The 53,906-nt window shown below is 60.9% G+C and carries 65 protein-coding genes (1 of these 65 running past the window's edge); 19 read left to right on the forward strand and 46 right to left on the reverse strand.

The features are described 5' to 3' along the window. Positions 1-74: 74 nt before the first annotated feature. Positions 75-614, reverse strand: a complete 540-nt coding sequence (locus tag B2W22_RS02875) for an antibiotic biosynthesis monooxygenase (RefSeq protein WP_175124265.1) — start codon at positions 612-614, stop codon at positions 75-77. A 200-nt stretch (positions 615-814) separates the two neighbouring features. Here B2W22_RS02875 and hpxZ point away from each other — a divergent pair, with 200 nt between their 5' ends. After that, the gene (hpxZ, locus tag B2W22_RS02880; RefSeq protein WP_175124266.1) at positions 815-1,189 is read left to right on the forward strand and encodes an oxalurate catabolism protein HpxZ; all 375 of its coding nucleotides are present in this window, start codon (positions 815-817) and stop codon (positions 1,187-1,189) included. 126 nt (positions 1,190-1,315) lie between these two features. Further along, on the forward strand, positions 1,316-1,870 hold the full coding sequence (locus B2W22_RS02885; protein ID WP_175124267.1) for an NADPH-dependent FMN reductase: 555 nt from the start codon (positions 1,316-1,318) through the stop codon (positions 1,868-1,870). Between the two features lie 125 nt (positions 1,871-1,995). On the opposite strand, the gene B2W22_RS02890 is transcribed toward B2W22_RS02885, so the two are convergent. The 4 genes from B2W22_RS02890 to B2W22_RS02905 form a co-directional block, all read right to left on the reverse strand. Beyond that, positions 1,996-2,898 (reverse strand): hypothetical protein, encoded by a 903-nt coding sequence (locus B2W22_RS02890; protein ID WP_286936111.1) that lies wholly within the window; start codon positions 2,896-2,898, stop codon positions 1,996-1,998. A gap of 182 nt (positions 2,899-3,080) precedes the next feature. Then, positions 3,081-3,983, reverse strand: a complete 903-nt coding sequence (locus B2W22_RS02895; protein ID WP_175124269.1) for a DUF6708 domain-containing protein — start codon at positions 3,981-3,983, stop codon at positions 3,081-3,083. A 7-nt stretch (positions 3,984-3,990) separates the two neighbouring features. Further along, a complete protein-coding gene (locus B2W22_RS02900; RefSeq protein WP_286936112.1) occupies positions 3,991-6,990 on the reverse strand; it encodes a T6SS effector BTH_I2691 family protein in 3,000 nt (999 codons plus the stop codon). A 905-nt stretch (positions 6,991-7,895) separates the two neighbouring features. Further along, on the reverse strand, positions 7,896-8,111 hold the full coding sequence (locus B2W22_RS02905) for a dodecin (RefSeq protein ID WP_056563617.1): 216 nt from the start codon (positions 8,109-8,111) through the stop codon (positions 7,896-7,898). 186 nt (positions 8,112-8,297) lie between these two features. Here B2W22_RS02905 and B2W22_RS02910 point away from each other — a divergent pair, with 186 nt between their 5' ends. Beyond that, positions 8,298-8,816 (forward strand): DUF6496 domain-containing protein, encoded by a 519-nt coding sequence (locus B2W22_RS02910; protein WP_175124271.1) that lies wholly within the window; start codon positions 8,298-8,300, stop codon positions 8,814-8,816. Between the two features lie 53 nt (positions 8,817-8,869). On the opposite strand, the gene B2W22_RS02915 is transcribed toward B2W22_RS02910, so the two are convergent. After that, positions 8,870-9,772 (reverse strand): LysR family transcriptional regulator, encoded by a 903-nt coding sequence (locus B2W22_RS02915; RefSeq protein ID WP_175124272.1) that lies wholly within the window; start codon positions 9,770-9,772, stop codon positions 8,870-8,872. Positions 9,773-9,885: 113 nt separating this feature from the next. On the opposite strand from B2W22_RS02915, the gene B2W22_RS02920 reads away from it, so the two are divergent. Together B2W22_RS02920 and B2W22_RS02925 are read left to right on the forward strand one after the other, a co-directional pair. Further along, on the forward strand, positions 9,886-10,680 hold the full coding sequence (locus B2W22_RS02920) for an SDR family NAD(P)-dependent oxidoreductase (RefSeq protein WP_286936113.1): 795 nt from the start codon (positions 9,886-9,888) through the stop codon (positions 10,678-10,680). A gap of 25 nt (positions 10,681-10,705) precedes the next feature. Then, on the forward strand, positions 10,706-11,719 hold the full coding sequence (locus B2W22_RS02925; protein WP_286936114.1) for a zinc-binding alcohol dehydrogenase family protein: 1,014 nt from the start codon (positions 10,706-10,708) through the stop codon (positions 11,717-11,719). Between the two features lie 63 nt (positions 11,720-11,782). On the opposite strand, the gene B2W22_RS02930 is transcribed toward B2W22_RS02925, so the two are convergent. The 4 genes from B2W22_RS02930 to B2W22_RS02945 all read right to left on the reverse strand — a co-directional run bounded on the left by B2W22_RS02930 (position 11,783) and on the right by B2W22_RS02945 (position 14,174). Then, a complete protein-coding gene (locus B2W22_RS02930; RefSeq protein WP_175124275.1) occupies positions 11,783-12,139 on the reverse strand; it encodes a hypothetical protein in 357 nt (118 codons plus the stop codon). A 67-nt stretch (positions 12,140-12,206) separates the two neighbouring features. Beyond that, complete coding sequence (locus B2W22_RS02935) at positions 12,207-13,109, reverse strand: aldose 1-epimerase (protein WP_286936115.1); 903 nt, start codon at positions 13,107-13,109, stop codon at positions 12,207-12,209. 98 nt (positions 13,110-13,207) lie between these two features. Then, positions 13,208-13,600: a YkvA family protein gene (locus tag B2W22_RS02940; RefSeq protein WP_286936116.1), complete on the reverse strand. Its 393-nt coding sequence runs from the start codon at positions 13,598-13,600 to the stop codon at positions 13,208-13,210. A 163-nt stretch (positions 13,601-13,763) separates the two neighbouring features. Beyond that, positions 13,764-14,174 carry a hypothetical protein gene (locus tag B2W22_RS02945; protein WP_286936117.1) on the reverse strand — a complete coding sequence of 137 codons (411 nt, stop codon included), beginning with the start codon at positions 14,172-14,174 and terminating at the stop codon, positions 13,764-13,766. Positions 14,175-14,588: 414 nt separating this feature from the next. Here B2W22_RS02945 and B2W22_RS02950 point away from each other — a divergent pair, with 414 nt between their 5' ends. Genes B2W22_RS02950 through B2W22_RS02960 form a run of 3 tightly spaced genes read left to right on the forward strand, consistent with a single transcriptional unit; the run spans position 14,589 to position 16,303 of the window. Further along, positions 14,589-15,224, forward strand: a complete 636-nt coding sequence (locus tag B2W22_RS02950) for a hypothetical protein (protein ID WP_286936118.1) — start codon at positions 14,589-14,591, stop codon at positions 15,222-15,224. A gap of 53 nt (positions 15,225-15,277) precedes the next feature. Beyond that, positions 15,278-15,940 carry an SOS response-associated peptidase gene (locus B2W22_RS02955; RefSeq protein ID WP_286936119.1) on the forward strand — a complete coding sequence of 221 codons (663 nt, stop codon included), beginning with the start codon at positions 15,278-15,280 and terminating at the stop codon, positions 15,938-15,940. A 54-nt stretch (positions 15,941-15,994) separates the two neighbouring features. Further along, the gene (locus tag B2W22_RS02960; RefSeq protein ID WP_286936120.1) at positions 15,995-16,303 is read left to right on the forward strand and encodes a hypothetical protein; all 309 of its coding nucleotides are present in this window, start codon (positions 15,995-15,997) and stop codon (positions 16,301-16,303) included. A 68-nt stretch (positions 16,304-16,371) separates the two neighbouring features. Here the strand turns inward: B2W22_RS02960 and B2W22_RS28495 are convergent, their stop codons facing one another. Next, the gene (locus B2W22_RS28495; RefSeq protein ID WP_414631934.1) at positions 16,372-17,547 is read right to left on the reverse strand and encodes a hypothetical protein; all 1,176 of its coding nucleotides are present in this window, start codon (positions 17,545-17,547) and stop codon (positions 16,372-16,374) included. A gap of 1,125 nt (positions 17,548-18,672) precedes the next feature. On the opposite strand from B2W22_RS28495, the gene B2W22_RS02970 reads away from it, so the two are divergent. Further along, complete coding sequence (locus B2W22_RS02970) at positions 18,673-18,990, forward strand: hypothetical protein (RefSeq protein WP_286936122.1); 318 nt, start codon at positions 18,673-18,675, stop codon at positions 18,988-18,990. Positions 18,991-18,997: 7 nt separating this feature from the next. Here the strand turns inward: B2W22_RS02970 and B2W22_RS02975 are convergent, their stop codons facing one another. The 22 genes from B2W22_RS02975 to B2W22_RS03080 form a co-directional block, all read right to left on the reverse strand. Further along, positions 18,998-19,522, reverse strand: a complete 525-nt coding sequence (locus tag B2W22_RS02975; RefSeq protein ID WP_286936123.1) for a DUF2514 family protein — start codon at positions 19,520-19,522, stop codon at positions 18,998-19,000. Next, complete coding sequence (locus B2W22_RS02980) at positions 19,501-19,989, reverse strand: lysozyme (RefSeq protein ID WP_286936124.1); 489 nt, start codon at positions 19,987-19,989, stop codon at positions 19,501-19,503. The genes B2W22_RS02975 and B2W22_RS02980 overlap by 22 nt, the downstream gene beginning before the upstream one ends. 2 nt (positions 19,990-19,991) lie before the next feature. Beyond that, positions 19,992-20,276, reverse strand: a complete 285-nt coding sequence (locus tag B2W22_RS02985) for a hypothetical protein (RefSeq protein ID WP_286936125.1) — start codon at positions 20,274-20,276, stop codon at positions 19,992-19,994. Positions 20,277-20,426: 150 nt separating this feature from the next. Continuing rightward, entirely contained in the window at positions 20,427-22,622 is a 2,196-nt protein-coding gene (locus B2W22_RS02990; protein ID WP_286936126.1) for a right-handed parallel beta-helix repeat-containing protein, read from the reverse strand. Between the two features lie 55 nt (positions 22,623-22,677). Continuing rightward, a complete protein-coding gene (locus tag B2W22_RS02995) occupies positions 22,678-25,317 on the reverse strand; it encodes a host specificity factor TipJ family phage tail protein (protein WP_286936127.1) in 2,640 nt (879 codons plus the stop codon). Positions 25,318-25,695: 378 nt separating this feature from the next. Beyond that, positions 25,696-26,166 carry a DUF1833 family protein gene (locus B2W22_RS03000; protein ID WP_286936128.1) on the reverse strand — a complete coding sequence of 157 codons (471 nt, stop codon included), beginning with the start codon at positions 26,164-26,166 and terminating at the stop codon, positions 25,696-25,698. Continuing rightward, positions 26,163-26,624, reverse strand: a complete 462-nt coding sequence (locus tag B2W22_RS03005; RefSeq protein ID WP_286936129.1) for a hypothetical protein — start codon at positions 26,622-26,624, stop codon at positions 26,163-26,165. Before B2W22_RS03005 ends, B2W22_RS03000 begins: the two co-directional genes overlap by 4 nt. Before the next feature lie 2 nt (positions 26,625-26,626). Then, positions 26,627-29,605: a tape measure protein gene (locus B2W22_RS03010; RefSeq protein WP_286936130.1), complete on the reverse strand. Its 2,979-nt coding sequence runs from the start codon at positions 29,603-29,605 to the stop codon at positions 26,627-26,629. Then, entirely contained in the window at positions 29,605-30,234 is a 630-nt protein-coding gene (locus B2W22_RS03015) for a DUF6246 family protein (protein ID WP_286936132.1), read from the reverse strand. The genes B2W22_RS03010 and B2W22_RS03015 overlap by 1 nt, the downstream gene beginning before the upstream one ends. A 3-nt stretch (positions 30,235-30,237) precedes the next feature. Next, complete coding sequence (locus B2W22_RS03020) at positions 30,238-31,236, reverse strand: phage tail tube protein (protein ID WP_286936133.1); 999 nt, start codon at positions 31,234-31,236, stop codon at positions 30,238-30,240. A gap of 13 nt (positions 31,237-31,249) precedes the next feature. Then, a complete protein-coding gene (locus B2W22_RS03025) occupies positions 31,250-31,618 on the reverse strand; it encodes a phage tail termination protein (RefSeq protein ID WP_286936134.1) in 369 nt (122 codons plus the stop codon). Further along, entirely contained in the window at positions 31,611-32,048 is a 438-nt protein-coding gene (locus B2W22_RS03030; protein ID WP_286936135.1) for a hypothetical protein, read from the reverse strand. The genes B2W22_RS03025 and B2W22_RS03030 overlap by 8 nt, the downstream gene beginning before the upstream one ends. 1 nt (position 32,049) lies before the next feature. Continuing rightward, entirely contained in the window at positions 32,050-32,388 is a 339-nt protein-coding gene (locus tag B2W22_RS03035; RefSeq protein ID WP_286936136.1) for a hypothetical protein, read from the reverse strand. Beyond that, the gene (locus B2W22_RS03040) at positions 32,385-32,774 is read right to left on the reverse strand and encodes a DUF7370 family protein (RefSeq protein ID WP_286936137.1); all 390 of its coding nucleotides are present in this window, start codon (positions 32,772-32,774) and stop codon (positions 32,385-32,387) included. Before B2W22_RS03040 ends, B2W22_RS03035 begins: the two co-directional genes overlap by 4 nt. Before the next feature lie 67 nt (positions 32,775-32,841). Further along, positions 32,842-33,378 (reverse strand): hypothetical protein, encoded by a 537-nt coding sequence (locus B2W22_RS03045; RefSeq protein WP_286936138.1) that lies wholly within the window; start codon positions 33,376-33,378, stop codon positions 32,842-32,844. Positions 33,379-33,388: 10 nt separating this feature from the next. Then, positions 33,389-34,444, reverse strand: a complete 1,056-nt coding sequence (locus tag B2W22_RS03050; RefSeq protein WP_286936139.1) for a major capsid protein — start codon at positions 34,442-34,444, stop codon at positions 33,389-33,391. Between the two features lie 11 nt (positions 34,445-34,455). Continuing rightward, positions 34,456-34,923 (reverse strand): hypothetical protein, encoded by a 468-nt coding sequence (locus tag B2W22_RS03055; protein ID WP_286936140.1) that lies wholly within the window; start codon positions 34,921-34,923, stop codon positions 34,456-34,458. An 11-nt stretch (positions 34,924-34,934) separates the two neighbouring features. Next, on the reverse strand, positions 34,935-36,173 hold the full coding sequence (locus B2W22_RS03060; RefSeq protein ID WP_286936141.1) for a hypothetical protein: 1,239 nt from the start codon (positions 36,171-36,173) through the stop codon (positions 34,935-34,937). Positions 36,174-36,175: 2 nt separating this feature from the next. After that, a complete protein-coding gene (locus tag B2W22_RS03065) occupies positions 36,176-37,030 on the reverse strand; it encodes a phage minor head protein (RefSeq protein WP_286936142.1) in 855 nt (284 codons plus the stop codon). Between the two features lie 43 nt (positions 37,031-37,073). Continuing rightward, positions 37,074-38,441, reverse strand: coding sequence for an anti-CBASS protein Acb1 family protein (locus tag B2W22_RS03070; protein WP_286936143.1), 1,368 nt, complete (start codon positions 38,439-38,441; stop codon positions 37,074-37,076). 199 nt (positions 38,442-38,640) lie between these two features. Beyond that, positions 38,641-40,104, reverse strand: coding sequence for a hypothetical protein (locus B2W22_RS03075; protein WP_286936144.1), 1,464 nt, complete (start codon positions 40,102-40,104; stop codon positions 38,641-38,643). Then, positions 40,091-40,657 (reverse strand): terminase small subunit, encoded by a 567-nt coding sequence (locus tag B2W22_RS03080; protein ID WP_286936145.1) that lies wholly within the window; start codon positions 40,655-40,657, stop codon positions 40,091-40,093. The genes B2W22_RS03075 and B2W22_RS03080 overlap by 14 nt, the downstream gene beginning before the upstream one ends. A 58-nt stretch (positions 40,658-40,715) precedes the next feature. On the opposite strand from B2W22_RS03080, the gene B2W22_RS03085 reads away from it, so the two are divergent. Beyond that, positions 40,716-41,414, forward strand: a complete 699-nt coding sequence (locus B2W22_RS03085) for a hypothetical protein (protein WP_286936146.1) — start codon at positions 40,716-40,718, stop codon at positions 41,412-41,414. 418 nt (positions 41,415-41,832) lie between these two features. Here B2W22_RS03085 and B2W22_RS03090 read toward each other — a convergent pair whose 3' ends face one another. The 10 genes from B2W22_RS03090 to B2W22_RS03135 all read right to left on the reverse strand — a co-directional run bounded on the left by B2W22_RS03090 (position 41,833) and on the right by B2W22_RS03135 (position 47,662). Then, positions 41,833-42,135: a hypothetical protein gene (locus B2W22_RS03090; RefSeq protein ID WP_286936147.1), complete on the reverse strand. Its 303-nt coding sequence runs from the start codon at positions 42,133-42,135 to the stop codon at positions 41,833-41,835. Beyond that, positions 42,132-42,488 (reverse strand): hypothetical protein, encoded by a 357-nt coding sequence (locus B2W22_RS03095; protein WP_286936148.1) that lies wholly within the window; start codon positions 42,486-42,488, stop codon positions 42,132-42,134. The genes B2W22_RS03090 and B2W22_RS03095 overlap by 4 nt, the downstream gene beginning before the upstream one ends. Further along, a complete protein-coding gene (locus tag B2W22_RS03100) occupies positions 42,481-42,684 on the reverse strand; it encodes a hypothetical protein (RefSeq protein WP_286936149.1) in 204 nt (67 codons plus the stop codon). The genes B2W22_RS03095 and B2W22_RS03100 overlap by 8 nt, the downstream gene beginning before the upstream one ends. 49 nt (positions 42,685-42,733) lie before the next feature. After that, positions 42,734-43,276: a hypothetical protein gene (locus B2W22_RS03105; RefSeq protein WP_286936150.1), complete on the reverse strand. Its 543-nt coding sequence runs from the start codon at positions 43,274-43,276 to the stop codon at positions 42,734-42,736. 1 nt (position 43,277) lies between these two features. After that, a complete protein-coding gene (dnaB, locus tag B2W22_RS03110; protein ID WP_286936151.1) occupies positions 43,278-44,666 on the reverse strand; it encodes a replicative DNA helicase in 1,389 nt (462 codons plus the stop codon). Continuing rightward, positions 44,663-45,712, reverse strand: a complete 1,050-nt coding sequence (locus B2W22_RS03115; protein WP_286936152.1) for a replication protein — start codon at positions 45,710-45,712, stop codon at positions 44,663-44,665. The genes dnaB and B2W22_RS03115 overlap by 4 nt, the downstream gene beginning before the upstream one ends. Before the next feature lie 3 nt (positions 45,713-45,715). Continuing rightward, positions 45,716-46,177, reverse strand: a complete 462-nt coding sequence (locus tag B2W22_RS03120; protein WP_286936153.1) for an HNH endonuclease — start codon at positions 46,175-46,177, stop codon at positions 45,716-45,718. A gap of 95 nt (positions 46,178-46,272) precedes the next feature. Beyond that, entirely contained in the window at positions 46,273-46,737 is a 465-nt protein-coding gene (locus B2W22_RS03125; protein ID WP_286936154.1) for a hypothetical protein, read from the reverse strand. Continuing rightward, entirely contained in the window at positions 46,734-47,144 is a 411-nt protein-coding gene (locus B2W22_RS03130) for a recombination protein NinB (RefSeq protein ID WP_286936155.1), read from the reverse strand. Before B2W22_RS03130 ends, B2W22_RS03125 begins: the two co-directional genes overlap by 4 nt. Beyond that, positions 47,144-47,662, reverse strand: a complete 519-nt coding sequence (locus tag B2W22_RS03135) for a hypothetical protein (protein WP_286936156.1) — start codon at positions 47,660-47,662, stop codon at positions 47,144-47,146. The genes B2W22_RS03130 and B2W22_RS03135 overlap by 1 nt, the downstream gene beginning before the upstream one ends. On the opposite strand from B2W22_RS03135, the gene B2W22_RS03140 reads away from it, so the two are divergent. Further along, entirely contained in the window at positions 47,661-47,885 is a 225-nt protein-coding gene (locus B2W22_RS03140) for a hypothetical protein (protein ID WP_286936157.1), read from the forward strand. The genes B2W22_RS03135 and B2W22_RS03140 overlap by 2 nt on opposite strands. Further along, entirely contained in the window at positions 47,882-48,046 is a 165-nt protein-coding gene (locus B2W22_RS03145) for a hypothetical protein (RefSeq protein WP_286936158.1), read from the forward strand. The genes B2W22_RS03140 and B2W22_RS03145 overlap by 4 nt, the downstream gene beginning before the upstream one ends. A 2-nt stretch (positions 48,047-48,048) precedes the next feature. On the opposite strand, the gene B2W22_RS03150 is transcribed toward B2W22_RS03145, so the two are convergent. Further along, a complete protein-coding gene (locus tag B2W22_RS03150) occupies positions 48,049-48,312 on the reverse strand; it encodes a YdaS family helix-turn-helix protein (protein ID WP_286936159.1) in 264 nt (87 codons plus the stop codon). A gap of 76 nt (positions 48,313-48,388) precedes the next feature. On the opposite strand from B2W22_RS03150, the gene B2W22_RS03155 reads away from it, so the two are divergent. Further along, entirely contained in the window at positions 48,389-49,486 is a 1,098-nt protein-coding gene (locus tag B2W22_RS03155; protein ID WP_286936160.1) for a S24 family peptidase, read from the forward strand. Between the two features lie 60 nt (positions 49,487-49,546). Here B2W22_RS03155 and B2W22_RS03160 read toward each other — a convergent pair whose 3' ends face one another. Both B2W22_RS03160 and B2W22_RS03165 read right to left on the reverse strand, forming a co-directional pair. Beyond that, positions 49,547-49,882 carry a hypothetical protein gene (locus tag B2W22_RS03160; RefSeq protein ID WP_286936161.1) on the reverse strand — a complete coding sequence of 112 codons (336 nt, stop codon included), beginning with the start codon at positions 49,880-49,882 and terminating at the stop codon, positions 49,547-49,549. A gap of 474 nt (positions 49,883-50,356) precedes the next feature. After that, a complete protein-coding gene (locus B2W22_RS03165; protein WP_286936162.1) occupies positions 50,357-50,674 on the reverse strand; it encodes a hypothetical protein in 318 nt (105 codons plus the stop codon). A 490-nt stretch (positions 50,675-51,164) separates the two neighbouring features. On the opposite strand from B2W22_RS03165, the gene B2W22_RS03170 reads away from it, so the two are divergent. From B2W22_RS03170 to B2W22_RS03195, 6 genes are all read left to right on the forward strand, one after another. Next, positions 51,165-51,392 (forward strand): hypothetical protein, encoded by a 228-nt coding sequence (locus B2W22_RS03170; RefSeq protein WP_286936163.1) that lies wholly within the window; start codon positions 51,165-51,167, stop codon positions 51,390-51,392. Continuing rightward, entirely contained in the window at positions 51,389-51,658 is a 270-nt protein-coding gene (locus B2W22_RS03175) for a hypothetical protein (RefSeq protein WP_286936164.1), read from the forward strand. Before B2W22_RS03170 ends, B2W22_RS03175 begins: the two co-directional genes overlap by 4 nt. Positions 51,659-51,714: 56 nt before the next feature. Then, the gene (locus B2W22_RS03180; RefSeq protein WP_286936165.1) at positions 51,715-52,461 is read left to right on the forward strand and encodes a hypothetical protein; all 747 of its coding nucleotides are present in this window, start codon (positions 51,715-51,717) and stop codon (positions 52,459-52,461) included. Between the two features lie 174 nt (positions 52,462-52,635). Beyond that, positions 52,636-52,872 carry a hypothetical protein gene (locus B2W22_RS03185; protein WP_286936166.1) on the forward strand — a complete coding sequence of 79 codons (237 nt, stop codon included), beginning with the start codon at positions 52,636-52,638 and terminating at the stop codon, positions 52,870-52,872. Then, entirely contained in the window at positions 52,869-53,060 is a 192-nt protein-coding gene (locus B2W22_RS03190; protein WP_286936167.1) for a hypothetical protein, read from the forward strand. The genes B2W22_RS03185 and B2W22_RS03190 overlap by 4 nt, the downstream gene beginning before the upstream one ends. A gap of 1 nt (position 53,061) precedes the next feature. Then, on the forward strand, positions 53,062-53,906 hold the 5' portion of the coding sequence (locus tag B2W22_RS03195) for a hypothetical protein (RefSeq protein WP_286936168.1). It continues 256 nt past the right edge of the window; the window shows 845 of its 1,101 coding nt (coding positions 1-845); its start codon is at positions 53,062-53,064; its stop codon lies off the right edge, out of view.

Consider the following 53,906-nt stretch of genomic DNA (forward strand, 5'->3'; position numbering starts at 1 on the left):
GCTTTTGGGCTTTTGGGCTTTCGCGTTTTCGGGCTTTCGGGCCGCTCCTCGGGCGGCCGCCACGCCGGCCCGGTTCAGCTGGCGCGCAACCAGCGGTGCAGCACGCGCGTGATGACGGGAATGCAGACAAACACCATGATGGGCGTCAATATCACGCTCGTGATCAACACACGCCAGAACACCGGCAGGATGCTCAAGTGCTCGCTCACCAACACCGAGAACACCAGCAGCACCGGAAAGTAGGCCAGCCATATGCTGACCGCCTGCTTCCAGCGCGGCGGCGTGCTGGCCTTCGGCGCAAACCACCCAGCCGTGCCGCTCACCCGATGCTCATGACTCGCGCGCACCAGCGTCGCGCCGCGCTCCAGCCACATGCGGCGTGGCAAGGACTTTTCCCATCGGTTCAGGCTGGCCTCGTCGGTGAAGCGCAGCACGATCTGATACTCATCGCCGCCTTCCGGCGGCTGCAGCACGCCAGATCCAAGGAACCCTGGAAAACCCGCCGCCAGGATTTCGCCCTGACGCATCCAGGACAGGAAATCGCTATAGCGCTCGGGCGCGATGTGGCGCGTCACCAGCATGGTGACCGGACTGGAAACGGCAGAATGAGACATGGCGGAACTCCTGGGCAGCGTGCAGCGTGTTATGCACGTTAACCCTAGCAATCCGTGTGCCAGCCTTGCGGCGCAGCATTTGCCCCTTGGCGGTGTCATTAAGCCAGACGGCCCAAGTAATTGCGCACCGCAACACACCCCATATTGGTGATAACCCCTACTCGACGCACCAGTTCGGTGCATATCGGAGATAAGCAGCAATGGACATCAACCTACCCGACGTCTTGGCCGAAGTCACGACCGCCGTTGAACGCTACGAAGCCGCACTGGTTTCCAACGACGTGCAAGTGCTCGACACCCTGTTCTGGAACAGCCCTCACACCCTGCGTTACGGCGCCGGCGAAAACCTCTACGGTTACGACGAGATCCGCGCCTTCCGCGCACGGCGTTCCCCGCAAGGCCTTGCAAGAGAGGTCCTGCGCACCGCCATCACCACCTATGGCCAGGACTTCGCCACCGCGAACCTGGAATTCCAGCGCGAAGGCAGCACGCGCATCGGACGCCAAAGCCAGACCTGGATGCGCACGCCGCAAGGCTGGCGCGTGGTGGCGGCGCATGTCAGTTTGATGACCTGACGCGGCCATCTGCCTTGGCATGACTCGCGACCGACGACGCCATATGAATATGCGCAATCGGCATTGAGCCTGGCCCCGTGCAGGTCTACACTGGCTGTTCCTTTTTCCTCGTTGGAGCACACGCTCATGAGCACATACAAGATTGCAGTCTTTGTCGGAAGCCTTCGTGCCGCCTCGATCAATCTGCGCCTGGCGCGTGCGCTGGAAAAGCTGGTTCCGGCCGACTTCAAGTTCGAGTATGTGAGCCTGGGCGACATCCCGCTCTACAACCAGGACAACGAAAACAACCTGCCCGCGCCCGCCGCCAAGCTCAAGCAACAGATCGCCGACGCGCAAGGCATCCTCTTCGTCTCGCCCGAGCACAACCGCTCGGTCCCGGCCGCCATCAAGAACGGCATCGACTGGGGCTCGCGCCCGTGGGGCCAGAACTCGTGGCCCGGCAAAGCCGTCGGCATCGTGGGCGCATCGCCCAGCGCCGCTGGCACCGCCATGATGCAGCAACACCTGCGCAACATCCTGGCCGCCGAAGGCGCCAACGCCCTCACCACGCCGGAAGTCTTCCTGCAGTATTCCGAAGGCCTGGTCGACGACCAGTTCATCATCACCAACGAAGGCACCCGCAAATTCCTGCAGGGCTGGGTGGACCGCTACGTCGACTGGGTCAAGAAATTCAACACCTGATCTGCCGCCGACGCCGGCCACGCGCAGCGTGCCGGCGCCGATCGCCCGACCTACCTCCGGGCGATCAAGCCCCTCGATTCGTCGAGGGGTTTTTTTTTATCTAGGTATCTGGCACTTGAGCGCGCTCATCGTTGACGACTCGCCATGGCCTCGTCACGTCCCCTACCTGGAACAGGCGGCGGCAGACCTTGGACCTTCAACATTCGGCACGCCGAATACCAACAAAGTGCGCAAAACATGTTGTACGGAAAAAACACGAACCACAGCGGTAAGAGCCAATTGCTCTTTCCTTGCGTCTCATTGGGTTCCCCAGTTCGCCAAGGCAAGTAATGGCGTAACGCTTCGGCGGGAGTCAGGCAGATGCGAACGTTCGGACTGTTCCACCAGCTAGATTCGCCAGGTTCAGGCAGTTCATCTGGACCTTTATCCATAAAAGTTCGGACGAACTCCCATATTTGCGCCACATATATTTCGAACGGCTCGGTCGGCGCGTTGCTTTCGATCGAAACAAACAGTGAAACCGGCTTGGTTTTAGCACTGCCAATACTGGTTAATTCAGCCTGCATTCTGATTATCAAAGAATGGACTACAACTACAGCCCTACGGGTAAATTCCACCTCCGACTGATGACCGGCGGTCGCTGACCTCCAGTCGCCAGAGATCACCTGCCCGCGTTGTCTGTAGTAGACCTTTCCACTAAATCGGTCAAATACGAAGTCGGATAGATTTTTAATCATCCGAACCCTCATCACCAGCACCAGAACCATAAATACCCAGACAGAGGCCACCGTAATCAGAAGACCGTAACTAAACCAGGCATATCCAAGAGCTGCCGCCATGAAATAGCATGCCGCTGCTAGCCCACCCCCAATAACGGCCGACGCGTGCAGTTTTCCCATCATCGCGGAATCTGCGATCCATGGGTTTCGTATCCGCAAAAAGCCCCGGTCCACACTCACCAGTTGGTCTCCAATTGCTGGGGGCACACCGGCGCTGTCCTTAACTAACCAAATCCAGTCTATCGCCACTGGCAATCCTCAATTTATGTGCTAATAGTGCAATTTTGTATAAACGATTGATCGCCTTTTGATCTTCCGACCCGTGTGGCATTAAGAATAATCCTGAAAAACGCGTTCGATCTAAGCCCCAAACACCCATTGCCCATGTTCAGCGGACTCGACCGATTATTTTGAAACGATTCGCACTGCGCTCATCGTCGACGACTCGAAGCCGAATGGTCATGTCCTAAACCTTGAACAGGCGGTGGTAGGCTGCGGACTTTCAACAGTCCACATACCAAGCACCAACTAAGCGCAGATAACATGTTGAAGGGGAACAACACTAGCCACAGCGGCAACAGCCAATTCTTCTTTCCTTGCATCTCATTAGGTTCCCCCGTGCGCCAAGGGACGTAATGGCGCAATGCTTCGGCTGGTGTCAAGCAAATACGATGATGCGGTGTGTGCCACCAATTCGATTCCGCATGTTCAGGAAGCCTGTCCGGCCCTTCATCCATGAACCGCCGAATGAACTCCCATATTTGGGCCACATATAAAGCGTGTGGCTCGGTCGGCTCATTGCTTTCGACCGAAAAGATCAGTCGCGACGGCTCCGAAACGGTCTCACCGCGCTTGACTGTTTCAGCGGCCATTTTCAGAACGAGCGAATGAGTCACCACTACTGCCCTACCGGTGAATTCCAGTTTTGACTGATGACCTCCAACTGCAGAATCCCAGTCACCAAAAACCACACGACCGCGCTCTTCGTAATAAACCTTCCTGGTGGACCTATCGAACACATAATTAGATCGGCTTTTTATTAACCATATTCTCAATGCCAGCATCATAGATACAAATATCAGCATGACAACTACTGAAATCAATAACGCGTAATCGAATTCAACGCCATCACAAATTTCGGCGAGAAAAAACCACGCCGCAGCAGCCGCCCCACCAACCAATGTAAAAGCATGCATTCTCCCCATGAATGCAGAGTCCGAAACATCTGAATTTCGAATTTGCAAACAGGTGCCATCAATCTTTACAAGCTGGTCGCGAATCGCTGGCAGCACCCCGGCACTATCTTTGCTTGACCAATTCCAATCGGATAGCATATGGCGCTCAATCTTTGAACAGAAAATTGGCTTTGACAACGACGTCCTCATCCAACCCTTGATTAGGCGTGAATTCAGCCTTCATTAGCACACTGGCATAATCCACATTTTGTATTTGGTAATGCAACACCAAACCGGAGGAAGTGACAGTACACGTTGGGTCGTCTCCGAATATCGTGACCGTGGGCAGTTCGAGACTTGCCGTTTTTCCAAACCGCACGCGCCGATCAATACTCCAAACCCCGCCATCCCACGTGCTCTGTCCCAGAATGAAGCCGGGTAGGAGAACAACGAATTCAATCTTATCTTTAGACAACCAATTGTCGTGCCACCCGCTTCCTATATCTTTCATCTCTAAGGATTCGACTTGATCTGAGTCGAGTAATATTGGCGCAAAAAAGGCTTGATACCACCCTTTTATTTCGGACTCCGAGTCGGGGTATGTGGGGAGCTTGCGATCTTCATCAAGGACTATATCGTCGCGCTGCTCGCCGTCATTCTTAAGCGTTCCGAACCTGCACCGAGCGGCCCAAAGTTCGATCGGGGAATGCGCTTCTGCAGCAGCCCGAGCTTGAAACCAACCCCCAACCGCCATAATGGCCGCGCCCGTCAAAGCGACTACCGCCGCAATCCAACCCGCAACCGGCACCCCTGCCGACGCTCCTGCGACGGCAGAAAGACCTGCCGCAATTGCACCGGGATACGTAGCCATTCCCACCCCGGCCGCTAAAAACACTGCTCCAGCGTAAGTATATTTTTTCGCCTCGTCGTTCCCACCTCGGCCTAGGCGATAGCCTTTTTGGGCGTCTGCCAATAATCCGAGCAAAATGGCAAAACCACCCGTAAGTCTTCCATAGAGCTTGGACAGGACAACTTTCTTTATTGCAACGGAAAAGGCAAGGCCAGGAAGTTTGTATCCGAACTTCGCCATTACCGCTGAGTAAGCGGTTCGCGTACTCAGCGCTGCGGCGCCCATGGAAGCTATAACTCCCACAAGCGCCGAGGCGAGATTAGTAGCCGCTTCGTGCGTGTATTTTTTCTCTAGCGTCTTAAGCGCATACCCCAGATTAATAATATTGAAGTAGACCATTCCAAAGTTAAAACCAGTTCCGATCGCCGTAGCGCTCAAGGACTTGATCTTAGGTTTGACCGTGGCGGTCTGGGTTTTCTCGAGCAGTACCGTTCTATTTCCTTTAACTTTGACAGTACTGCTTGCCAGCTCCACCTCGGCCATACCTTTATCCACCATTTCCTGCAACTCCTTGGAAATCTCATGTTTCTTGATGAGCTCATCCAGAGTGATATAACGTCCCGCCATCAACCCCAGCGCTTTCTCCAAATTTGCCTCACGGGCAGCCGCGAGAACTTGTTGGCGCAGATTGCGGCTTGCGTCCCAGCGAGTTTTCCCCTTGAGCCGCTTTAGTACTACGGTGGTAACGGTTTGGGATGTCAAATCGGTGACGCCGTCGATGGCTGGAAATTTGAGGCCGAGCTCGGAGATGATGGAATCCGCGGCACCGAGTATGGATCCCACTGCATCCGCTTTATCTTTAAACGGATTAAATGCGGCCAATGAAACATAAACGGCACTTTCAGGATCATCACACCACTTCTCGAGCCGTTCATATCGAGAGTCTCCATCCTCTTTAATGGCGAGCGATTGCGTCATGCTCTGCAGCATCAACGCGATAGACAACTCCAATGCTGCCGCAGACTGGCGATTATTCCTGTCAAATGCTTGGAACGCTGCAGCCAAACTCTTCGGGTCGACCTTATGCTTCGATTCCGCAGTGGATATCCAGCAGTCATGATCTGAACTCGCCTGTTCCAAGTCATGCACCATCACACGCAGTTGCGCATCTGCTTCTTTGCGTTGCCTTAAAAACTCGAAATACCGCTCTGTATCTATTCTTTTAGCCAGGCGCGCCCCAGACGAAGACATTCTTTCGTCGGTCAAAACTTCATATTCCAGCTGCTCCTTCGATGGTATCGACCGATTCGTCGGCTGATTCCGATGCCACTCGCCTCGCCTTGACGCGATACTCTCCGGATCGCCGTGGTTAGTTGGAAACATTGACTTCAAGGTACGAGTCAGCAGCAAGACGGTCAGATTCTTGTGATGAAACTCTGAACTGGCCAGGTGGATTTGTTCGACGTCCAAGCTGAGACAGTCGGGCAGGTGATGCTGACTGGCGCCTTCTGCCCGCTGGCCAGGCCTGCGTTTCAGATCCGTGATCTGATGCTGATACGCAGCGGCGATCAAACCCAAATCAAGGCTGATCCCCTCGGCGTCATTGAGCGCGACCACCGCAGGGACGCGCGGTCGCGTGAAGCGGTAATGGTTGCCCTGAGCGACAAAGGTCGCGACCGACAGGTCATCCTCGCTGGCGTGGCAACTCCATTCAAGCGGCATGCGCTGCCCAAGGGGCTTGAAGTCTTCCACCCAATCCGTCAAAGAATCGGCCGGCAGTATGTGGGCTTGACCAGACGGTGATTTGACGCCGGAGGTCAGTTCGACCATGTCCAAGGGTCGCATGTGAAGCTGGCGCGCTTCAGCATCTTTGGCAATCCTGGCCGTCATGGCATTCGTCCAAAGATGTGTGCTGTAGCCGATCCACACCTCTTTGGCGGTGTCCGGGCTGGTGTCTGCCCACACCCAGCCCATGCGCGCTCCCGTCCTGTACCTGTTCGGCTTGTCGTAGTCCTCCAGACCTGTGTACGTCAGTTCCTGATAATGTCCCTCACCGTCGTACTCATGGATAACGAGCTTTTCGCCCTTGGGACCCTTCATGAACACGTAGACGTATCCCGGACGAAGCGCGCGCAAGGTATAGGACGAAAGCCGCAGACGCTGGAAGTCCGCTTCCAGATTGAAGCCGGACTTGGCGTACCGATACAAGGCAGATCCATCCGCATTCGGGACGACCGCATATCGAATAGGGAGAATGGGAATGCGCGGGCAGCAGGCCGGCGCCGACGTTGCTCCGCCGGCCGTTGTCTTGGACATAGGTGGTTTCCTTTGCGTGCAGACCTATCTCCACCTTCGGGGAGGATCCAGGCCGCCAATAGGAACGCGTCCACCGCAAATGGGAAGTCGCGATGGACGCGCATGGAGTGCGCTTGCATTACCCCATACCTACCCAACATCGGATATCAGACAAAAACTATTTTTCGCGGCAAGCAGCCTGAATGTTCACAAGCTCGCCGGCCTGCAAGCCGTGACGACATTTCGTCAACCCCAAGCGAGCTAGAACCGGCGTTGCACCACACCGCCCTTGATAGTTCCGGACCGAGCCTCCGGAGGTTCTTCCAGTCGGCCGCACTTATCCCCTTCAACTGTGGAGAAAGGTGAGGACAGCCTTGGGGCAGATGCAAAATTCCCTGACGCGCCAAGCACTTGCAGGGCGCGGTCAATAAATGCGCAATCATCCTTATGGACGATTTCTGATGGAGTTATCCCCGGCTTTTGGCGCTAGCGTCCAAGAAAGCCAGGTGTTGCGCACTTCAATGTGGATTTGTCCCCGCCTTCTGTGGAAAAGCATGAGGACAGCATGCGCACAGGTTGAAAATCCTGTTGCATATCAACGCCCTGCGGGGCGTGGTCACGAAACGCCCAAACGCAGTTTTTTTGGGCCTGTGTTGTCCCCGCCAAATGTGGATAAGCCTGAGGACAGCCTAGGGGGAGTCTGCAAAAAGCCTTGCAGGTCAGGGACTTGCAGGCCGCGGGCAAGAAACGCTCACTAGGCAACCGAGATGCGGGCCGCATCGTGAATGACAGGCCTCTTGCAAAAAGCAGACAGGCTTGTCCCCATGGAATGTGGACAAGCCTCTGAACAGTCGCACAACAAGTACAGAAACCCGTTATGCGACAGTCACTTGCGAGGTGCGGTCAAGGAATGACCAGCACCGGGATCAGGAATCGCCTTCGAGGCGCATGCCAATCTTCAATCCCACCTGCCAGTGCGCCACCTTGCCGTCCTTGATGTGACCGCGCACTTCTGTCACTTCAAACCAATCCAGGTTGCGCAAGGTTTCGGACGCGCGCTCAATGGCTTTCGCGATCGCATCGTCGGAGGATTTGGTGGAAGAGCCCACCAACTCGATCTGCTTATAGACATGATTCGACATAGCTCGTCTCCGCTGTGAGGTGAGTCGTGAATCGTCGGTGCTTGGCCGTGTTCCGGCGCTTACGACCGGCAATCCATTCGAACACACAGGATACCTGCGCAGCGATAGAGTGGTGTTACGAGTTCCGTCGCGCGGTCTCGACCGGCGACGGAATCGCTTTTGCAACGCGAAGCAAAGGAGATCACCATGCCTGAACGAAAGACCATCGACCGCGCCAAGCGCGACAAGCGGGAGGGAAAGTCCGCGTCGACGCAGGCCGGCGAATTCGTGCGCGAGGAAATCGACAACGTGCGCGAGGGCAAGCATGGCGTGCGGTCCAGCAAGCAGGCCATCGCGATCGGACTGTCCAAGGCGCGCCGCGCCGGTGTGAAGCTTGGCACGCCCAAGAAGGCCAGCGCCGAAACCAAACGCAAGGCCGAGCAGGACACGCGCGCGGCACACGACGGCCATGCCAAGTCGAGTACGCGCTCCAAGGCGGCGACCAAGGCCCTGAAGAAGGAAAGCACCAAGCCCGCATCGAAGTCGGCGCTGTCACGCAACGCGACCAAGACGGCGAGCAAGCGCACGGCTGCGGACCGCTCGGCTGCGGCTCGCAAGGCCGCGGCGACCAAGGGTGCGGCTGGCCGCTCGGCCGCTGCCAAGAAGGCGGCGCGCACGCGTGCGGCGAACAAGCAGGCAGCGGGCGGGCATCACGCGGCGCATTGATTTGGCGAACGGCTGCGCCGTATCCCTGCCGCGACCCCCCAATCAACGCGCCGCTAACCGGCCTCGAACGCCTTGAAACGCTCCTGCAAAAACTCCCGCAGCCGCCGCACTGCGGGGGATAGGAGCATGCGGTGCACGCACAGCAGGTACAGCGGTGACGATTCGCTGACGTAGCCGGTCAGCAGCTCGACAAGCCGGCCCGCACGCAGATCCGTCAGCACGTCGTAGCGTGATTTGTACGCCACACCGTGCCCGGCCAGCGCCCAGCGCCGCACCAGGTCGCCGTCATCGCCGACGCGATCGCCCTTGACCGGAATGGTGAGGCTGGTGCCGTCATGCTCGAATGTCCAGCGGTCATGCAGGGTTTCGCCGAGCACGAACGACAAGCAGTTGTGCCGCCGCAGATCCGCCGGCGTTTGCGGCACGCCATGTCGCGACAGATAGGCGGGCGCGGCGCACACCACGCGCCGGTTGTGTTCGGCAAGCGGCAGCGCAACAAGGCTTGAGTCGTTCGGGGTGCCGTAACGCACGGCGATGTCGACCGGCTGCCGGTACAGGTCCGCCAGCCGGTCGCTGATGCGCAACTGGAAATTGACGCGGGGATGCTGACGCTGAAACTCGTCCAGCCACGGCAGCAGCACGTGGCGGCCCAGGTCGGAAGGGATCGACACCGACAAGGTGCCGGCGATGTCCGTCTTGTCGCGCGCCATGGCGTTCTTGCCAGCCTCGAGCGTGGAGATCGCCGACCGGGCATATTCCAGATAGCGCTCGCCGTCGCTGGTCAGCCGCAGGCTGCGCGTGGACCGCACAAAGAGCCGCGTTTCAAGTTCCTGTTCCAGCCGCTTGAGCGCGGCACTGGCCACCGCCGGCGTCAGGTCGAGCTCGCGCGCGGCGGCGGAAAAGCTGCCCAGATCCGTCGCGGCGACAAAGATCCTCAAATCCTCGAATCGGACCAATTCCGGCCTCATTTTCAAAAAATTATTGAAACTGCCTGCGATGCTAGCCGGTTTTTCGTGGCTGCGGTGTGGGTAATCATGCACTCATTCCCCGACACGCAAGGAGTCACCGCATGAACATCGAACTGAAGGGCAAGAAGGCATTGGTCACCGGATCGTCCGGTGGCATCGGCCTGGCCATCGCCACCGGATTGGCGCAGGCCGGCGCGCAAGTCGTCCTGCATGGTCGCAATGCAAGCAAGCTGGCGCAGGCCGCGCAGACCATTTCACAGCAGGTGGAAGGCGCACAGGTCACCACCGTGCAGGCGGACCTGGCCACTGCGGACGGCGCGGCGTCGGTCAGCGCCGCGCATCCCGACGTCGACATCCTGGTCAACAACGCCGGCACGTTCACGCCCAAGTCCTTCACCGAAATCACCGACGACGACTGGCAGACCATGATGGACACCAACGTCATGAGCGGCATCCGCCTGTCGCGCTATTACCTGCCGCGGATGCTGGCGGCCAACTGGGGCCGAATCGTCTTCATCTCCAGCGAATCCGCCGTGCAGATTCCCGCCGAGATGATCCATTACGGCGTAAGCAAGACGGCCCAGCTGGCCGTGTCGCGCGGCCTGGCCGAACTGACTGCGGGCACCAATGTCACCGTCAACGCCGTGCTGCCGGGCCCGACGCGTTCCGAAGGCGTCTCCGACTTCTTTGCGGAAATGGCCAAGGAGCAAGGCGTTTCGCAGGAACAGATGGAGCAGGATTTCATCGCCCAGCATCGCCCGACCTCGCTGCTGCGCCGCCTTGCCACGGTGGAAGAAGTGGCGAACATGGTCGTCTACACCTGCTCGACGCAGGCGTCAGCCACCAACGGCGCGGCCCTGCGCGTGGACGGCGGCGTGGTCCGCTCCATCATCTGATCCCTTGAATCACCAGAACCCCATCATGAAAGCCATTGCCTACTTCAAGAACCTGCCCGCCGACCACGCCGACGCGTTGCAGGACATCACCGCCCCCGAACCCGTGCCGGGCGACTATGACCTGCTGGTGGACGTGCACGCCATCTCAGTCAACCCGGTCGACGTGAAGATCCGCGCCAACCGCAAGCCGCAGGAAGGAAAGCCCGAAATCATCGGCTGGGACGCCGCGGGCGTGGTGCGGGCGGTCGGCGCCCGGACCAGCCTCTTCAAGCCCGGCGACCGCGTCTGGTATGCCGGCGCGTTGACCCGACCGGGCGCCAACAGCGAACGCCACATCGTGGACGAGCGCATCGTCGGCCACATGCCCAAGAGCCTGGACTTTGCACAGGCCGCCGCCCTGCCCCTGACCACCATCACCGCATGGGAATTGCTGTTCGACCGCCTGCGCGTGCTGGACAACGCCGCGCCCAGCCAGCGCAGCCTGCTCGTCATTGGCGCGGCCGGTGGAGTTGGCTCGATCCTCGTGCAGTTGGCGCGTCAGCTCACCGGCCTGACGGTGATCGGCACGGCCTCGCGTCCCGAAACCCAGGCTTGGGTGCGCGAACTGGGCGCGCATCACGTCATCGATCACACGCGGCCGCTGACCGAGGAGCTCAAGCGCATCGGCTTTGAAAACGTCAGCTATATCGCCGGCCTGACGCACACGGACAAGCACTTTGCGCAGATGGCCGAGGCAATTGCGCCGCAGGGCAAGATCGCGCTGATCGACGACCCGGCCGCCGTGGACGTCCGGCTGCTCAAGGGCAAATCGGCGTCGCTGCATTGGGAATTCATGTTTGCGCGGCCGCTGCACAACACGCCCGACCTCATCGCCCAGCACGAGCTGCTGAACCAGGCCGCCCGCCTCATCGACAACGGCACCCTGCGCACGACGCTGGGCGAGCACTACGGCAAGATCAACGCCGAAAACCTGCGGCGCGCGCATGCCTTCATCGAAAGCGGCAAGGCGCGCGGCAAGATCGTGCTGGAGGGGTTCTAGAAACGCGGCGATCCCGAGCGGGTCGCATGCGCCAGCGCGGCGCGCGGGGCGCGACCAGGCCTGTCAGGCCCGGCCTTCGCGCTTGGCGCGTGCGTGCGGATCGTTGATTTCGGCTTCCAGCTCGGCAATCAGCCACTGGAACCAGCCGTTTTCCGTGCGGGCATAGACGGCGGCCGCCGGCGTCTTGCCTTCGCGCCAACCCGTCTGGTGCGCATCCATCCAGGCGGACAGGCTCTTGTGCGGAGCCAACAGGCCGGACAGCCAGGACCACACGTAATCGGGCACGTTGCGGCGAAAGCCCTTGGCGCTGGCATAGATGGTCGGCTCCAGCGGCAGGTTGCCCGCACGAGCCAGCTTGGCCTGCGTCCGGCGCAGCGTCTCGACAGCGGCCTGCAATTGTTCGGTGCTGAGCTTTTTCACGTACGACTCCTGATTCTTGGTTTGTGCGGATTATCGCCGCAGGGTGCGGCGGTTACCAAGCTGCCAGTCACTTTTTGCGAGCCGGCGCAAGGCCTAGCAGCAGCGTGGCGGCAAAACGCTCGCCGGGTTCCAGCACCTGCATGCCGGTGCGGGTCTCGCCAGCCGCAGCGAGGTTGAACGCGTCGGCCACGTTGGTGACCGGTTCCACACAAAGAAAATCCGCGCCCGGGGCCGTGTACACCACCAGATGCGCGAATGCGGGGTCGGCATGCAGCGCCAGTTCGTGACCGTCGGGCCAGTGCAGCGTCGCCCGGCCCTGCCATTGCGACAGGTACGTGTCGCAGCCCTCGGCGGACTGGCGCAATTCACGCACCGTCGTCGTTTTGCTTCCCGTGGGGAGACCATTCTCATCCGACGGCCAGATGCGTCTGGCGTGCAGCGACACGCGCTGGGCCGTGAAATACGGATGGATGCCCATACCACATGGCATCGGGGTGTCGCCTTGGTTGGTGATGGACAGCTTCAGGCTAAGCCCGCGGCTGTCCAGGCGCCAGCGCTGCACGCACTCGAACGGCCAGGACCAGCCCAGTACGCCGGCTGGTTGGTCGAGCACGAGGTCGACGCTGTCGGGTGTCAGATTGCGGACCTGCCAGGACTGGAACAACCCGGCTCCATGAATCGCCTGCGGGCGGTTCGGCACGGACTGCAGCGCATATCGGGCGCCGTTGAAGGTGAAGACGCCGTCGCGGATGCGGTTGGAATATGGCGCGAGCGGATAGGATCCGGCGCGAGGCCATTTGCCGGCGGGCCATTCTGTGGAGGTCAGGGGCACGATCCAGTCGTGAGCGCCGGTGGAGAGACGCGTCAGCCGCCCGCCCCCGCCCGGTGCGAATTCGGCTTGGTGGTCGCCACTGGAAATGGAAACGCACTCGGTGGCGTCCAGGACGGCGGGAACGGCAATGTCGGGCATGGGGGTGAAACTCCTGCGGCGTCCACGTGCGCCACGAGGGGGGATTGTGCCCGGCGGGGCAATAAGGCTGCAAGTTGGCGGGATCGTGACGCCGGCGGCTAGTCTCTGGCGGACCACCACAGCCATGCCGCCGCGGCAAAGGCTGCCCAGGCCGCAACAATCAATATCGCGCCGAGGACGCTCCGGGGCTTTGCACCCTTTTCTCGCATCCATTCATCAGCGTGCTGGCGGCAATCCGAGATGACATCCGAAGGAAGGAGTTTGATAATCAGCCAGATCAGGACGGGGAGCAGCAGGACGTCGTCGACGTATCCCAGCACCGGGATGAAATCCGGAATCAGGTCGATCGGGCTCAAGGCGTATGCCACGACCAGCACGCCGAGCGCCTTCGCGTACCAGGGCGTTCGCGGGTCCTTGCCGGCAAACCATAGCGTGACGCCGTCACGCTTGATTCGTTTGGCCCAGGTCTTCAACTTTTCGCTTGTGGTCACGGATGGGCAGACCGTCTGGATAACGCGCCAATTGTATTAGTCGGCATGCGGATCGGCGGGGCTTGCCATCGGTAAGGGGCGCTGCAGATCACGGCGCGGCCGCTGGCTCGTCTAACGCTTGAAGATGTCTGACACTGGACGGAAATGTTTAACAAGTCGCTTGTCAGATGCTGAGCCAAGTCGCCAGCGGCGACAACGACAGCAGCACACCAGCCCACGCTACCTTGCTGCCATCTCGGTGTATGGCATAGACGCCGGAAGCCACGCCGGGAAGCCCGGGGATCAATTCGAAGATGATGTACGGCCAGAGTCCCTCGTGCATCACCACCCACCAGTGCAACCAGGCAGTAGCAATACCGCAAATCAGCGCAAGGATGCTGTAGAAGGACCAACCCAAATCGCGCAGCATGCTGATTCCCTTCTGCTGGTTAATGCTGTTGCCTCGCTTGGTTAGCGAGCAATCGTACCCGAACAGCGCAAACGCATCCGCGAAGGTGATCGTTTCTGCAAGCGTATCGGCTAGATCGCCCGGCATGGTTGTGAACGTACGCTCGATCTCAATCTGGCCCTTCATTGCCCGATGGAGTTCGACGGAGTCAAAAATCGAGGGATTTCTGTTCCAGTCACCGTGCACACGAACCGCCCGCCCATCCGAAAAATCGCAACCCGCCGCCAAGTCGTCCCGCCCCAGCTCAGCAACCCCTTCCCCGCCCCGATACAATCACGGGCATGAATTCCGCACTGCAAAACACCGCCGCCGACGCCCACACGGGCCATACTCCCATGATGCAACATCATGCGCGATAGTTCACCTAACGCTTTGACTTTCCACAGGTAATTGCGCTACACGTCTAATATTCTGTGCCCGCGTAGCACCCCGTAAGCCCGCATGTTTCCTAGTCGATTCTGCGAGTATTAGACGCAAGAAATGTCCTAATTCATCCACCTAGGCGGGACCCGATCACATCTGCACGAGAGACGCTAATCAATGGCACCTGACGATCACCACCCCATAGCTAGCGTCGAAGACGCCATCGGGGTTGCGAGAATTTGGAAACATGAGCGCGAGCTCGCCCACCGCGACTTCGAGCAGTTCGCTCGAGACTGGTTTGTGAACACTCCAGTCGAACACCGAGTGAGGATGCATTTGCGCTCCACGCTTCAATCGTTCGTTTCGGTCTGCAACCACTATTCAACAGAATGGGCCAGAAATTCTGTGCTTCTCGCAGATCTCACGAGCGACTGGAACCTGGAAACTGTGAAGCATCTGGCCGTCTTCAATGTCGCTGGCATTGCTGGAGCGGCGGCCCTGCTTACACACGCAGACTACGGTACCCAATTCACCACGAAGTTAGCTCTCCCGCTCTTTGCCGCAGGCTTGGTACTCGCTCTCATGACGTTCTGGACAAACATGCGCGGATATGCGCTTGCATTTGACCATGCAGAATCGCAGCGGCGCCGGGCCGCTTCTTCGGAGAGGTGGAGCGATGTCGAAGTGTTCTTGAAAGAGTACGAAGGGAAATTCAAACCTACGGACTGGTTCGATATCGCAGAGCGGACAGGATGGTCATCCGCAATTTTTGGGATTGCAGGTGTGTGCGGATTGGCCATCTCGCTTCTGTGAGTGGCGCCTCGTTAAATGCCGCGTCCCGCAGCGAGTAATAGGGAAACAATCACATGTGCAGCCACTACCAAACCCTGAAGGACGCCGAGCTGCTTCTGAAGAAGTTTGGCGTTACCCGGCCGGGCATACTCGGCAAGTACGACATGTGGCCGCGTTACCAGGGCGTGTTCGTCCGCCGCCCGCCGGAACATGACGCCGGCGACGAGGCCGTGCCCGGCATCGAAGCCGTTACGGGGCGGTGGGGCCTGATCTCCGGTTCGACACGGCCCGATGCGCTGGCTGGCGCTGAGAAGCTGTCGACCTTCAACGCGCGCGACGACCGAGTCGCCAACGCCTTCACCTTCCGCAATGCCTGGCGCCGGGCGCAGCATTGCATCATCCCTGCCGATGCCATCTTCGAACCCGACTGGCGATCCGGCAAAGCAGTGGCCACGCGCTTCACCCGGGCCGATGGCGCGCCGCTGGGTGTGGCCGGACTGTGGGATCGCTACCGCGACGCGGCCGGTCAATGGCAGGAGAGCTACACCATGCTCACCATCAACGCCGACCAGGATCCGCTGTTCCGCGACTACCACCAACCCAACAAAGAAAAACGAATGGTGGTGATCCTTCCCGAGGGCGCCTACGGTGATTGGCTAACCGCCAGCGCCGATCAAAGCCGCGACTTCCTCGTACCCTTCCCCTCCGAGAAGCTGCTCGCCACACCAATGACCTGACCCCGTTTCTGCTGCCATATACTGTATATTCATACAGCCTTATCGCAGCAGATCATGCTTTGCTCCGTCGTCCGCACCCATTACCTCGGCCAGAAGCGCCGGGACAATGACCCCGCTCCAGCCGCGACCGGCACGGTGCGGATGTACTCGATCACGCGCGAGGACATGCGGCGCCAGGTGCGCATCATGACGATGGATGGCCTAGCCAAGTTCGGCGCAACGGCGAAAGGACCGATACCCGACCTGCTTGAGCCCGAGCTGCTCACCTTCTGTTCGGATCGAGGGATGATGGTCTGCGGCTTCGAAGAGATCGACGGCCGGCGCTACTACCAGGGGTGGTGGATGCAGTGGGTGGATGGCTGAAACGGATCCACAGCGAAACGCGATGAAGACTTGCCCCTGGGTGCGGTCAGCCAGCACATTGACGAAGACTACGCCTTCTTGATTTGCCGATAGGAGGTTGGGAATTCCAAGATATCTTCGTAGCTGGAAATGGCCTCAAACGCAGCGGCAACCGACTGATCGGCGAGCGCGCGTATAGCGTTGGGATCCTTGCTCCACCAAGAAAGCTTGAGCAAGCTTTCGATAGTTTGCGGATCGAACCTAAAGCCCTCAGACACTCCGTTACCGGAGACAATCTCGTAAGGCAGCACGTCACGGCCAACGTAAGCATTGGGCAACACAACAGAACCGTTGCCGAGGGTGACCCCGCCCGCGATCACAGCGCCGTCGCCGATCTTGCAATCATGCCCCACAATGACACGACGCTTGGGCGCCGTGCTGGCCATAGCGTCCACGTTCAGTTGAACGGCAAAGTCGAAGAATGACGATTCGGAAAATGCACCAGTGTGGGAGGGGTCCGAACCGAGAGTTACGCGGCGCCCGATAGTGCAGTAGCGCCCAATCTCCACATAGGAGCGGATCACTCCGGAAAGCACACTAGACGCAAATCCGAGGTAGATAGTCCCTTGGACTTCCACGTCCGTTAGCCGGCTATTCGGCTCGGCGAACACGCACCAGGCGTTGCCTGCAATCCGTGACAATGCCGGCTCAATAGCGCGCACCTCACTACCCTTGCGGAACCGTTGAACCGGTTTGGGAAGACGCCCCGTTTTCAAAAACTCATCGACCAGCACTTTGAGGCGCCGGGAGATCGACAACAATTGCGAAGGCGAATAATGCCGCGGATCTTTCATCAAAGTGGCAAAGGGTTCCATCTCGTAGATATCTAGGACGGCAAGCTGATCATTAGCTGCTGCGGCATCTCGCCAAATCTTGTTGAATGCGGCGAACATCTCCGGTGAGAAAGCTGAATCCACCGCAGTGAAATTTTCCGGAGGCAGTAGAGAAATCGCCGCTCCACCTTCGGGTATCGATCGGACGAACAACTGAACCGCACGCGTGTAATCTGCCACCGTTGGGGCAACCTTCCAGTACGTCGACGAGTAATCGTTAAACGCCCCATAAATGGACAGCTGTTTAAACCCATCGTCTGGAACCCCCTTGTTAAATAGGGAGCCGATGCTGAAAACTCGGGGCCAATTGTCCCAATCGACTCCCGGCAAACCAAGGTAATGCGCAATTGAGCCGCTCTGGCAGTTCGCCATGATCCGGACGGGCAATGCCTCGCCGGTCTCATCTTGGCCAGCCGAAATTTCCTTGAACTCTGCAGAATCCACCGTAAGAAACTTGATCCAGGGCGTCGGGCTGCTAGCGACGGGCATTTGGTCCAAGTCTTTGAAGTGCCGTTGAAGATGTGAAGCAAGGGCCGCTTCAATTCCCATGTTCATGACGCGGCAAGAGAAAGCGAAATGGGCGAGCTTCTTGCGTCGCTCGACCGCAGCGAAGCCTACCAGTCCGTAGTAGCCATACTTGTCCCAAACGAAGACACTGAAGGTGTCATGCAGGGTACTTTGGGCGATGTACTCCGGCATTGAGCCGTCAGGCACCCGAGACTTCAGGAAGTTCAGCTGGTTGGTCCGGTTGATGAGCTCCTCAATACGCTTGGCAAATCGCAGATTGTCCGTACGTTCAACGATGCAAACTTTGATTTCGCACGTCGCAAGAAACTCCTCATTGGAGCCCAGAGCGAGCCGTTGAGCGTCACCTCGCTTCTGCTCCAGTATTCGGTACTCCTCGACTCGAGACTTCTTCTTTCCGCCGTACGCCTGAAGGACGGCCCTGAGCAGCTCGTTAGTCTCTGCTGTCGTCGCGTCAACAACCCGGATTGACTCGTTCGCGTGCTCAACCTCGCGCAGGTTCAAGTGATTGTCATCAATGAAAATTACGTCTGGGGCTCTGAGCTGCATGTCCTTAATAATGCGCTGAACCAGCGCACCTTTCGGTTCAAACGCAATCTCCGGAAACACGAAAAGATCCCATAGCCCCTTCTTTTCGAGCACCGCCTTCGCACGCGCGAAGTCGTTCTTGGAGCAGATGGAATTGACCACTCCACAAGCATTAAGAGCCTTGATGAGTTCCACCCGCTCGTCGATCACCTCGACTTCGTCGCCCTCAGCCAACGTGCCGTTCCACAAGGTGTCGTCCAAGTCCCAGATGACCAACTTCGCCTTCATCGCCGTTCCTTTATAATTTTGAGCAGCGATGCCGATTGGGGCCACGTCGAAGCCTTGCACTTACTCACTGCTGAATCGTGACGAAGTGTAGGTATGCCACAGTGCTAGGTCAAGCCAACGGTTCAAGCCACTTCAAATTTAGGAAAGCAGCCAGGAATGGGCCAAACCATTAACGTGGATTTCGACCTCATCAAGGCTGCTATCGCAGAGCTTCGAATTTCAAACTCGAAGCCACAAGCCGCCGTGGCAAGCGCATTGGAGGCCGTTGTTGCCACGATGCCAGACGGTACAGCGCCCGCGCTGTTCAGTCATTACGAAGCGATGGCGATAGACGCTGCTTTGGCGCGCTTCGGAGTCAATTCATTTCTGTGCGAATTTTCCACCGACAAGGACGTACGAGATGCAATAGCATCCCTATGCAAAGTGGTGCGAGAACGAGTACCGGCACCGGAAGCAATTTCAGACGTCGAGTGAGCAACGTCTATCTAGGGTTCAGCGAGTCATAGATCGATTCGCATGTCATACCCGCTAATCTGGCACGGTCTGCAATTCCCGCAAGTTTTTCAGCTCGGAAGCTAACCCGGTCGAGCATGTAGGCGAGCAGATCAACGGAGTCGGCTCCTGGCGAGCTTCCGATGGTAAGGGCGGGATCGCGGCCTGCTGCGACGGCAACCAGCGTGTTGGCACGCTCGAGCAGCCCGCTACGCTCTGAACGAGCGCGAGCAGCATCAGCGAGAGCAGCATCTGCCAGCTTCTTTGCATCATCACGAGCTTTCTCCACGGCAGCGGTGCGCCGCCTTTCTTCGACTCGAGCCGCTTCGACAGCGGCAGCTATAGCCAGGGCGTTGGCTTCCCGCTCCTTGGCGAAGTTGGCGTTTGCCCGTGCCAGCGCGGCTTCACCGCGCCATCCCTGTGCTGCCCAGGCCGCGGCACCAGCAAGCAAAGCGCTCGCCAGCGCCGCGGCGGCGTAGACCCTCCAGCCTGTCACTGCTGCAAGCAGACCCATGTATTGGCCTCCCTGCGCGTAACGAGGCCTGGCAACGTCACTAGCACACCGTGCTGGCGCCCTTTGACCCAGCGGTTAAGTTCGGCGCACCCACCGACATAGTCGCGTGCGTTGAACATGCGCCGCATCGTCGACGAGGCGAGATTGCCAGCGCCCAGGTTGTAGGTGAAGTCGATCAGCGCGGCGCGCTGCCAGTCGTTCAGCGGCACCGTGATCAGGCGGCGCACCGCGGCGTCTGCTTCCGCCAAGTCAGCATCGCGCCAGGCGTCGCACTCCGCATCTGTGTAGACCCGCTTTGGGTCGATGTCCGGCCCCGTGTGACCGTCGCATACGGTCAGCACGCCGACGGGATCGATGTATGGCTTGCCTCGCACCTTGCCCGGCTCGAAGTGCGCGACCAGCACGCCCGCGATGGCGATAGCGCCGGCGCTGCCCGCCGCCAGCAGCTTGCGTTTCAGGCTGCTCATAATCATTTGATACCCCTCCATGCCGAATAGGCAGTGATGATTGCCGTTCCGAGGCCCACGATGTAGGCCAACGGCTTTGCCACCCTGCCCAGTCCCTGCAGCACCTTGAACCCACCTGACAGCGCCTGGAACGTATCGACGATGTCCTGAGTGTTTTGTCGAATGGTCTCGATAGACGACGTATTGCGGGCCGTGGCTTCCGCGTTTTGGGCCATGTCCTGCTCCATCTGCACGACCCTCGCGTGCAGCGACTTGATAAAGGCGTCCGACAGATGTTCGTCAGCCATGGATTTCCCTTTGAAGCGACAACATCGCATCCCCGACAAACTAAGAAAATGGCCCACCGAGGTGGGCCTAATGGCATCAGCGCGCGTCTCCGCAAAGCGCGCATCCCAACGATCTGCGTGGCCTCGATTGCGTTGCGGAGAGCGACGCCATCAGAACCCCTGAACGCTGAAGAAGAACGCGCTGTCGACGGGCGCTCCCGTCTGATCACGGCTTGTGACGTCGACAGTTGACTCGTCCACAATCGCGCACGAGACGAGTCGTCCGGATGATCCCTTACTGACGGCCATCGGAATAAAAGTGCTGGTCGAGCTCGCCGCAGCCGTCAGCACGACACGAACTACACCCGTGCCCGTCTTCGTTACCGATGCAATGCCCTTTCCTGACACGAGTGCCGCCGATCCGCCATTGTTGACGTTGCCCCAAGCCAGAGGCTTCAGAACAAACTGGCTGTCCTGCCGAACAAACACGCCGCCTGCGTTGAAGTGAACGACATTGCCAAAGAACAGCAGACTGGCGCCGACCTTGAACCCGTACCCGGCCGTCGCGCTCGCCATTGAGATGGCCGTCATGCTGTCGGCGGCATCCGTCTTTCGGAACATCACCCCATCAATAACTCCCCGTTGAGGAGCTGCCTGCGCCTGAATGGCAACGCAGTTACCCAGCGTGGAAACCGCAATGTCCGCGATCATGCCGCCGGTGATGGATATGTCCTCAACCGTTCCCTGCAGATTGATCCCACTGCGCAGCCCCCCAATGATGGTGTTGCCGTCAAGGACAACATGCCGGTAGTTGCTGACTACTAGGTTTCCGTCTCTCGTGTCCTCTCCGAATCCGGTGATGTAGTTACCGCTCAGCTCCAGATCTTGGCCGATGTTGGTATCCGTGGCGTCGTTGGCTACCGCAAAGATCCCGCTTCGGTTACCCGCCGCGTTTGAAGCATCCGCAATGATGATGTTGCCGCGGCACTTGATGCGACGAGGGGGAGCAAAGCCCTGCGTCGCCGTGAAACCACCTTTGTCAATCCCAATCCCGATGTGCGCGTTGCGAATCACGTTATCAACGAAGAGGATATCCGTGCCGCCATGGGTATCCAGCGCCTTCCAAGTTCGACAGTTCCGCACCACGTTCAGCGCAATCTGGCCGTACGCAGTTGTCCGGTATACATCTATCGACCCGTCCAGCGCTGCGCTTCGATAGATTCGCGTGGCGGTGATCCCATAGACGTTGTTGTTAGGGTCGACTCCCTCGGCGGGGAAGCCCGGGGCCATGTTGTCGATATAGTTCTGCGACGCCAGGAAATTTCGGACCCCATACATCCGCAATCCGTCTCGGCCGCAGTTCAGCATCTTGCAGCCGATAACCTGTAGCTGGTCAATTTGATCTGCCAAGACTCCGGACTGCCCCCAGCCGTCGAACACGCAATCCCGAACTTTAATGTTTGACGACGTCGAAGAAGGCGTGACGGCGGGGTTATTCGGCCAGTTGGGGTTGTTGTAGAAGTACTGATCGTAGCGCCCCGAAATACTTACGCCGATAGATCGGTATACGGGCAGGACCGCTGCCCCATAGAACGGCCCCCGGAATTCGATGCCGCTGATTTCAATGCCGTCACTCCCCACGTCCACCCGTAGGCCGCAGTTCTCGTTTCCGACAGAGATTGTCGCCGCCGCATCGTAGTTGGGCTGAACGATCACCGCGCCATGGCCAATCACTTTCGTTCCGGAGCGGACCGTCGGGCCATTACCGCCCCAGCGGTATGTGCCCTTGGGAAACAGGACAACGGGATGGCCGGCATCGAGCGCCCGTTGCACCGCCGCCGTATCGTCAACCACGCCATCACCCACGGCGCCAAAGTCTCTGACGCTCACAGTGTCGCGTAGCTTGGCAAGCGTGGTCCGGGCGGTGGCGCCCACTCCGTCTTGCACAAAGCCGACAAGCCCCGCACCACTTCCGGAAGCGGAGGCGGCAGCCAGTTCTTGGCGCAGCGCAGCGTCGCCCACGGACACGAACGACGAGCCTTCGTCTTCCCATTCTCCGGAAGTCGTGTAGGGAAGCTCAAGCGCAGCCGCAGCACGCCACAGTTCTCCGTCTTTTCGAAAGATCTGATTTCGGGACAAGATCAACATGCCCACTGCATATTCGCCCAGGTCCTGATATCCGGAGTTAAGCAGGAAACGCTGGATCGCCTCTTCCGCTCCATGCCAGGAGAGGCGCAGGTGCCCCAGCCGGTCCTCCCAGTACTCGGCGGCGCGGTCATTCATCGCTGTGTCGAAATTCTCCGCGTTGTCGTACAGATCCTTCACGGACACGCTGCCCAGAGGATTGCCAGTTCGATAGGTCGTCATTCGTTGGCCCAAAAAAATGGGCCCCATGAAGGGGCCCTAGTTGATGCAATATCGGTTACGCAGGTGGAAGCTGGTTGTCTGAGGCGTATACGCGCGGGTCGTAATTCACAGCTGTCACGGAGACCTCGAAACTTCCTCGCGGATTGACCGCAGTTATCAGGGCGGGAAAGGTGAAGTTGTCCGCGGTACCGAAGTACAGGTGCGGAAGCTCTTGGCTTAAAGTGATCGCCGGCCAGGGCGCTGGTACCGCGGCGCGGACTTCGTACTCGTCCGAACCCGGCGCCGCGTTGAACGGTCCGACCATCTTTCCGTCCGGTCGTCGGTAAGCGACGATGTGCTGGGCACCCTCCTCCCACACCAGCGGCTCGCTGCTGCGGAGAACCGCGATGCCGGCGACGCCTGGCCTGATGTCAACCAGCAATGCGCTTTGACCGTAGCCCGGGTCGGAACCGAACAAGGCGACGCGGTCGAGGTAGTTACTGTTTAGCGCGTCCAGTTCGGTCGAGAACGAGTACTCCTTACGCCGATAGAAATGGGCCCGGCGCCGCCGCATACCAATCCGCCAGGCACGCGTTCGATCCGTCACCCCGTCAAGGGTCACTTTCTCAACCTTGGCCCCCAAATCGCCCGGCAGTCGGCACTGCACCGTCTCCTTAGCCCAAGTCGAACCGTCGACGTACTCCACGTCCACACCGTCGTAGTCCGTAATGGCAGAGTGGCTGGAGATATTGCGTCGTAGCGACCCGGTCATGTTCTGGGGAGAGTAGGACTGTTCCCACGTGGTTTGAACGTCCTCGCGCACGGGTCGGACAAGCCCGTCCCCACACGTGAACTCGCCCATACCGGCACCGAAGGCAACCTGCAGCGCCTCCTTCACCGTTGTTGCGTCAAAGACGTAGTCCAGCGTGTCGCCGCGGGCGGTCCAGATTGCATGCAGCCGCACCATCTCGGCCATGTCGATTTGGCTATCCGGCACGCCCGAAGAATTGAGGATGTATCGCGCGAACGCGCTGATGTCGCGTGTGGGTTGCGGTGCCGTCCATGTCCCATTAGGGAGCAGCGTGGGAAGCACACGAGTCGGCGTCACGTTAATCTGGTTCTCGCTCTGCGCGCCAAGCTTTCCCCCGCTGCGCAGCGCGACGGCTAGGGTTGTCCACCTGGGGTAGCGCCAAAAGTCAGGCAAACGGGCTTTAAGGCCGTACCACTGGCATTTGTCCTGCACTTGGGTGCTGGTTGACTGCGCACCCACGCGCCGCACGCGTACAGCCGGCGCCATCGGCGCTATCGCAAACTGCTCCGTGAACCCGATTTGGTCGACCGTAGCGTCTGAGAACGTGCGAGAAATCGTGACGCGCGGGCCTCCTGCGACGTTTCTGTACTGGTACTCGACACTCACGGAGCGGGGCTCGACATCTCCGTCGTCAGACAAGTAGCACAACCCTTGCGGAAAAAAGACGTCCATTTCGAGCGTCGTCGTGATCTGCCCGGGCGGCGTGGCAACAAACTCGCTGCTCCATTCGCCATACACGGGGCCTCCCACGAATACCACCGAGGTGGCTACGTTCTCGGGCCCTTGGAAGCCGCCGGGAGAAACGGCAATGGAGTCGTCACCGGTCGACGTGATCGTCCTTACGATATCGGCGCCAAACGTGTATTCGCGTGTGCCCGGTGTGACGCGAATGTGCGTGCCGTCCACCGGACTTGCAAAAGTCAACGTATAAATACCGCCGCCCGCGTCGTTGACAATCTCGTCAACCTTCCAAGTGGTGTCTTCGACTTGCACCTGCATCGACTCACTAACCCCGCCCAGATGCCCGAAATAGCCAGTGAACTCACTCGCGGGCCCGAGAATCGGGTCGGGGTCGCCATCAACGATGGTGTACAGGCGCGGGTAGGCTAGGCGCACAGTGGTGCCTTGCCCCCATCCAGATGGGAACAGGCCTTCGGGACGCGTAACGGTGTCGCCGTTTAGCACGTAATACGCCGGGTCCGTATTGGTTCTGTTCGCTGGTTCCGTTGTCATCTCAAGACCCGCGGTGCCCGAGGACGTGCCTCCAACCTCTGATGTCGTGTGCCAGATCTGCGCAGCTTCGATGGCCGAAAGGTCCGCATTGGGAGGGAACACCCCGTACCACGCATCCTCGCCCAGTTGACCGAACGGCGTAGAGCCAACCTTGACGTCCCCGTCCGCCAACTGGTACTCGCCGGGGCCGATGTTGGCCAGGAACACAAGCCACTGCTCGCGCTTGTTGACGAAGTACCGTCGCGGTGGAGTGAGGTAGTCCACGAAACGCCGGTACGTCCCCGCTGGCTCCGGAACGGCGCTCGCCAGTTTCGCTGTGTTGGCCTTGCCTTGAGACGCCTTGAGCTCGGTGCCCTGCGGCGTCTCCGTAGACCCAGCCGCCTTGGACCTTCCGCCCAGGAAGCTAAAGAGCTTGCCGATGATGGATCCAAGCGCTTTGAAGATGCCGCCCATCGGGACAATATTGATGCGCAGCACGGCATCAGATGGCAACGGCTTCGCCCAATCGTCACGCGGGAAAGGCACGCCGCCAACGTAAGCGGCAAAGCGCTGCACTTCGTACTCGCGCCACTGGGGAATGGTTGCATCGAGATAGCCTTCAAAATGGCCGTTCCATTCCAGCGATTCCAGGCACGTGTCCAGCGCCGGCGCCGAGTAGATTTCAATCCGCATAGTAGACAACCCTGGAATATCTGGCTTCAAACTGCTCGACCCTGGTCAGGCAGGGCCCGGTAGGCTTATCCGTCTCGAGGATACGAAGGCCCCCATTAACGTCCACTACCAATCCCACGTGCACGCAAACTCGGCCATGCCAGGCGGTCGCTACGTGACCCGGGGCCGGCGGCACGTCGTTCATATGATGTTCCCGTGCCACCCGGGCGACTTCGCGTGTTATGACCGGGATGAGCCCAGGCCGGGCGTCTGCGCACTCTGGCAGCAGCCGCGCGCCATAGAGCGCAACCCTTGCATCGCGGACCAGTCCATAGCAATCGTAATCCTTCGGCCCACGACCGCCCTCCGCATACCGCGTAAGCAAGAAGTGCTCGACCGTCATAGGTAACGAATTCCCGGCGCATTCTGGGCGGTGTACAGCTCCCGCGGCCAGCGCAGATTCAAGACGTCGAAGAAGCCCGCGCTCAACTGCGCCTCGCCATCCTGGAGTGATCCCCCGATCAGGTCCATTACATAAGGCCGCCGCGCGGGCTGGCTCTTATCGCTCTCGAGGTACTCGCGATACGTGATCTTTACCGCCTCGCCGGTCTCAAGCGCTTGATCAAAGTACTTCTGCACCAGGCTGTTGACACCAGCGACCCCAAAATTAAGCGTCTGCATGCCGGTTGTGTTCTTCGCCGGCAGCGAGATCGAAAGCGAACCGGCCTCAAACAACATGCCGCTCAAAACGTGGTCTTCGAATCCAGAACAGATTCGGATTGGCGCTTGCCCCGCTATCGCAATTTCGAGCGTAGGGATGATGAGTTCCCCGGCAGGCGCGCTCGCATAGACTTCGGCCAAGGTACTCATGTCTCCGGCCACTCCCGGTTCATCGCTAGGTCAAAGATCTCAGGATGAGCCAGGAAGCTCGGAAGGATCGTCCAATCATCCGAGATCAAAGGGCGCTCCCACACTTCGAGCGTGGCCGAATACTGCCACCGATCAACGCCCCAAGCGGTCGGGCCGTTGTACACGCCCGAGATTCTGCACACGAGTGCGACGTAGCCGAGGGGGTGTCGAAGCAGAATGTTGAACCATTCGGTGCCATCCTTCAGCGTCGCCTTGTACCAAAGCTCAAAAAGGCGAGCCTGCGCGCTCGTCATAATCCACGTCGCCGACCTCATCACGGGGACCGAACTGAACTTACGTCGCTGCCGAGCACGCCCAGATTCCATGTTCGTTCGCTGGTTGGGCGAGACGACCGAGTACTGGTTCGGCGCCCAAAGCGGTGCCGGCAATTCCTCCGGGTAATTAATATTGGTCTGCATCCCTACCGCCCTTGGCGAGTTGTGCCGTACGTCGACTCGATTGCCTGCGACATTTCCCCGCCGCCTCGGATATCCGCCACGAACGCGTCTACGGTGAGAAACTGTCCGTCACGAGTCTGTGAAACTTCACCCGCGCGCGACCGATCCTCGATCAGGTTGATATTGACCATCGGCCATCCCTGCGCCGAACCTTCGCCACCGGTGGCGTCACGGTTGCTGACCACCTCACCCCGACGGTTGGGCAACATGAACTGCTGCCCATTTGCGGCGTTGAACACCTCAGGCTGTCCGTTCTCGTTGATGCGATACATCTTCGCCGCATCGACTCCGCCGCCGTACAGACGCCCACCGCCGCTAACCATTGCAAGGCCTTCGGCCAAGCCTACCGTGGAGGCGATGCCTGCCATCGCCGGCGCGGAATTCGCCCCAAACGATGCGAGCGAAGCGAGTGCAGCCGGAACCGCCCAAGCGGTTGCCAGGGTCGCAGCCTGGGCAATGCCGAACGCTGTGGCCGCGGTGCCGGCAGCTTTGCCCATGATCAGGTTTTTGACGTACTGGATGCCCATCTGCACCAGCGCAGCAACGCCCTGCTTGAGAATTGCGCCGGCCAGCGCCTTGATGGCATCTTCGCCGCTGGTGGCACCCGTAGCGATACCCACGAGCGTGTCTGTCGCGCTTGCCCCGAGTTGGTCCAGGCTGGACATCAGCAACTCGTTCCAGCCAGACTGGCGCCGAAAGTTCTCTTCCTGAAGAAATCGCGACCGCTCGTCATACGCGGTTTCGGCTTGGGCTTTCAACTCCAGGTAGCGCTGGTCTTCGAGCAGCTTCGCTTCGTTGAGCTTGCGCAGGGTCTCAATCTGGGTCTGGAACTCCATCTGCGCGCCGGCAATAGGATCGACTTGGCCGAGCAGCTTCTTGTTCTGCTCAGCCTCGTTTACCTTCCCGATCGCGCGCGCCAGCGCCTCGACCTGCTCGACTTGCTCGGGCGTTGCGAACGGGTTCAGCGCGGCCCGCGCCTTGACCACTTCCAGCTCGGTGCCCGCAAGCCCCGCTTCATAAAGCGCCGTGGCCAGGCCGTCGATTACCTTCTGGTTCTCCTTGGCGGCCTCGGTCGACTTTTTGGTGCTCGACTCCCCAGCCTTCTGGGCCTGCTCAAGCGTGTAGATCTCGGAAGCCAGACGCTCAGCTTCAGCGCGCTCCTCCTTGGTGGCGTTCGCCCCGAGTTTCTGGATGGCAGCCAAGCGCGCGCGTGCATCGCCGGTGAGCTTAGCCAGCGCCAGTTCATCGCGCATGCCTTGCAGGCGTTTAGCGACTTCCGGATCCGCATCCGCCGGCGCCGCTGGCCCGGAACTCGTGCGCTCGCGCGGCTTCTGATTGTTGAGTTTGTCCTGCAGTTCGTACAGCTTCTGCAGCCGGGTATTGACCTCCTCAAGATTGGCCCTCTGCTCCACCAACGTCTTGTTGGCATTGCTTAACCCCTCGGCTCCGATATTGGCCCCGCGCTGCTGGGCCGCGGTCAGGGCGTCAATATCCTTGGTGAGGCCAGCCACCGACTGCGCTGCCTCACGAGCCTCCTGCTCGACCAGTTGAATCGCATCGCCAACTTGGACGCGGCGAAGGTCAAGCTGCGCTTGCGTCAGATTGTCGACGGCATCGGCCAACTGCTCGACGTTCGGCGCGGCTTTCTTGGCGTTGTCTCCGAAGAGAAGCACGCTCGCTGCAGCGGTAGCGAGCAGGCCGACGATCCCGGCGGGGCCGCCCAAGATCGACACTAGCCCGGTTCCAGCTGCGGTAGCCGCGCGTTGAGCCGCAGCAAGCGCCGTCTGAGCAACGCGATGCGCATTTGCCGCAGCAGTCGAAGCCGCCAGCGAGCCGCCGAGGCGCACCTGAGCGGCGGCTTGACCTGCCGCCGCCGCAGCTGCTCTCTCATTGGCAACCGCCTGCTGCAAAGCGGCCGCGGCTTGATCACGAGCCGCCAGCGCGGCCTTGGCGCTCGCCACGACTGAACCGGTCATGCCGGCGATGTACTTAGCGGCTGCACCTGCCCCGATGGCAAGCAGCGCAGAGACCACCGTGTTCAGGTTGCCAGCCAGCGCCAGCACTGCCTGCGACAGCACACCGGTAGCGCCCGATGACCGGTTCGCCTCACCCACCAGCGCCGACAGGTTGTTGCGCAGCGCGGTAAAGGCGTCCTTGATCGTGGTCGCCATCCCGTCCGCCGCCTTGCGGTTGTCGTCCAGCGAAGTGCGGAGACCTTCGGACAACTGGCGCGCGGTTAACTGCCCGCTCACGCCCAGCTTGCGGACCTCTTCAGCAGTCAGCCCAGCCGCCGTGGCGACATCGCCCACAACGGTCGGGATGGCGGCCAGGATGGTCTCCCAGGCGTCAGCTTCGACTTTGCCCTTGTTCAGGACCTTGCTGAAGGCGTCCGTTGCGCTTTTTGCCCGATCCACGCTTGTAGCGTTCTTCACGAACGAATACGAAAGCGAGTCCGTCACATCAAGCGCCGCTTCCGTGTCGTACCCCATCGACTTCAGGGCCGCCGACGTGCGGATATAGACCTCTTGCGCCTCAGCGAGCGAACGATAAGTCTTGTTGGCCGTTTCCAGGAGACGCGACTGCACCGTGTTGTACTCGGCGGTGCTCGATGTCGCCATCTGCACCCGCTCGGCCATCTCGTTGTACGCCTCAGCCATCTGGATCAGGCTGGAGACGCCTTGCAGCGACACGAGGCCGGCCAGAAGGCCAGTCAGGCCCCTGAGTGCAGATGAGGATACGGTGGCTTCGCGACCGAGCCCCTTGACCGCCGCCGCGGTCTTGGTCATCTGGAACTGGGCCTGGTTGGCCGCCTTGTCCGTCTGATCAAACCGCTTGTTCATTTTATCCAGGGTCGAATCGACACTGGTGGAGCTATTGACGAGCTTCGACGTGTCGGCCTCTACCTCGTAGTAGATCGCCCCGACATTCATTCCGCCTGCCATCAGTTAACCCCTTTCGCTGCCCTACGCTTTGCTTCGATCTTGTCAAACCACGCCATGGTGGCGTCGTGCTGCTCTTTTGTGGGCGCCTTGGCGCCCGGTGCGTTGCTCTCGGCCGGCGGGAACTTGGCCCGCAGCGCGCCGACCAGTCCGGTCATCGTCATATTCCATGCGTCGCGCTCTGACACGCCCAGGTGAGCCATGGCTATGGCCACATGGTCGCGCGCGATGAACTCTTTCACGTACACCGGCTCGTCGTCTCCCGGACGCCGCGGCAAGGGAGACAAGGCTCCAGTAATGCCGTGCTTCAGGAGGCAACGCGCGATCGGGACGACATGTTCATTCGGCGCGGCGCCAGGTACATACCGCAGCGTCCCTTCGCTCGTCTCGTAGGTGCCAAACAGCATGGAGGGGTCGCCGCCATCCTCCGTGCAGGCGTAGATGACGCCCAGGGCAGCCTGAAATAGTCGGCCAGCTTGGGCGTCATCGTCTGCCCTACCCATGACCGTAGCGAACGTCTCGACTATCTCGACCGGATCACCCAATCGGGACATCGCGTACAAGGAGGGTCGCAGGCGGACCGCCTGTTCGCCCGAGTACACGCCGACCTCGCCAATTTCGGTCAGGATCATGGCTTAGGGCGCGGTGACGGTCACCGGAACGGTCACGCTTACCGACGGACGCGCAGCGCTGGAGATCTTGACGCTGGTCGTGCCCTCGGCGACGCCCGTGACCAAACCAACGTTGCTGACCGTCGCCACAGCGGGCGCGGCGCTTTCGTAAACCAGGCCCGGCGCTGCGCCAGACGGCGAGACGGACGCGGTCAGCGCTTGCGTGGCGCCCTCTTCCACGGAAACTGCGGTCGGCGATACGGTGATGCCTTGGACCAGCGGGACCACGGTCAATGCAACCGTGTCGCTGACGCTGGGCGCCACGCTCGAGGCTGCCGTGATCGTCACGGAGCCGGCGGCAACGGCGGTAATCTGGCCAGTGACTTGGTTGACAGTCGCCATAGCCGGGTTCGACGACGTCCAGCGGAGACCTTGCGGCGCACCGACGGGCAGGACAATGCCCTCTGCGTTGAACGATTCGCCCACGGCCAGGCTCAGCGACGTCGGGATCACGTCAACGCTGGCGGGGTCCGCTGCGTCAGGATTGGGGGTGTCTTCAACGATCAAGCCGAAGTCGCTGCCCGTCGCGCTGGCTTCCAGGCTGAAAGTCACGACGTCATCGAATGGCGCACTGCGGCTCATGTTCGAAACGAGCATGAAGGCGGTGAATGTCAGGTCGGGGAACGTCATGCGCATCCAGGCAACCGGCTGGCCGCCCGTAGCGTCGGGACGCGCAACGTGCTTGGTGATCTCGATCAGGTTCTCCGAGCCGGCGCCGGAGGCCTTCGCGGTGCCATCGCCCGAGATACTGAGCGTCTGGAACGTCGCGATGTTTTCGCGCAGCGCGCCGACCGAATCATCCGCGGTGGCGTCAGCCGTTTCCCATTCCAGGGTGAATTCTTTGGTGCGCAAAGCGGCGAAACGCTTCCAATCCGTTTCGACCGGCAATTGATCGCCGCAGCCGATGTGGTACTCCAGGACCACGTCACGGCCAACATACTTCTGGTTCTTGCAAGTAGCCATTAGTGGCCTCCAGTTATAAAAGCACTTGAAAATCAAGCGAGTACCAAGGGCGGTTCTCGCTCGTGTAGCCGGGGCCGACGGCTTCGCCGACCGCGCGCACGGACGCAGCGCCGCAGGGCGACGAATCGCCTAATGCGGCCTGGGCCAGTGATTCCATGGTTTGCTCGACTTGAGTGACATGCTTGCGCCCGTCTCGCGGGCCCAGCAGGATCACCCTGAAGCGCAGGCGGCGGTCCTCTACGTCTGGATCAGAGCCGCCCGTCTGCTGCACAGAAGCGATGAATGCCTCATGGACTGCGGGGCTGTCCACCCACATGCCGCGGCTGTACAGGTAGTCCTGTCCCACGGTGGCTTTCACCCAATCGACGAAGGCATCAAACACCGTAGTTCCTCATCAGAATGGCCGGGATCGCGCCCTTGATCTGGTCGAAGCCCTTCGTAAGAAACTCAGGCTCTGCGTTCGGATCCCAGTAGTTGCCGTTGCCGGTTCCTCCCCCAAAAGACACTCCGGCCCGAGTCCTCCCAAAGTCCGCGCGGGGCTTGCCCTTCAGCTTTCCTGACGCCTCATGCACGGCGGCAGCGTATGCCGCTGTGTATCCAACCGAGCCGGATACCTTGCCGTCATGGACGTCGATCTGAGGCGCGTACTGGCTATTGACCAAATTGCTGGAGTCGATGGGCGTCATTTGGGCGGCCATGGCTGACCCCTGCCACAGCGTCTCGTAGACAGCACGCTCGGTCTTACCCTCCCCGATGTCCTTGATCGCCATGCGGAAGTTGCGCTTTACGCGCTCGATTCCCTTGACCGGCATGTCAGGTCACCAGTTTCAAATCCGGCTCTTCGCCGAAGAAGGACATATCCCAGTTCGTCACCGATCGGATTTCCTCCCAGCCGTTCGACCCATCGAAGCTGATCAGGTCCAGGTACTTGGGCCGTTTGTCCTCGGTAAAGATGACGTGCTGCGACAGAAACTCGGCCCCGCGCGCGCCGCCCTGCCCCCCCGATTCCCGCTCCATCTTGCTTTCGGTGGTCCAGGTGCAGGCGATATCGAACTCGTCCCCGTAGACCGTTTCCCCGGTCAACATGTCGATCGACACGAACGGCCGGATGGTGGCGATGTTCGTATAGCTCCAGTTCGCGGTTGCGCTCATTCGTGACACCCGCCCTTGGCGATCCACATGCCGGCAAACGCCTTCTTAGTCGGGTCGGGCGGGATCAGCTCAGACGCGCAGCCGAACTTATCCAGGCCCCGGAGCAGCGACAGCGCGCCGCTCCAGCGGTCCGCGAATCCCTGATATCGGAACGATCGCGACGCACCGCTGGGCGCCGTTTGGCTGCTGATGTAGCGGTCACCTTGGCCCAGTCCCATCAAACTGAGCAGGTAAAGTTGGATCAGGAGCGCCGTCTCCGGCGTGTAGTGCTCATCCAAGCATTCCTGGATGCTGTTGGCTTGGCCCACGAGGGCCGCCAGCACGAAGTCCGGCAGGACGATCCCCTGGCCCTCCAGATACTGCTTGGCTTGGTCGATCGTCACCATATCCAGACCTCAAAATAGAAATGGCCCCACCATCAGGCGGGGCCAAAAGAAAACCGCCCGAAGGCGGTTATTTGGTGGCAGGCTTCAGCGGCTCACCGTCAGGCAGCAACGCGGCGAGCTCGTCGGCGCCCTTGCGCCCGTCGTGCTCAACCTTCAGCTCCTTCAGCCGGGCAACGATCAGGGCCTTCCGATCCTTCTCGTTCAAGTCCGTGGCGCCGGGCGTCGCCGGCGTCAGGTCGCCCGACTGGCTTCCGCCGGCTGCAGCAGCGCGAATGAGGCCGGCTTCCTGACGAGCGTCTTCCAGGATGCGGCCTGCCTCTTCGCGGGCAGCACCGACGATACGGTCCGCCTCGGCGTTAGCATCAGCGGCCATGCCCTCAACCGAACGCTTGGCCTGCTCCAGGATGCGTTCTGCTTCCGCCGTGGCGGTCACCGACACGTCAACGCTCAGCGCGCCGACCTTGGAATCACCATCGGCTTTCCGCACGCGGCTTCGGTACAGCGGGTGCGCTGCCTGCTCCGGCGAGAGTTCGATCACGGAGCCGGGCAACAGAGACCCAGCGCCGATGATCTTGCGCAGGAGGATGTACTTGGATTTCGCCATGCTTCCCCCCTTAGGCCGCGCTGGCGTAGAGCACGCCACTGCGACCCTGCGCGTCGGCTTTGACCTGCAGACCCGAGGCGCCCCACACCAGGACATGCCAATCATCCATGGGCGTCACGCGCGGGATCGGCGTGGTGGTGACCGGCATGCCGACGACCGGGCGGATGTACTCGCTGGACAGGATGATGGCCAGGAACTCGTTGCCGGTGACGGTGTCGGTGCGCTTGAAGCCAGCCACGCCGGGGATGCGCTGCAGCCCTTGCAGGATGGTTTCAGTGTTGTTGGTGCCCGGATTTGCGATACGCAGCAGGTTGAACCAGATCGCGTCGGAGATGTAGAACGTCACATTGCCGACGGCGTTGTTGCCTTGCCCTTGCAGCGCCTGCAGGGCTGCCACGAAGGCGCCCCACGCTTGATCAAACGTGAGCGTCGGGCTCGTCAGGTCGACGTTCAGGCCGGCGGCGCCCAGGTTCAGCGCGATCGTGTTCGGATTGTTCTTGATGCCGAACGCCTGATAGCTCTTGTACGTCAGGTCCGGGGTGCCGTCGACGAAGTTGTCCACGGTGCGCTTGCGCACGAAGCGGGTCGCGGCGGCCTGATCGTCCAGCAGAGCGTCATAGCCTTCCGAGCGCATACCCTCGAGCTCGCGCCACACCCGGCCGACCTGAGTGGAGTGCACCAGGACGATCGCGCCGTCATAGTCGAAGCTGACGTGATTCACCGGTTTGCGATGCTGACCGTCGATACTGGAACGCACTTCCAGCTCATCCGCGCCGTAGCGGCGGTATTCACTGACGATCTTGCCGATGTGCACGTTACGTGCCAGCGGCATCAGGTCGTTCAGCAGGACGCCGCCCTCATCCGACAGCATCAGCGTCTTGGTCTGCGTGTCGAAGTCGCGCCAAACGTCCGCCGGGATGCGGGCCTCGTTCACTTCCAGGCCGGCGGCCTTCATCAGACCGGTCTCGTGGTCCCAGTTAGCGGTGCGCGCGTTGACGATGAACTGGTGCTGCTTCTTCAGGCCGGAGTTCGATTCCAGGCCCTTCTTGTCTACGTAAAAAGCCATGTTCGGCCTCCTTAGCGGATCTTGATCGGGACCAACTGGTCCAGCGTGGACGTGGTCGGGGTCGTGCCAGGGAAGGCATTGGCCGGATCGTCGATGTACGCATGGATCGGGTCGTCAGCGGTGGCCAGGGCGAAGCGGCCATCGACGTTGATGGTCAGGGGCACGTCATCGGCGATTGCGACGCCTGCCACCAGTCGGCCTGCCATCAGGTCCGCCGAGCGGGGCGTGTACAGACGCATGGACGAGCCGCCGCCGACCTGGTTGTCGTCGACGGAGCCATGCAACTGCTCGCCGATCAGATACCAGAACTCGCGCACGCCGGTGATTCCCTTCTGCACCGTCATGTCGCCGGCGGCGGACGTGATCGTGACGGCAGTGCCCGGGAGATACGTGCCAGTGGCAGGCGCGTTCACTTCACGCGTTTCGGGGGTGGTGCGGTGCACGCCGCCACGGTAAATCTTGTTCCATTTCACAGCCATGATCGGCCTCCTTATTCCGGGACTTCGTCGAAGCGCGGCTTGCCGGAGTCGGCAACCTGGCCGTTGGTGATGGGCGCTGCCGTGCCCAGCGCCTTAAACATGGCGTCCAGGGGCTCGCCGGACAGCGCGTTGGCCACAATGTCGCCATGCACAGCGGCCACGGCCTTGCGCTTGTCGGCTTCTACGGCCTTGGCGTTCGCGGTCAGCGCGTCGGACAGCGTCTTGTGGTTGGTTTCCAGGCTCTCGACCTTCTCGGTCAGAGGCTTGAGTTGTGCCGCCAGGTTGGTGGCGATGGCTTTGCTGATATCGTTGGTCAGCTCGGCCTTTTCTTCAGCGGTCAGAGGCATATTGCCCTCCAGGGTGTTATCAGGCCGAGCCTGATGGTTGAAAACTCGTTTGAAGCTGTTCACCACTGTGGTAACCCACGATTCTTGGCGCACGACCGGTGATCCAACGTCATCGAAGACGATCTTTCCGCCTTCACTCGTGTAGCCGTAGACCTCGGATGTGCCTCCGTTTCGTACCAAGATTGCCTGGGTGTCAGTGAAGTCTGCGACCCACACGTAATCCTCAGTGACCGGGGCAAAGCGCGCCTTGGCGGCTGCCTGGATGCGGTTCTCGCGCTCACGGAAAGACTCACCAACCAGCGCGCCGGCATTCACATGAAGCGGTTTCGCTTGGTCAGCGTTGACCATCAAGCCCACACCCTGCTCTGGGGTGGCGGCGCCCGGCTCGTCAAGCAAGATGGCGTCGTGATCGATATCGTGGATCTTGGCGGTCCATTGATAGCCATCAGCGTTGACGGCCGGCTCACGCTCCACGAAGACGGCGACACTGGTGTGCACTGGCTCGCCCTCTCCCTTCTCCAACTGCTCAACGCGCTCAATGACGCGCCGGCCGCCCTCCGAGGTCTGCGCGACCTCCACGTCAATCCATTTTTCGGTGTAGACGCGGTTGCCGACCAGCTTTGTATTGCGGTTCCAGGCGCCGATATGCCCCAGGTTGATGCCTTCTGGGGAAAACGCCGACACGAACTCCCCATTTACGGTGGGGTGTCCCAGCGGAGCCAAAGTGCCCTCAAGCTTCTTGTAGTTGGCGACGATCTGGTCTTTTGGATATAGGCCGCCGTTCATGACCACGTCGAACGGCATCGTGTAGCTGGGGATCACGATGTGCTCCCGGCCGTTGTGCTGCTCGCGGCGAATAGACTTGCTGTTGACCTGAGTGCGGATGTTTACCTGCATCGGCATGGCTATTCCTTGTCGTCGGCCCACGGGCCGTTGCCTTTGTCTTTCATTACCTGGAAGTTCTTCCGCGCGCGATCAACGATGGCCGGCACAAGCGGCTCGCCCTTGTCGTCCACAAGGACCGACACCTGGCTGCACTTGCAATTGATCGCGTTGGCATCCTTCGAGTACCACTCCCGCGTTTCCTCGCTCGTGAACAGCTTTGCGTGGCGCCGCGCATGTGACTGCCGGGTGGTGGGGCTGAGCGCTGAGATGTGCATCAGCTTGGCCTGCGTCCCGTAGTCGTCCTGCGCCTGATCCTGTTCGTCCCATCGGGCGCGGCGCAGAGCCATCGGGACCTCAGTCCGCGCGATCCGGTGCCCGCGGCGAGCCTCGATCCCTGCTTGCTCTGTCAGGTTCCGGGCGATGTCGCGCGGGTTCAGTCCGCGCCCCAAGCCGTCCGAGAGGATGCGGGACATGTCCGCCTTGACCTGGCCGGACAAGCCTTTCATCTCCTCGAACTGGCGCGCGCGCACAAGGGACAGGCGTGCTTGATACGGCTCCGACCTCAGCAACGCTTGGAGGGAGTCTCGGCCAGCCTTGTAGGCTGGCGATTGCTGCCCCAAGTTGGCGAACTCCTGCGCGGTGCCGCGCTGATAGGCGACGCCCACGTAGGATTCAAAGAGCCAAAGGTTGCGCTCGCCACCTTCCAGCAGGATTTCATCGACAAGCCGGTCTGTCTCGTTGAAGACAGCCGACAGCAGCGCCTGATCAAGCCTGAACGTGTAGCGCTTGTTCACGACGGGCTCAGCCGGTATCCGGCCCAGCGCCTCGACGTAGCCAGCCCGCACCCGCCGCATGCGCCGGTCGAAGTCCTTCATCGCGCCCCGCTCCAGCCGATCCACCCCTGTCGGGTCTGCCTGATTACTCGGCAGGATCGGTGATCGGGCCATCGTCTTCCTCGTCTTCCTCGTCCGGTAGCGGCTCGCCATCCAGAGCGTCGTAGCCGGCTGCCTCGCGAATCTCGTCCGGGGTGAACACTTCGGTGCCGGAAGCCTGCGCGGTCTGGTTGATCTCGCTCATCAACTTGGCGTTTCCCAGCTTGTCCGCCTGGGTCGCCTCCGTCAGGTCGTCCCACATCACCGTGTATTCGGCGATTTGCTTGACCACGCCGACGCGGATCATGTGCGCCACCAGGTCGTGGATTTCCATCCCCAGGTCGGCACGCCGAGACTGGCAGCGCGCATTGAAATACTTCTGGTCTTCCGAGCTTGCGCGCTCGCCGGTCTGCATTCCCACAAGGATCTTGGTGGGAATGTCCAGCGCGGCGCCGGCCGTCTGCAGGTTGACGTTGTACGTCGGGCTCGGGTCGGCAACAGCTGTGACCAGCGGATTGACCGTCGCGCCCTGTGTCACCAGCAGGGCATCGTTGCCGCGGTTGACTTCCCGGGCCGCCTCGTTGAACCGGGCCTGGAGCTGGTCCAGCGTCACGCCATAAGCCTGGGCGATGCTGGCTAGGTCGACCTCCTTGTCATAGGAGACCGACAGTTGGCGCGATGCGTTCTTGAGGAACGATTCGCCCGAGCCGCCCTCGACCTTTTCCAGGCTGACAAAGGCGTTGTAGGCCGGTTCCAAAAAGCCGATCGCGTCGCAAGACGCGTCACCCAGGATGAACACGCGGTCAGGATGGATATCCACCTGGCGCCCGGCGTTGCCGTTCATCCCATGCTCGGTGTACTGCCACTTGGTGACCTGGCCGTAACCCTCGTCCTGAGCGTTGGTGTTGAAACCCGCAGGTTGCAGGCTGCCCGCCCAGGTGGGGATCATCTTGACCAGCTGTGAGCCCTTGCGCTTGATCGGCTCGTCCCACCGGCCACTGTCCCGCACTTGCAACAGCAGGCCGGAATATCGACCCACCAGCCGACGCTTGTCGGCTTCCGCAACCGCGCGCCAGAACTTCGGCGTGAATATCGGCTTGTTCCCACGCTCCCAGGCAGTTTCGTCGGTCGCGTTGTCCTGGTCGTCGCCCTCGATGACCCAAGGGTTGGTCTTCCAGCATGCAGAGGTGATCTTGCCAATCGCCCCGTGCGCGATCCCGCCGCGGCGATACAGCGCGTAGAAGTCAGCGAACCCGATCTCCTCGGGGAAGCCGTACTCACACCACGCTTGCGGGCGCTTGTTGTCGATCCCCGAGCCGCCAAGCAGGCCCATGCGCGCGCGGGCAATCTGCGCTTGGCTCAGTGCGGCGTTCACCGCCAACTGAAGCTGCGCGTCGTTTTTCGTGTCTGACATGCTCATTCCGATTTGAGAATCAGGCCGGGCCTGTCGTCGTGGCGCACAAGGTCGACGCTGGATCGCTCAGGGTCGCGCCAGACAGCGGTTCCCTCGGGTCCGGCGTTCTCAACAGCCACGGTACGCGCGCACGAGACGCACTTCGCCCGCACGACCATGGACTTGCCATTCGCGCGCTGCGTTAGCTTGAAAATCGCCATTACCGTCCTGGGAGAAGCATCCCGATGGGCTTGGCGCCACCGAGTTCCGTGAGTGCGTAGACCATTGCGTCCAGCCGGTCGGGCGATTTCTTCGCCGTGGCCGGGACGTATTCCATCAATTGGTTCTCGAGCAGGTACAGGCTACCCTGGTGGGCAACCCTTCCCTGCTCGTACAGCGCCGATATAGGCTCGGCCCGGGCGTACTTGCCTTTGCTGGCATGCACCCGGACGATCCGGCCCTTGAAGCCCGCGTTGCGCAGGGTTTCCTCAGCCATATCGCCACCCTGGTTCGTCTCGATGACGATGGCATCGGCTCGATGCTGGTCATAGGCGCCCATGGCTTTGGTCGCCCATCCATTCGGCGAGAACTTGCCGCTGTAGTCGCCGTCGACCGAGTACTGCTTGGCGTCGCCAGCGCCATAAGAGCTCGCAGCAACGATGCCAGTTTCGTCGCTCTCGTCGCTGTTTGTAGCCTGCGGATCGATCGCCACCACCGTACGATGTCGGTCATGTCGAATCTGCAGCGCGTGGGCTGCGGCTACCAGCGCTTCTGTCCACAGGGCGCCCTCAGCGTTGAACCGCCGGGGCCGCTGCATGTACTGCGCCTCGGCCGTGCGCCGGTGGGCAAACAGCGCCGTCCGGTGGGTCTCATTGTGCTTGTAGGGCCACAGCCAGCCATCCGGCAAGCCGTGTGCGATCGGTATCCCGTGCGTGTTCTCGCTGGGGTAAGGCTCGCTGCTGTCGATGATCACCGGCAAGTTCAGATGATGCCACTTCTCGCCCGACCCGCCCCGCAGCAAGTACCCGCTCAGGTCCTGATAGTGGATCCGCTGCATGATGACGACCATAGGAGTCGTCTCGATCGCCAAGCGAGACTTGATGGTCTCGTTGAAGCGGTCGTTGATCCCGCCCCGCACCGTGTCGCTGTAGGCGTCGTCCGGTTTAACCGGGTCGTCAATGATCAGCGCGCCCTGCCATCCCGGCTCCATGTGTCCTGCTCGAAAGCCGGTGACCTGGCCGGCGGCCGATGAGGCATACACACCGCCGCCATGCTCGGTCCACCACATGGCCTTGCTGTCCGCGTCGTCCTTCAGCGCCATCGGCCACAGTGCCTGGTATGCCTGAGACTTCACGACGCCGCGCGCGGTGCTTGAGTTCAGCAGCGCCAGGTTATGCGAGTAGGACAGGTGCATGAACCGGGCGCGGTTGTTCAGCGCCAGGCCGCGGCCGATCATGTTGATCGTTGCCAGCTCCGTTTTCGTGTACCCGGGTGGGATATTGATGATCAGCCGCGTGATCTCGCCGCTGACCACCCTGTCCAACGTGTCCTGAATCACCTTATGGTGCGGCGCGACAATCATCTTGTTGCCCATGCGCTGCTTGAAGAAGTACCGGGCGAAGTACAGGCCGTCCTCTTCGCACTCTAGCCGGCGGGCGTAGTCTCGCTGTTCAGCAGTCGTCATTGGCCAGCATCTCGCGGCGTGCCTGGCGGTATTCCTCTTTGCTCAGCGTGGCGATTTCCACGGGGCCGCCATTCTTGCCCGTGTGTTCCACCTGCTCCCGGAATGCCCTTACTCCCACGTGTCGGCCAAGCAGCTCAAGGTTCTTCACCTTGTCCGGCCACTTGATCTTCTTCAGGACGCCGACCATCTCACGTTCCTCGCCGCGGCCTTCGAACATCTCGCCGAGGTCGAATCCGGACAGATATCTGCGCCATACAAGGGGCCAGTCACAGACCGGCTTGAGCGACATGTCGTCGCGCATGATGTCCAGCACGTCCATCTGGTCGATCTCTACCAGGCGACGCAACACGTAGTCGGCGTCGGCTTGGACTCGCGTCGATCTCTTCGCCTGGGCTTCCTGTACCGCCAGGGAGACTTCAACATTCCTCAACAGGCGTTCGCCCTGCGACGAGGCAGTCTTCTGGCTATACCCCGCCCTGATCGCCGCTTGCGTGGCGTTGAGGTCAACGAGGTACTCATCCACGAAGCGGCGCTGCTTGTCTGTCAACGCCATCTGCTGTCCCTTGAAGCCAATTCAGCTAAAGTTACAAAACGTTATTTGAGGAGCTAGCATGCCAAGTTCAATGCCGGACGAAACGACGAACAAGAAAAGACGCAACCTGATGTTGACGGTCTCAGCCGTTCTCATTTCCGCGTTCTTAAAATTGCCTGTGCCTACGGCGATAGTTTCGGCAATGAACATTCCAGAACCAGAATCCACCGCATGCAAAATATGGGCTGTTGCGCTAGCAATTCTCGCTTATCAAGTCTGGCGATTCTGGACTGATTCGGATACGACGGTCAGTTGGAACAAGGCGAAGTCTGCCTACCATTGGTACAAAGGCATTGCGCTGGCCAAACTTCTGCATCGTGGGCTCAAGTCGGCCGTAAAAGGCAGAAAATTATGGCTGGACGAGCTCAAATGGGACAGCCATAACGACAGGCCGGGGCAAACTATGCAGTACGCGGGCTTCCTGTTTTCGTATCAGGACGAGACAGGCGCATGGGTAAATGCCGTCGAATCCCCTCGCGACAAGGGGCGCATTCGAGTTGCCTTTACAGCTCGCTACAAACCGTCCTCGGATGAGGTCGGAGCAATTGGCACCCTGGACTTCAAACTAGGTTTCATTAGCCGATGGCGGTACCGCGCGATTGCCTTGGGAGCGTCGTTCCTCCGTTCCGAAGGCATGCAGGATTGCACGGTCCCCGTCCTGCTTGCCCTTCCTGCCATCATCGTCTGCTTCATGGGCATCCACACGCACTGGCGTTGAAAATGTCTTGGGAAACGGGCCCGGGAAACCCTCAGATCGTCGTGCATAAAGAAAAACCGCCCGGAGGCGGTTGGCATCAAATTACTCTTCGGGGGTCGACAAGCGCACCCAGCCATCTCGAACTTCGTCCGCATGACCTGCGACTTGGGCTTTCCAGATACTCCCGTCTTCGGCAACGGCGACGATCACATGGAACGTTGCTCCGTCTTTTGGAGGCGCGACTGCTACTTGTACGAACTTCGGGGGCATGAAAATCTCCTAAGGTGATTTTGGAGACACATTTTCACACAATTGATCGAAAGGATCAGCAGCCGAGGGCGCTTTCTCTGATGTTTTCAAAGCGGCGGAAAGGGATGGAAACTCATAATGCCTGAACGAATTCGTATCCTAAGCTTATGCGAGGGGCTATTGCATTCCTTTAGGGCGCAAGAGCCCGGGGGAATTGTCCCACTTCTCGTCCCACTTTTGGCGGGATCATGTCCCACTTGTGGGACACGGAGTATTCTGCAAAGGAGCCTCGGCCCTCTGCAGGCGCGCTGACCTTGACCGATCCAGCGGCCACGAGCGCATCAAGCACCCGCTGCACGGCCTTCCTCGCTGCGTCCCGCTCGCGCGGCTCCAGCGTCCGGCCGCGGGTCACATGGCGCACCAGCTCCAGCATCCGAAAGCTGCGCATCGGGTAAGCACCCATCAAGTCCATCACTTCGTGCGCGTACTTCACGCCAGCCTCCTTTCAACCTGGCCGCGGAACAGGCCCAGGTAAAGCTTGTATTCGGTTTCGGTCAGGGCGACGCCGGTCGTGTTGGCGATCCATGCCCGCGCGGCCTTGCGCCGGGCCTTCGGATCCAGGCCGCCGAACTTGGCGTTCTTTTGCGGGTACTCGGCGATGATCACCATGCGCTCATGCCACGGCAGCCCCGCGTGCATGGCCTCCACCGCCAGGGCATGGTCATGGAGGATCGGGCGCGGGTCGTCCTCCCAGGACACGTAGGCCTCCATGTTGCCCACCGTCGCGCCAGACCAGGTCCAGCGGGCCCAGTTCCACAACAGGTCATCGCCCGTCAGCCTACTCATCGGCCACCTCATATTGTTTGCACTTCTGCCCGTAGGGCTTGCCCTTCAGGCAGCGAACCACCGTATCGCCGAAGGGCGACTGCACCGTGCGTGCGTTGGCGCAGCCGGCGCAGGATCGCTTGAGCGCGGCCTGCTGCCGGCTCATCACGACCAGCATCGGGTCGCGGAATTCCCACTTCTGCAGGTCGGCTGTCATTCACAATCTCCGCATGCCATGCGGTGAATAGGGCCTCTAATCTCCGCATTCATGCTCGGGCTCCTTCATTGGCTTGGAGGGTCAGGGCTACCCCGATGGCAGGCCAGGCGTGGCTAGAGACCCCGTACAACGGGCCAGGCTTAGCCTTTGTGCCGATCTGAGGGGTAGCGCCGCCGCCGGTCGGCTGGTACAGGTCGATGATGGCGCGGCGGACGTTGGCGTCCTTCGCCTTGGTGGTCCCGCAAAGGTGCATCTTCACGTCCTTGCGGTACACCAGGTGCACCGCCTCGGGGTCGTGCCAAGCTTGGACGAACCGCCCAATCCACAGACAGGTCTCGAAGACCTCCTTACCCACGGGCATCCCATAACTCGCGATCATTTCAATGGCGAGCCGCGTTGCGTTCACGCGGAAATGCGTGCGCTGCACGTATTCAAGAAGCTCGGCGTTCGGCATGACGCCAGAGTGGATGACGTCGTCCCGCAGCATCACGCACCACCCAGACTCGACAGGGCCGGGATCAATAGCGAGCGTGCCCACCAGGCGCCGCGCAGTGCCGGCCATCGGATCCAGTGCAACTTCCATCTGTTTCATCTCAGTCCCTCAACTGGCTGTATTTCGGTTTCGGCTTGAACTGCACGGCGTTGCGCGCTTCGATCACGGCTTGCTGATCCGCATCCATGAATCGAGAGTGCTGCCCCTGGAAGGTCAGGAAGACTTCGCCGAGCGGACCCATGCGCTGCTTGCGGATCAGGATCTCGGCCAAGCCCTTGAACGGGCTGTCTTCGTGGTAGTACTCGTCCCGATAGACCATCAGCACCACGTCGGCGTCCTGCTCGATCGCGCCGGACTCGCGCAAGTCGCTGAGGATGGGTCGCTTGTTCGGGCGTTCCTCGACCTTTCGGGACAGTTGGGACAGCACGATGATCGGGCAGCCCAGTTCGCGCGCCAGCAGCTTGATCGCCCGGGTGATTCCGCCCAGGTCCTCGTTCCGCGTGGATCCCTCGCCCTGCATCAGCTGCAGGTAGTCGATAACGATCAGGTCCAGCCGGCCCTGACGCTGCTTGACCTTGCGCGCCGCCAGGCGGATCCGAGCGACGTTGGCCAGGCTGGGATCGTCCGCGATGATCAGCCGCTGGTTCTCCAACTTCTGGATGGCGTGAGTCAGCCGCGGCCAGTCGCCTTGGTCCAGCTTCCCGGTTCGCAGGCGCTGGGTGTCGATGGCGCCGTAGCGGGCGATGGAGCGTTCGGCCAACTGGGCAGCAGCCATTTCCAGGCTGACCACCAGGGCGACGCCCTCATCCTCGGTCACGTTCTCGGCGATGTTGATCGCGAACGTCGTCTTGCCCATGGACGGCCGGCCGGCCACGATGATCAGGTCGCCGTCCTGGCAGCCGCTGGTCTTCTCGTCCAGGTCGGCGAACCCAGTGGCCAAGCCCGAAACACCGCCCTCACGTTCCCCGCGGGCTTCCAGCTGCTCGAGCACGGTCCGCAGCAGCGCGCCAACTTCAACCGGGTCGCGGCCTGCGGCGCGCGTGTCCGCCAGCGCCATAACCAGGCCGGTCGCGCGCTCCACCAGGTCGGCCGGGTCTGCTGTTTCCGCGAGCTCGGCGATGTCGTGGCCAACGGCCAACACGTCGCGGCGCACGCGGTGGGCACGGATAATCTCCGCGTAGCTGCGCACGTTGGCGCTGCTGGGTACGCTTTGGGCGATGGCGTTCAGGTAGGCCAAGCCGCCCGCATCCTCAGCCTGCCCGGTGGCCTGCAGCGAGTCGAAGACCGTCAGCACGTCGGCCGGCTTGCTGGCATTCAGCAGGCTGGACGCCGCGCCGAAGATCAGCCGGTGGTCGTGGCGGTAGAAATCCTCTGCGCTCAACAGGTCGCCCAGGCGGTCCCATGCGCGGTTGTCCAGCAGCAGGCCGCCAATCACGCCCTGTTCAGCGTCGACGGAATGCGGGGGGACGCGTACGGCGATGGCGTTCATGCGGCCTCCCGCTTGTCGTGAAGGCGCTGCGCCTGAATGCCCACCGTCGTCAGGCCGTAGCCTTCCTCCGCGTTCGCATACCAGAGCTTGTACCAGCCGTTCGAAACGCAGTTCACGAAGTGCTGGCGCCAATTGGCTTGCACCTTGTGCGCATCCGGGCCGCCGGGCAGGTGACGACGTTTGAACTCGAGCCACGCCAGGTTGACAAATTCCATCGGCAGGCCAGCGTCTTCGACGTACGCGAGCAGCGGCTGGTACTCGCTGATCGCCTTTTCGCCCGACGCCCTGCAATTCTCGATGAAGCCTTCAAACGATACGCCGGCGCCTTCAGTCGGAAACTCGTCTTCCCAGCCTGCGGCGTTCAGCCACGACGCAGGGTGCGGGATGTACTCGCCGGAATTCTTCGTCCACTGCACCGAGGTCTTGGCCCGCTCGATGGCATCCAGGATGGTCGCCAGAAGCTGCTCGCTCGGATTGATCTTCTCAAACGCTTTTTGGGCACGTCCCTTGGATTTCCTGTTCGGGTAGACAGCCCAGAACCGCGCAAACGCGTCAGCGATTGCGCAAGAGTCTTTTTTCTTTTGTTGGTTGTCTTTTGGAAAGTTGTCTTTTGTGTGTCCCGATTCGGGACTATCGACCCGTCCCGATTCGGGACTAGCAAAGTCCTGTTTCGGGACACCCTGTCCCATATCGGGACTAGTACCGGATTGGGACGCCTGTCCCGATTCGGTACTAGCAATTACCCATGCCTTGTAGTCCTTATTGATCCCCACTACAGACCCGTAAACCCCGGCGGTCTTCGTGATGACACGAAGCCCGGCCAGTTGATTCAAGGTGCTGGTGGCATGGTTACGGCTCATCCCGCACATCGCCCCAATCTGGGACGCGGAGATGTCGTCTTGCTTCTTGCCGAAGCCGTATGTCTTTCTCATGATGGACATGACCACCTTCAGTTGTCGGGCAGTGAACGGGAATGCCAGGATCGCGTCGTAAAGCTCATTCGCGATTCTGAGAAAGCCGTCTTCAATTTGAGGACCGTTCGCCATGGCTTAGTCGATGAGTCCACTCGGCGGGCGCGGCTTGGTGCGGAGCGCCTCGGCCTGTTCGATAAGGGAATGGACATCGTCTCGAGACAGGTTCTGGCAGATACCCGCGAGCTTTCCAGCGTTGAAGGACGCCGAGTAGTCTTTCGGATCGACCTCGGGATCAGCGACGGCCCAGCCAAACAGCAGGTCAGCGGCTTCGGTCCACATGTAGCCAGGAAGCCATGCGAGGATGTCGTTGATCCGATCCTTGGCTTCGTGATTCTCTTCGTGGCATGCGCTGCAAAGCGCCTCGAAGTTCTCAAGGTCGTACTCCCAGACCTTGCGGCCCTTGATGTAGCGCTTGTGGTGCACATGCATTTGCTTGTCCGCCTCGCCACACTGCTCGCACTGCCAGCCGGCGCGCTCCAATACTTGAAGGCGTTTCTTCTGCCACTCGGGGTGCTGATACTGTTGGAAAAACTCCACGGTGCAATCTCCGTTGCGCTCCACAAAAAACACAGCGCCAGGCCGGGTGGAGAAATCCGGCTTTTCGGGAGCTACCCTAGGCGTGTGCACACAACTCATTCGACGCTTACCAGCATGCGCAACGGCTCGATGGCCTTGCGATAGTGCAATTCGATTTCCGGGGTCCACTTGCCCAGCGCCATCAGTTCGGCGCGCGCCCAGTCGACCCACACCCACTCGCGATGACGACGCACGTCTCTGAGCAGCTTCCCGCCCTGGTCAAGATCGCGGTGGCATTCGGGGCAAAGCGGGAACGTGAGGCTGTCGCACGCCTTCAGTGCCATGCCCTTGGTGATGTTCGCGTGTGCCGCCTGGCTCGGTCCCTGGCGCCCACAGCATGCGCAGTCCAATGCGGCCACGTTGCGGCGATGCTGCTCGCTGCGCAGCAGGGTCGGCAGCTTGTGGCCCGGCGGGCGGTAGAAGCCCATGACGATCTCGACCTTTCGGCCAAGGCCTTCGCTGCGGTCCGCTTTCGCACGCTTCATGGGCGTCTTGCGCTGCAGAGTGGAGTTGCGAATCACGCGTCTCTCCCAAGGCTCGTGCGCGACCACTCGACGCCCTTCTCATTGCCGAAGGCGTAGGCCAGCTCGATCAGTTCCGTCAACTGCCGCACGGTCATCTTGCTCGTGCGCTGGCCCAGCAGGACCATGCCGCCGTCGATGCCCATTGCCATGCGCGTTTCACGACGCAGGCCGGCGGTCAGGATGTCTTTGACCTCTTCAGGCGTCACGGACACCAGCGCGCCATTCACGACGAATTGCACCTGGCGGCTGATGTCAGTCAGGATCGACCACATCATGTCGTTCTGCGCCAGAGTGCGAGTCCGCGGCTTGATCTCCACGCGGTAGCCTTCCGGCGCTTGGGAGCAAGCGTAAGCAGCATTGCGCCGTGCCAACGGATGCGACAGGACGAACACTTGCTTGTGCATTACTTCATCCCTTTCCGCGCGGCGCGGCGCGCGTTGCGGGCCAGGCGGAAGAGAAGCTTGATCTCTTCCATGGCATGGGACTCAATGGCGTCGGCATCCTTCTCGCAGATGACGCCGTCGGACATTGCTTCCAGGCCTACGCTGGTCAAGCTGCCGCCCTGAGCGGCCAGCTTCAAAAGCTTTGTCCGGATGGCAGTGAGCTCGTCTTCCCAGCCACCCACGGGCGCCGCTTCGATGCGCTCGGCAGCCAGTCCAAAGCGGTTGTTAAAGGCGAACAGCCAGCCCATGGCGTCCGGCCGATTCATGTCCTGCATCCACTCCGTCAGCAGCTCGGCCATTTCAACGCTTACCGAGTCGCCGTCGACGCCGCGCAGTTTCGCGCGCAGGCTTTCGGGGTGGATGGTCTTTTCGCGGCGCTCGCTCAAGAACTTCGCTGCGGCATTTACGCCACCGGGCGCGTTGCGCACTGCGGTGTACAGAACATCGCGCCAGTCAGTTTGGGAATATCGGCAGGTCATGCGTCACCTTGAAATCTGTGGCCTTTCAGCCTTTCACCATCTGCGCGCCGTCTATAAAGTTCGGCACATGGAAAACAACAACGAATCCAAACCCGTGACCCGAGCGCACCTTTTCGCGCGCATCGACGCCACCCTGCTGCCTCAGCCGCCTCGAGTGCCGGCACAAAGCGAGCCTTCGCAGCAGCAGAACGAGGAGCCGCCTGAAGCGGTCGACGCGGAATGACCGAGACGGAGCAGCTTTTGAAGAACGCGGCCGAAGTGGCCAAGCGGACGTTCATCGACCCCACCGAATCGGCAGTCATGGAAATCTTTAAGGAGCTGTGCGCCGAACGCGACCGCATGGAGTGGGCGACGGACGGGCGCGAAAGCGCGACGGTGCATTGACTTCATGAGGCGGTCGCCTCTTGTGCTCGTCGCTGACGCTTTGGCTTGCGGAGCACATCCCACCGAAAGCTAGGCAGCAGTTCTTCACAAAGCACGCCGGTCGCTTCCTCAATCAGCGGGCAATGCTCGGACGGGAGCGGTCGCTTGAGATTGACCCACTCATGAACGCTGACCGGCGTCACCTTGAGGATGCGAGCGAGGGCGGACTGGCCGCCGGCGATATCGCATGCCCGAGCGAGGGAATCGTGTCGTTTTTTCTTGTCCATGCCGCATTATTAGGCGTCGCCTAATGCTTGTCAATAGGAATTGCCTAATGCGGCAGCATAAGGCGAAAGTTAGGCAATGCTTAATGGAACTGACCTCGGAGCTGCCATTAAGGCAGCCATTGAAAAGAAGATCGCCAGCGGGGCTGCGCCTTCGCAAGCGGCGATCGCACGTCATTTCAATGTCAGACCACCTTCAATCCACGACTGGATCAAGAAGGGCTCCATCTCCAAGGACAAGCTCCCGGAGATGTGGCGGTATTTCTCGGACGTTGTAGGCCCGGAGCATTGGGGCCTCAAGTCTTGGCCGGATATGGGGTCGCCAGCAGCATTGGACCCGGCGCCCCAGAACAAGCCCTGGCCTTTCAAGACGATCCCCGAAGACCAGATTCACGAACTGCCCGAGTCTCAGCTCAACGCGCTCGAGGGAGCCATTGCGCTCGCAATCGCCCAGATGAAGCTAGGGATTCAGGTGTCGCCGCAGCCCGCGGCCCCGGCGAACAACGTCATTCCTTTGCGGGCTCACAAGCCTGGCGGCCTGGTCGACATGGACCATGCGGATGACCCCTTGCCTATGCGAATAGCTGGCTTGCCGCCGGCGCCCTGGGAAGGTGGCCAGACGACATTCGAAGCAGACCGCAATCCGAGAATCCGGATCAGCACTCAGACGGGCGTCATTGCGAACGCCGGACCGGGCGAGCCGCACGCCGCCAATGACAGGTTCGAGAAGGTGCCAGAACTGGCCGAGGTGCGTCTGGCCGCCGGCGATGGCATCGAGAACCACAGCGAAGACCAGACTGGCATGATCCAGTTCCGCCGCTCGTTCCTCAAGGCCGTGGGCGCGGACAACGGAAAGGCGCGTGTGGTGTATGCCAAGGGCGACAGCATGGAGCCGGTCATTCGGGACGGCGCCGCCCTGCTCGTGGTTCCGAACGAAAATCTGACCCTGCAGGACGTAGCGAGCGGCGGCGTGTACGCGATCAACTACGACGGCAAGATGCTCGTGAAGACTGTGACCCGGGACAAGCTCACTGGGCGCTGGGTTGCGCGCTCGTTCAACCCAGGCTACTACGACATTCCGCTGGAGAATGGCACGCCTGTGCGCGTTCTTGGGCAGGTAGTCTGGGCTGGCGCAAGGCTGCGAGACGACGAGGCGGGTCAGTGGGTGCGATCATGAAAAGAAAAAGCCGCCTCGGGATGGCGGCTTAATCGATCGTGTAGCAACACGCGGACCACCTCACCGGAAGTGGGTTTCCAAGTCCGCGACAGACGCACCACCTCTAAGCTCGTACTCGAGAGCCAGGTGAATGGGCACTTGGACTTCCAGAAACCCTTGCGGCTCACTATCGGCTTTTTTCAGTACCCACGCGGCGTCGCCAGATGGATCCCAGATCACCACGAAGTGCGCGGGGCCTTCGCTTTCAAAGCTGCGCCAACCAGCTTCCGCAAATAGATTCGCTGCTCCGCGGCGCCCAACTTTCGCTTGCTCGACAGACTTGAACGTCGCCGGTCGCCAGCTGTTCCTTTCGTGAACTGCCCGAAATTTAATCGGACGCGCTTTTCCTTTCGCCATGTCAGCTCCTAGCCCTGTCTCTGCTTGCTTGTTCGAGAATCTGAAGCTGCTGGGCTGCGCGCGATAGGGGCTTTCTTGGACTCCCTGAATCTCCCGCCCCTGCCTCCGCTACGGTCGGGGCTTCGGACGCCTCCAGCCACCTAAGCGCTGTCCCGATTCTTCCGAGCACCCACCAAAATACAGCTGCGCAAACTCCTGCGCCCAACCAAGCAAGAGCCGCCGGGCCGCTGGCAACCAGCGTAAGGCGACCGTAATTGTCCGGCGCGAGCGTCTTGCCAAATTCCAATGCACAAATGAACCCGGCGATGAGGGAGACAACTGCCATTACGAGGCAGACGTTCTCAACGAGACGACCCAGTCTCGGTAAACGATTTGCTGCTTGAGCCAACACGACCTCCAGTTACCAAACGCTTCCGCGATATCGAGCAACGACGCGACCACTACGTCCGCTGACGCTCCCTCGTGAAGAGGTGCCTACTTGCAGAACTCCTTCCAAGCCTCTTGGAAGGCACCTCGCTCTAGGTTCTTGTCTCCTTCGAACACGACCAGGTCTTTGCTGGCAGCGATGTACCGCTTGAAACCCGTGTACCCACCGAACGAGTTCTTGGCGTTCACTTCGCCACAAAAGCTCTTCTGATTCCGAAATTTGGCGGAATCCGGATCCTTAAGGGTCGCGAGTACAAAGTCCTTCGATACGCTTTGCCGCCGAATTTCGTTGATGTCCGTAGGGCCGGCAGCCGCGGCGATTCCTACGGCAAAGACACCCACAACTGCCACTGCGGTTCGCAACATTCCATTCTCTCCGAATAACACAGTCGTACATGAATGGTAGCGCACAGACACACGCTGTACCGCACTTAGCCCGCCAGCAGCGGGCTTTTTTGTTCCCATTCAAAAATTATTAGGCGTCGCCTATTGACACGCCATTAGGCGACGCCTAATATTCACCTAACGCAGCAACGCACCGCTTTGTGGCTAAGCCCGGCACCGCGACGCAGCGCCAACGCTCTTTAACAACCAGCAAAGCCATGGAATACGCCTAAGGCCGAGATCGGCCGGTAAGCGCAGGTGGCAATCCCCCACGCCTGAATGAATAGACCGGGGGCTATCACCGACACGCCTTGATCCCAAGTGGGGATCGCATAGGGCGTGCACGGGATTGAAGAGGCAGCGCACTACCTGGAGCCGCGATGAGCGGGAGTAGCCAGGGGAGCGTTGCCCCGGAATTTATCCGTCAGCCCGTTCCTTGAGCGCCGGCTGACGAATGAACAAGGAGGCCAACATGGCAAAAGTGACCGTAGAGGTTGATGTTGACCTCGGTGAGCTTGATGAAGATGCGCTGGTGGGCGAGCTGGAATCCCGTGGATACGGGGTGCACGAATTTGACCCGCCAACACTGGACATGGACTTGATGCGCCAGATTCACCAGCACCTGGCGATGAACCAGGAGCAGCAGGCGCTCGGAGTTCTGCGCCCCTATCTGCTAGACATTCTGGGGAAGGCGCTATGACTTTCTACGCGTTCGTCCATTCCCGCAGCGGACTGACCCGCCCCGTCCTGGCGGGCGAGTTCAAGGGCCGCGACCAGAGTGACGCCTACAACAAGGCCATCGCAAGCCCTGCCGTCAAGAAGATCGTCGGGCACCAGCAGACCCAAGACCTTTACGTGAGGGTCAACGACGCCCGCGACTACCGCAGCGCGGTAGATCAAGCGATGGCGGTGCACACACCGTGGCTCCGAACATCAGACGCCGCCGAAGCATCAGCTCAGCCCTAGGGCAGCAGCTGACACACCCCTACTGCCACCCCGACCGCCGGGGCCTGGAGACCACCATGAACCAGAACCGCATCAAACGCCGCGCCGCGCGTATCGGCGCAGTTGGCCAGGAATACCTGCTGAACGTGTCGAAGCTGCGCGCCGTGGTGCGCGACTACTCGCGGGACCGGCTGCCCGGCTACCGCGTGAACCCGGCGAACCGCCGCAGCGCGCAGGACGCCCTGTTCAAGGAGCGGCGGTTCTGGTTCGGCGACCGCTACAGCGCGCCGGCCAGCCCTGCAGCCCGTGCGGCCCTGCGCGTCGCGTGCGGCGTGGGCACGGACTTCATGGCGCTGCGCGCAGCGCTGATCCCCGGCTTCTTCCTCCGCCTGCTGGCGGCCCGCCGAGCGCCGGCGTCCTGGCTGCAGCCTACGAAAACGAAGGACGGAACTGACATGAACGCCCGCCAATGTTTCGAGCAGCTGCGCGACGACCCGACCCGCACCGCTCCGCCCGGGTCACTCCCGAACGAGTACGACGAAGACGCACCTACCGTGTCCCGCGCTTTTGCAGTCGCCGCGGTCCGAGCGTGCTTGTCCAACCAAACCGCCGGCGCCTTTGGCCTGTCCGCCCGCATCTGGGGCGAGAGCCTGTTGAACGCCTTGGCCGACAACCAGGCCGGCGCGGCGCTGGTGATCCTGGCGGCCGACGCATGCCCGCGCATCCAGTCGTTCGTGCAGGGCGAGCTGGAAGCCTACATCGAGAAGACCGCCAACGCGTTGCTGGCGGAAATGGACCCGGACGAGCTGGAGGAACACCTGTGATCGGCTTTCTCATCATCGGCGTGTTGTGGATCGTCGACGCCATCGTCGACACGCGGAAGCGCCGCACATGACTGCCGCCGCCCTCCTGGGCCTGTGCGCCGCCCTTTACCTGATCGGCCGGCTTGGCGATGCGCTGATGCGCGCGCACGCCCGCCGCGATTCCTGGAGCAAAGCATGAACAAGATCGATGACGGCGGCCCGGCATTTCCCTTTGTTGAGCCGGACACCATGGTCAGTGTGGCCATCGGCATGTCCCTGCGCGACTACTTCGCGGCCAAGGCCATGCATGGGTGGCTTTCCAGCTACGGCCCCGGCGACAAGCACCCCGTCGCCGCCGGGGATGCCGATTCCGTGGCGCAACGTGCCTACGCCATGGCCGACGCCATGCTGGCCACGCGAGGTGCCCAATGATCCCCCGCCTCCTGCGCGCCATGCGCCAGCTTGATCCCCACGAATGGGTCGGTGCCGTCTGCGCCGTCGTCTTCGTGGGAGGCATCGTCGCTGCCTACGGCGACCGCCAGCAGCGCGACGAGCAAGCCCAATCCACCCTCACCGCCTGCGAAGGCTGCGGCAAGACCGCGGTCGCCGCGAAGGACTGACATGACCGAAGCAACCCAACTTGCCGAGCTGCCGCCGGCGGAAACCGCCCTGGACGTCTACTCCAAGCCGGGCGGCCTGGATCCCTGGCTGGACAAGATCCGCGCCGAAGTGACCGGCCACGTGCCGGACCTGAAGACCAAGAAAGGGCGCGACGCGATCGCCAGCTTGGCCTTCAAGGTCCGCAAGGTGAAGACCGCTCTGGATGGTATCGGCAAGGAGCAGGTCGATCGTCTTAAGGAGATCCCGAAAAAGATCGACGCCGAGCGCAAGCGCATGCGCGAAACGCTGGACGCGCTGGCTGATGAAGTCCGCGCGCCGCTGGACCAGTGGGAGCAGGCTGAGGAAGCCCGCCAGCAGCGCCACCAGCGGGGAATCGAATGGTTCCGGCTTCGCGCCGATGAGAACCGCGACCTGGATGCGGACGAGCTGCGCGCCACCATCGCCGATGTGCAGGGCCGCGCGGTGGATGAATCCTGGGAAGAATTTGAACCCGAGGCACATCGCGTCAAGGCCCGCGCGCTGGAGGCGCTGCAGCAGGCTCTGGCCGCGCGCGAGAAGCACGACGCGGACCAGGCCGAACTGGCGCGCCTGCGCGCTGAGACCGCGGCGCGCGAGCAGAAGGACCGCGAAGAGCGCATCGCCCGCGAAGCCGAGGAAAAGGCCCGGCGCGATGCAGAAGCTGCAGCGCAGGCTGAACGCGAAGCGGCCATCCGCCGCGAGCAGGAAGCCAAAGCCGCAGCGGAGCGCCGCGAACTTGAACTGAAGCTGCAAGCCGAGCAGGCCGAGAAGGCGGCCGCCAAGGCAAAGGCCGACCAACTCGCCGCAGAGCAACGCGCGGAGCAGGA

The sequence above is a fragment of the Achromobacter sp. UBA4530 genome, from assembly GCF_002388205.1.
GTDB lineage: Bacteria > Pseudomonadota > Gammaproteobacteria > Burkholderiales > Burkholderiaceae_B > Achromobacter > Achromobacter animicus.

Bases quoted from the DNA above. Each gene is read 5' to 3' on its own strand.
- B2W22_RS02875 (WP_175124265.1), bottom strand. From the start codon at position 614: ATGTCTCATTCTGCCGTTTCCAGTCCGGTCACCATGCTGGTGACGCGC.
- hpxZ (WP_175124266.1), top strand. From the start codon at position 815: ATGGACATCAACCTACCCGACGTCTTGGCCGAAGTCACGACCGCCGTT.
- B2W22_RS02885 (WP_175124267.1), top strand. From the start codon at position 1,316: ATGAGCACATACAAGATTGCAGTCTTTGTCGGAAGCCTTCGTGCCGCC.
- B2W22_RS02895 (WP_175124269.1), bottom strand. From the start codon at position 3,983: ATGCTATCCGATTGGAATTGGTCAAGCAAAGATAGTGCCGGGGTGCTG.
- B2W22_RS02900 (WP_286936112.1), bottom strand. From the start codon at position 6,990: ATGTCCAAGACAACGGCCGGCGGAGCAACGTCGGCGCCGGCCTGCTGC.
- B2W22_RS02905 (WP_056563617.1), bottom strand. From the start codon at position 8,111: ATGTCGAATCATGTCTATAAGCAGATCGAGTTGGTGGGCTCTTCCACC.
- B2W22_RS02910 (WP_175124271.1), top strand. From the start codon at position 8,298: ATGCCTGAACGAAAGACCATCGACCGCGCCAAGCGCGACAAGCGGGAG.
- B2W22_RS02920 (WP_286936113.1), top strand. From the start codon at position 9,886: ATGAACATCGAACTGAAGGGCAAGAAGGCATTGGTCACCGGATCGTCC.
- B2W22_RS02925 (WP_286936114.1), top strand. From the start codon at position 10,706: ATGAAAGCCATTGCCTACTTCAAGAACCTGCCCGCCGACCACGCCGAC.
- B2W22_RS02935 (WP_286936115.1), bottom strand. From the start codon at position 13,109: ATGCCCGACATTGCCGTTCCCGCCGTCCTGGACGCCACCGAGTGCGTT.
- B2W22_RS02945 (WP_286936117.1), bottom strand. From the start codon at position 14,174: ATGAAGGGCCAGATTGAGATCGAGCGTACGTTCACAACCATGCCGGGC.
- B2W22_RS02950 (WP_286936118.1), top strand. From the start codon at position 14,589: ATGGCACCTGACGATCACCACCCCATAGCTAGCGTCGAAGACGCCATC.
- B2W22_RS02955 (WP_286936119.1), top strand. From the start codon at position 15,278: ATGTGCAGCCACTACCAAACCCTGAAGGACGCCGAGCTGCTTCTGAAG.
- B2W22_RS02960 (WP_286936120.1), top strand. From the start codon at position 15,995: ATGCTTTGCTCCGTCGTCCGCACCCATTACCTCGGCCAGAAGCGCCGG.
- B2W22_RS28495 (WP_414631934.1), bottom strand. From the start codon at position 17,547: ATGGCGAACTGCCAGAGCGGCTCAATTGCGCATTACCTTGGTTTGCCG.
- B2W22_RS02970 (WP_286936122.1), top strand. From the start codon at position 18,673: ATGGGCCAAACCATTAACGTGGATTTCGACCTCATCAAGGCTGCTATC.
- B2W22_RS02975 (WP_286936123.1), bottom strand. From the start codon at position 19,522: ATGGGTCTGCTTGCAGCAGTGACAGGCTGGAGGGTCTACGCCGCCGCG.
- B2W22_RS02980 (WP_286936124.1), bottom strand. From the start codon at position 19,989: ATGAGCAGCCTGAAACGCAAGCTGCTGGCGGCGGGCAGCGCCGGCGCT.
- B2W22_RS02985 (WP_286936125.1), bottom strand. From the start codon at position 20,276: ATGGCTGACGAACATCTGTCGGACGCCTTTATCAAGTCGCTGCACGCG.
- B2W22_RS02990 (WP_286936126.1), bottom strand. From the start codon at position 22,622: ATGACGACCTATCGAACTGGCAATCCTCTGGGCAGCGTGTCCGTGAAG.
- B2W22_RS02995 (WP_286936127.1), bottom strand. From the start codon at position 25,317: ATGCGGATTGAAATCTACTCGGCGCCGGCGCTGGACACGTGCCTGGAA.
- B2W22_RS03000 (WP_286936128.1), bottom strand. From the start codon at position 26,166: ATGAGTACCTTGGCCGAAGTCTATGCGAGCGCGCCTGCCGGGGAACTC.
- B2W22_RS03005 (WP_286936129.1), bottom strand. From the start codon at position 26,624: ATGCAGACCAATATTAATTACCCGGAGGAATTGCCGGCACCGCTTTGG.
- B2W22_RS03010 (WP_286936130.1), bottom strand. From the start codon at position 29,605: ATGGCAGGCGGAATGAATGTCGGGGCGATCTACTACGAGGTAGAGGCC.
- B2W22_RS03015 (WP_286936132.1), bottom strand. From the start codon at position 30,234: ATGATCCTGACCGAAATTGGCGAGGTCGGCGTGTACTCGGGCGAACAG.
- B2W22_RS03020 (WP_286936133.1), bottom strand. From the start codon at position 31,236: ATGGCTACTTGCAAGAACCAGAAGTATGTTGGCCGTGACGTGGTCCTG.
- B2W22_RS03030 (WP_286936135.1), bottom strand. From the start codon at position 32,048: ATGCCGGTCAAGGGAATCGAGCGCGTAAAGCGCAACTTCCGCATGGCG.
- B2W22_RS03035 (WP_286936136.1), bottom strand. From the start codon at position 32,388: ATGAGCGCAACCGCGAACTGGAGCTATACGAACATCGCCACCATCCGG.
- B2W22_RS03040 (WP_286936137.1), bottom strand. From the start codon at position 32,774: ATGGTGACGATCGACCAAGCCAAGCAGTATCTGGAGGGCCAGGGGATC.
- B2W22_RS03045 (WP_286936138.1), bottom strand. From the start codon at position 33,378: ATGGCGAAATCCAAGTACATCCTCCTGCGCAAGATCATCGGCGCTGGG.
- B2W22_RS03050 (WP_286936139.1), bottom strand. From the start codon at position 34,444: ATGGCTTTTTACGTAGACAAGAAGGGCCTGGAATCGAACTCCGGCCTG.
- B2W22_RS03055 (WP_286936140.1), bottom strand. From the start codon at position 34,923: ATGGCTGTGAAATGGAACAAGATTTACCGTGGCGGCGTGCACCGCACC.
- B2W22_RS03060 (WP_286936141.1), bottom strand. From the start codon at position 36,173: ATGCCGATGCAGGTAAACATCCGCACTCAGGTCAACAGCAAGTCTATT.
- B2W22_RS03065 (WP_286936142.1), bottom strand. From the start codon at position 37,030: ATGAAGGACTTCGACCGGCGCATGCGGCGGGTGCGGGCTGGCTACGTC.
- B2W22_RS03070 (WP_286936143.1), bottom strand. From the start codon at position 38,441: ATGTCAGACACGAAAAACGACGCGCAGCTTCAGTTGGCGGTGAACGCC.
- B2W22_RS03075 (WP_286936144.1), bottom strand. From the start codon at position 40,104: ATGACGACTGCTGAACAGCGAGACTACGCCCGCCGGCTAGAGTGCGAA.
- B2W22_RS03080 (WP_286936145.1), bottom strand. From the start codon at position 40,657: ATGGCGTTGACAGACAAGCAGCGCCGCTTCGTGGATGAGTACCTCGTT.
- B2W22_RS03085 (WP_286936146.1), top strand. From the start codon at position 40,716: ATGCCAAGTTCAATGCCGGACGAAACGACGAACAAGAAAAGACGCAAC.
- B2W22_RS03095 (WP_286936148.1), bottom strand. From the start codon at position 42,488: ATGAGTAGGCTGACGGGCGATGACCTGTTGTGGAACTGGGCCCGCTGG.
- B2W22_RS03100 (WP_286936149.1), bottom strand. From the start codon at position 42,684: ATGACAGCCGACCTGCAGAAGTGGGAATTCCGCGACCCGATGCTGGTC.
- B2W22_RS03105 (WP_286936150.1), bottom strand. From the start codon at position 43,276: ATGAAACAGATGGAAGTTGCACTGGATCCGATGGCCGGCACTGCGCGG.
- dnaB (WP_286936151.1), bottom strand. From the start codon at position 44,666: ATGAACGCCATCGCCGTACGCGTCCCCCCGCATTCCGTCGACGCTGAA.
- B2W22_RS03115 (WP_286936152.1), bottom strand. From the start codon at position 45,712: ATGGCGAACGGTCCTCAAATTGAAGACGGCTTTCTCAGAATCGCGAAT.
- B2W22_RS03130 (WP_286936155.1), bottom strand. From the start codon at position 47,144: ATGCACAAGCAAGTGTTCGTCCTGTCGCATCCGTTGGCACGGCGCAAT.
- B2W22_RS03140 (WP_286936157.1), top strand. From the start codon at position 47,661: ATGCGTCACCTTGAAATCTGTGGCCTTTCAGCCTTTCACCATCTGCGC.
- B2W22_RS03135 (WP_286936156.1), bottom strand. From the start codon at position 47,662: ATGACCTGCCGATATTCCCAAACTGACTGGCGCGATGTTCTGTACACC.
- B2W22_RS03145 (WP_286936158.1), top strand. From the start codon at position 47,882: ATGACCGAGACGGAGCAGCTTTTGAAGAACGCGGCCGAAGTGGCCAAG.
- B2W22_RS03150 (WP_286936159.1), bottom strand. From the start codon at position 48,312: ATGGACAAGAAAAAACGACACGATTCCCTCGCTCGGGCATGCGATATC.
- B2W22_RS03155 (WP_286936160.1), top strand. From the start codon at position 48,389: ATGCTTAATGGAACTGACCTCGGAGCTGCCATTAAGGCAGCCATTGAA.
- B2W22_RS03160 (WP_286936161.1), bottom strand. From the start codon at position 49,882: ATGGCGAAAGGAAAAGCGCGTCCGATTAAATTTCGGGCAGTTCACGAA.
- B2W22_RS03165 (WP_286936162.1), bottom strand. From the start codon at position 50,674: ATGTTGCGAACCGCAGTGGCAGTTGTGGGTGTCTTTGCCGTAGGAATC.
- B2W22_RS03170 (WP_286936163.1), top strand. From the start codon at position 51,165: ATGGCAAAAGTGACCGTAGAGGTTGATGTTGACCTCGGTGAGCTTGAT.
- B2W22_RS03175 (WP_286936164.1), top strand. From the start codon at position 51,389: ATGACTTTCTACGCGTTCGTCCATTCCCGCAGCGGACTGACCCGCCCC.
- B2W22_RS03180 (WP_286936165.1), top strand. From the start codon at position 51,715: ATGAACCAGAACCGCATCAAACGCCGCGCCGCGCGTATCGGCGCAGTT.
- B2W22_RS03185 (WP_286936166.1), top strand. From the start codon at position 52,636: ATGAACAAGATCGATGACGGCGGCCCGGCATTTCCCTTTGTTGAGCCG.
- B2W22_RS03190 (WP_286936167.1), top strand. From the start codon at position 52,869: ATGATCCCCCGCCTCCTGCGCGCCATGCGCCAGCTTGATCCCCACGAA.